Origin of the sequence: Mycobacterium sp. GA-1841 (genome assembly GCF_001954135.1) — a bacterium.
In the GTDB taxonomy this organism is placed as follows: Bacteria; Actinomycetota; Actinomycetes; order Mycobacteriales; family Mycobacteriaceae; genus Mycobacterium.
The window spans coordinates 57,672-115,342 of record NZ_MBEQ01000069.1 but is presented as its reverse complement, the minus strand read 5'-3'; the positions used below and the strand labels follow the sequence as shown (position 1 = coordinate 115,342).

Sequence of the window (57,671 nt, the reverse complement as noted above, 5' to 3'; positions counted from 1 at the left end):
TGTCCTTGTCTGCCAACAGCTTCTGCGCTGCAACGGCGAGCTGCAGCTCCGAGCCGGTGGCGATGATCACCACGTCTGGGTTGTCCTCGGGGGTGCCGCCCAGGACATAGCCGCCGCGGGCGACACCGTCGGCGTCGGTGCCTTCCAGGACCGGAACGCCCTGGCGGGTCAAGATGAAGCCGACCGGTCCGCTGCCGTTGCCGCGGGCGATGATGCTGCGCCAGGCGTACGCGGTCTCGTTCGGATCGCCGGGACGGACCACGGCCAGCTGGGGGATCGCCCGCAGGGCGGCCAGGTGCTCGATCGGCTGGTGGGTCGGTCCGTCCTCACCGAGGCCGATCGAATCGTGGGTCCAGATGTAGATGGTGTCGATGTCCATCAACGAGGCGAGCCGGACCGCTGGCCGCATGTAGTCGGAGAACTGCAGGAAGGTGCCGCCGAACGCGCGGGTGGGGCCGTGCAGCACGATGCCGGACAGGATCGAACCCATCGCGTGCTCGCGGATGCCGAAGTGCAGCACCCGGCCGTACCAGTCCGCGGAGAAGTCGTCGGTCGAGATCGACGGCGGTCCGAACGACTTGACGCCCTTGATCGTGGTGTTGTTGCTACCGGCGAGATCGGCTGAGCCGCCCCACAATTCGGGCAATTTCGGTGCGACGTCGTTGAGCACCTGACCGAAGGCGGCGCGGGTGGCCACCGCCTTGCTGCCCGGCTCCCAGTGGGTCAGGTCAGCATCCCAGCCCTCGGGCAGTTCCTGGGCCAGCAGCCGGTCGAGAAGTTTCTTGCGTTCGGATTCGCGCTTGGCCCAGGCGTCGAAATCGACCTGCCACTCGTCGTGGGCCCGCTTGCCGCGGCCGACCAGTTCCCGGGTGTGGGTGATGACGTCGTCATCGACCTCGAACGTCTTGTCCGGGTCGAAGCCCAGCACCTTCTTGGTGGCCGCCACCTCGTCGGCGCCCAGGGCCGAGCCGTGCACGCCGCCGGTGTTCATCTTGGTCGGTGCGGGGTAGCCGATGATCGTGCGGACGGAGATGAACGACGGCTTGTCGGTGACCTTCTTGGCCTCGGCGATGGCCGCTTCGATCCCGACGACGTTCTCGCCGCCCTCGATCTCCTGGACATGCCAGCCGTAGGCGCGGTAGCGGTCGGCGACGTTCTCGCTCAACGCAATGTCGGTGTCGTGCTCGATTGAGATGTGGTTCTTGTCGTAGAAGACGATCAGGTTGCCGAGTTGCTGGGTACCGGCGAGCGACGACGCCTCGCTGGTGACGCCCTCCTCGATGTCGCCGTCGGAGGCGATCACGTAGATGTAGTGGTCGAACGGGCTGGTGCCGGGCTCGGCGTCCGGGTCGAACAGGCCACGCTCGTAGCGAGCGGCCATCGCCATGCCGACCGCAGAGGCCAGGCCCTGGCCCAACGGCCCGGTGGTGATCTCGACACCCTTGGTGTGGCGGAACTCCGGATGGCCGGGGGTCTTGGAACCCCAGGTGCGCAGTGCCTCGATGTCAGACAGCTCCAGGCCGAATCCGCCGAGGTACAGCTGGATGTAGAGCGTGAGGCTGGAATGCCCGCAGGACAGCACGAACCGGTCGCGCCCCAGCCAGTGGGTGTCGCTCGGGTCATGACGCAACTGCCGCTGGAACAGGGTGTAGGCCAGCGGTGCCAAACTCATCGCCGTGCCGGGGTGGCCGTTGCCCACCTTCTGCACCGCATCAGCCGCCAGCACCCGGGCGGTGTCGACCGCACGGCTGTCGAGGTCGGTCCAATCGTCGGGATGGTTGGGCTGGGTGAGAGCGGTGATCTCTTCGGCGGTGGTCACTAAGCTCACTTCCTCGTCGTCAAACTGCTGATACGTGCGCGCAGTTGCCATGCTGCTACCTCAAACACCCTAGTGGGGTGGACTCATCCGATGCAGACTGGTTCGCACACCGATACCCGGTCGTTTACCCCGTCGCCGTCCCGAACAGACCCTGCGATTCTGAGGATTTCGGGCGGCGGTCTACCATCGTCTGTAGTAGAAGCCGCGTGACGCCACCCGAGGAGTTATTTGCGTGAGCATTCGCGAGCGCCGGCTCATCAATGGGGCGCCGAGCCGAATACGGTCCACCTTCCTGTCGTATTTGGCGTTGACCAAGCCGCGTGTGATCGAGTTGTTGCTGGTCACCACGATCCCGGCGATGCTGCTGGCCGACCGCGGCACGATTGACCCGCTGCTGATCCTCAACACCCTCATCGGTGGCGGGCTCGCGGCAGCCGGCGCCAACACCTTGAACTGTGTGGCCGACGCCGACATCGACAAGGTGATGAAGCGGACCGCTCGCCGCCCGCTGGCCCAGGCCTCCGTGCCCACCCGGCACGCGCTGATCTTCGGTCTGGTGCTGTCGGTGGTCTCGTTCTGCTGGCTGTGGTGGACCTCGAACCTGCTGTCCGGGTTGCTGGCGGTGGCCACCATCGCGTTCTACGTCTTCATCTACACGTTGATACTCAAGCGCCGCACGTCACAGAACGTGGTCTGGGGCGGGGCGGCCGGATGCATGCCGGTGATGATCGGCTGGTCGGCGGTGACCGGCACGATCCAGTGGCCGGCGTTGGTGATGTTCTTGATCATCTTCTTCTGGACACCGCCGCACACCTGGGCCCTGGCGATGCGGTACAAGGACGACTACAAGGCGGCCGGGGTGCCGATGCTGCCCGCGGTGGCCACCGAGCGCGAGGTCACCCGGCAGATCCTGATCTACACCTGGGTGACAGTGCTGACCACGCTGGTGCTGGCCCTGGCCACCGGCTGGCTCTACGGCGCGGTTGCGCTGTTGGCCGGCGCCTGGTTCCTGATCATGGCCCACCAGCTGTACTCCGGGGTCAAGCGCGGGGAACCCGTCAAGCCGCTGCGGTTGTTCCTGCAGTCGAACAACTACCTCGCGGTGGTGTTCTGCGCGCTGGCCATCGACTCGGCGCTGGCGTTGCCGACGATCTTCGGTAACTGAGCTCGCCAAATGCCGCGCCGGCACGTGCGGTGTGGCAGCGTTGTGTCGATGACCGGTTTGGTGAGCCCCGACAACTTCGCCCGCGCTGAATCCGACCTGTATTTCGCCGGCGCGGTTGCCGACGGCGGATTCGGCCAGTTCTTCCACATCCGCGAGCTGACCCCGATCGACCATCAGCTCGTGATCCGGCAGAACCGCGACACGCTCTATTCGGCAGCGGTGTTCGATCTCGATGCCGGCCCGGTCACCGTCGTGCTGCCCGACAGCGCGGGCCGGTTCATGTCGCTACAGGTGATCAGCGAGGACCACTACACCACCAACGTCGCCTACGCGCCGGCCGAGGTGACGTTCAGTCGTGACTCGGTGGACACGCGATATGCGATCGTCGCGGTGCGCACCCTGGTCAATCCCGCCGACGCCGCCGATCTGGCCGCGGTCCACGCGCTGCAGGACGCGATCGTCATCTCACAGGACGATCCGGGATTCTTCGAGGTTCCGCAGTGGGACCCGGTCAGTCAGAAGACCGTTCGTGACGCGCTCGTCACGTTGTCCACGACCCTGACCGACACCAAAGCCATGTTCGGCGCGAAATACGAGGTGGACCCGGTGCGCCACCTGATCGGCTCGGCGTTCGCCTGGGGCGGCAATCCGGAACGCGACGCGCTGTACCTCACGGTGGTGCCACCCCGAAACGACGGCGCCACAGTGCACCGAACGACCGTGAACGATGTTCCGGTGGACGGGTTCTGGTCGGTGACGGTGTACAACCAGGACGGCTATTTCACCCCGAACCCGCAGAACGCCTATTCGGTGAACAATGTCACCGCCGTCAAAGACCCCGACGGTGCCATCACGATCCAGTTCGGCGGTAGTGGCGCGGGCAATGTGCTACCGGTGACCGCGGGCTGGAACTACCTCGTGCGGTTGTACCGGCCGAGGACCGAGATCCTCGACGGCTCCTGGACATTCCCCGAGGCGCGGCCGGTCTAGGGCACCAGCACGATCGAGCCGACGGTCTTGCGGCCCTGCAGGTCGGTGTGGGCTTGGGTGGCCTCGGCCAGCGGGTAACGCCCACCGACGGTGATGGTGATCGAGCCGTCGGCGATCGCATTGATCAGTTCGCCTGCCCGCCAGCAGAATTCATCAGGGGTACGAGTGTGGTGAGCCAGTGTCGGGCGGGTCAGGAACACCGAGCCCGACGAGTTGAGCCGTTGTGGGTCGACGGGCGGCACCGGGCCGCTGGCGGCGCCGAACAGGGCCAGGGTGCCGCGGACGGCCAAGCTGGCCAGGCTCGCGTCGAAGGTGGAGGCACCGACGCCGTCGTAGACCGCGGCCACCCCCAGACCTCCGGTGAGGTCACGAATCTTGGCGCCGAACTCGTCGGGGTCCTCAGGGTATTCGAGAACTTCGACGGCACCGGCCTGGCGGGACAGTTCGGCCTTCTCCGGCGTCGAGGCGGTGGTGATCACCCGGGTGCCGATGCTGGTGGCCCACTGGGTCAGGATCAGGCCGACCCCGCCGGCGCCGGCGTGCACCAGAATCGTGTCGTTCGGCTGCACGGCGTACGTGGACTTGATCAGGTAGTGCGCGGTCATGCCCTTCAGCAGCGCCGAGGCGATCGCGTCGGGCGCCACACCTTCGGGTACATAGGCAGCGAAATCGGCTGGGGCGACGCAGAAGTCCGCGTAGGCGCCGGTCGCGTTCGCCGTGACCACACGATCGCCGACGGCCAATGCGGCCACGTCGTCGCCGATCGCCGCCACAGTGCCGCAGACCTCGGACCCGACGACGAACGGGAGCTCCCGCGGATACTGTCCGGATCGGAAATAGGTGTCGATGAAGTTGACGCCGATCGCCTCGGCCTTGATCAGTATCTCGCCCGGGCCGGGGGAGGGCTCGGGCCGCTCGACGTAGCTCAGGACTTCGGGTCCGCCGGTCTCGGCAACTTCGATGGCATACACGCCATCCATCATCCACACCTATCATCGCGGAGGTGAAGCTCGCCCGTCCGGATGTGTTCCATCCCCGCATCGTGTTGGCCGGCTGCCCAGCCCTTCCGGAGGGCGACGGCGACGACGCCGGCCTGATCGCGGCGCTGCGTCACCGCGGGCTCCACGCGCGCTGGTTGCCCTGGGACGATCCAGCCACGCTGGAAGCAGACGTGGTGATCTTGCGCGCCACGTGGGATTACACCGAACGTCTCGACGAATTCCTGGCGTGGACCCGGTCGGTACGGCACCTGATCAACCCGCTGCGGATCGTGGAATGGAACACCGACAAGCGTTACCTCGGCGACCTACAGCGCCTGGGCGTTCCCGTGGTGGCCACCGAATACTTCGCGGTCGACGATCCGGTCAGGATTCGCGACGGCGAGACCGCGCTGGTCTTCTTGGCCGGCGAGCAATCCCACGCGTTCACAAAGGCACCGATCCTGCCGCCGCCCGGCCAGCCTCCCGAGTTCGAGGAGACCGGCACCTACGCGCACGAGGCGTTGTCACCGGCCGAACCCGACGACGAGGTCTGGGAGGTCGGTCGTCGGACACTGAAAGCGGTGATGCGGTCGTTCGATCTGGAACCCGCGGATCTGGTGTATGCCCGGGTCGACGTGATCGGCGGCCCGGCAGACCCCCGCCTGCTGGAGTTGGAGTTGGTGGAGCCGTCGCTGGGATTCCGTCAGCTCGGTCAGCGTGAGCGCGAGCATGCGGAGCGGCAGTTCGCCGTGGGCGTCGAAGGGGCGTTGGAGCGCTTGGGGCTGGGCCCCTTGTCGCACCGGGCGTTCTAGTCCGCTGCCTTCAGGCCCGACGCCGAAGTGACCCGCTCACGCATCGACGCCCACAGTGCGGCGGTGGCCGCGGTACAGGCGGCCGCGCCGGCGACATGCACTGCGACCAGCGCGGCCGGCACCCCGGTGTAGAACTGCACGATCCCGACGAGGCCTTGCGCGCACACCAGCACCAACAGGACGGCGAGCCGGACCAGGACCGGGCGGGGGGCGCGCACCGCGGCCAGGGCGAAGCCCAGCGCGACGATCAGCGACAGGTAGGCGACCAGGAGTGACGAGTGCATGTGGACCAGCGTGGTGATCTCGACCTGTAGCCGCGGGACCACGCGCTCGAGGCTCTTGTCCCCGGCATGCGGGCCGGCGCCGGTGACCAGGGTGCCCGTCACCAGCACGGCCGCCAGGATCACCGCGCTCAGAACCGTCAACTGGCGCAGCGGTTTCGGCGCTGTCGCTGTGGGCGCACCCTGATCGGGCTGGCCGATCTTGACGAACAGCAGAACGGCGAGCCACACCATCGCCATCGAGGCGAGCAGGTGGATGGCCACGGTCCACCACAACAGACCGGTGCGCACCGTGATGCCGCCGATGATCGCCTGGACCACGGTCGAGGCCGGCATCAGCCAGGCGTAGATCAGCACCTCACGGCGCCGGCGGGCGCGGGTGACCGCCAGCACGGCGGCGATCGCGGTCAGGACGACGAGGAACGTGATCATCCGGTTTCCGAATTCGACCACCTGATGCACGACGGCGACCTCGGCGTGCGGGACCGGGGTGAAGCTGCCGGGGAAGCATTGCGGCCAGGTCGGGCACCCGAGGCCGGATGCGGTGACCCGGACGATCGCCCCGGTGACCGAGATACCGCCTTGGGTGAGGATCACCAGGAATGCGATCACCCGCTGAGCCCGAAGGCTCGGCATGGGCAGCAGGTCGACCAGTCGCTGGAACGCTCTTCCGACGGGCACGGCCTGATCGTAGTTGATCAGGAACTACAGCCCGTAGTAGGGGCGGTGCTGGATCAGGTGAACCGGAACCACCGCAATGCGGCCACCGCGGCCACCGCGCCCCAGACGGCCAACACGGCCAGCCCGAACCAGTCCACCGATACCGTCATCGCCTGGGTCAGGGCTTCGGTGAGGGCACCGGACGGGGTCAGTCGGGCGGCCCACCGCAGGGCCGACGGCACCGGCCCACCGTCGAGGGTCAACGCGCCGAGGCCGGCGAAAACGAACCACAACAGGTTCGCCAACGCCAGCACGATCTCGGCTTTGAGCGTGCCGCCGAGCAGCAGCCCCAATGCGGCAAATGTGGCGGTGCCCAGCGCGATCACCACCGCACCCAGCGCCAACCCCAGCGGCGAAGGCCGCCACCCCAGCGCAAAACCGATGGCACCCAACAGGATTGCCTGCAAGAACACCACGGTCACCACGGCCAGCGATTTGCCGACGATGATTCCCCAGACCGGGAGCGCCGTCGCGCCGAGCCGTTTGAGCGCGCCATATCGACGATCGAAGGCCACCGCGATGGCCTGCCCGGTGAAGGCGGTGGAGATCAGGGCGAGCGCCATGATGGCCGGCGTGAACGTGGCGGCGCGGTGATCGCCGAATGATCCCAGCGGCAACAGCGTCATCCCGACCAGCAGCGTGATCGGGATGAACATCGTCAGCAGAAGCTGTTCGCCGTTGCGCAGCAACAGTTTCAGCTCCAGCCCGAACTGGGCGGCCAGCATCGCCGGCACCTTCGCCGGGCGCGGGTCCGGGGAAAAGGTTCCTGGGACGAATCGGTTCGGCGTGCTCGTCATGACCGCAGCTCCCGTCCGGTGAGGTCGAGGAAAACGTCTTCGAGGCTGCGCTGCTCCACCCGCATGCCAGTGGCCAACACGTTGAGCCGCGCGCACCACGCTGTCACCGTCGCCAGCACCTGTGGGTCGATCTGCCCCTCCACCAGGTACTCCCCGGGAGCCGTCTCGGCGGCCTTGTAACCCTCCGGCAGGGCGGCGGTCAACAGGGACAGGTCGAGCTTGCGTGGCGCACTGAACCGCAACTGGTTCTCCGCGCCACTGTGGGTCAATTCGGCCGGCGTACCGGTGGCGACCGCCACCCCGTGATCGATGATCACGATCCGGTCGGCCAGTTCCTCGGCCTCGGCGAGGTGATGGGTGGTCAGCACGACGGTGACACCGTCACGGCGCAGCGCATCGATCAACTCCCACACCACAATTCGGGCGTGAGCGTCCATTCCGGCGGTGGGTTCGTCGAGGAAGACCAGCTCGGGCCGGCCGACGACGGCGCAGGCCAGGGCCAGGCGCTGCTGCTGGCCGCCGGACAGCCGGCGGTAGGTGGTGCGGGCCGATTCGGTGAGTCCGAGCGTCTCCATCAGCCAGGCCGGGTCGAGGGGATCGGCGGCGTAGGAGGCCACCAGCTTGAGCATTTCGCCGGCGCGAGCCGCGGGATAGCCACCGCCGCCCTGCAACATCACCCCGATCCGTTCGCGGACCCGGGCGTTCTCGGCGACAGGATCCAGACCGAGAATCTCGACCCGGCCGTCGTCCGGGCGGATGAATCCTTCACACATTTCGACCGTGGTGGTCTTCCCGGCGCCATTGGGACCCAGCAACGCCAGCACTTCGGCGCGTTGCACCTCGAGGTCCAGGTTCGACACCGCTGTGGTGGAACCGTAGCGCTTGCTGACGCCGCGGAGCAGCACTGGTGGAGCCGACGAGCGCTTGCGCGAGGAGCCGCCGGCTGCCGACGAGCGCTTGCGCGAGGAGCCGCCGGCTTCGGAACGCGAGGTCACGGGGATTCAGCGTAGGCGTCGGGAGACTGCGCGGGTGTCGGCGGTGGGCTTGTGTCCCTCTGGCGTGACGCGCGCCACGGCAATCGACGCCAGGTCAGCCCGATGAGGATCAGCACGATCATGGTGCTGGCCAGGGTGGCCATCACGATCTGGAACAAGGTGAACCGGTCGCCGTTGGCCGTCGGGCCGAAGATGCCGACGACCAGGGTGATCGCGATCGTCGAACCGCGGAACCCGGGCCGGGTCGCCCAGGCGGCCAGCGGGATCACCGCCCACAGCAGGTACCACGGTTGCACCACCGGCGCCAACAGGATGGTGCCGCCCAAGGCGACGCCGAGGCCGCCGACGGGATGTAGCCGGCCGCGCAGCACGGCGACGAGCAGCCAGCTGACCAGGATCGCGATCATGAAGACGCCGATCCCACGGGTCAGGCCCAGGACCGCGGTGGTGTGGTCACCCAGCCCCAGCAGGATCCCGACCTGGCCGGTGCCCAGGGCCAGCAACGTCGGCGGGGACATCCAGCTGCGGACCACATTGGCCGTGCCCAGGGTGGACAACCAGCCGAAGCCCAACCCGCTGGCCCAGCCGATCAGCGCCATCACCACCAGCGAGATGGCGCCCAGCGGGACGCTCGCGGCGAAGAACGCCTTGACGGTGCCGCCGAGACGCCAGGCCAGCGCCATCGCGACGAAACCGAGCGCCAGCAGCGACGGCAGTTTCACCTGGGAGGACAACGTGATCAGCACGGCGCCGACGGTCAGCATCGCGGCCGGGTACCAGCGCTGCCAGTCCTCGCGGGCGTGGGGCCAGGCCAGCGGCCGGGGGATGATCGCCGCGGCAGCATCGATGCCGCGGAGCGCAAACTCGGTGCCGGCCAGCATCAACCCGAGCATCAGGGCCTCGTTGTGGATTCCGGCCACCAGATGCATGAACAACAGGGGATTGCAGGCACCGAGCCACAGCGCACTGACCTCGGCGACGCCGCAGCGGCGGGCCAGTCGCGGGGTGGCCCACACGATGAGCCCGACGCCGAGCAACACCACGATCCGGTGGCAGAGCACCGCCGCGACGATGTTCTCCCCGGTCAACGCGGAGATGCTCTCGCCGATCCACAGGAACAGCGGTCCGTACGGTGCCGGGGTCTCACGCCACAGACTGGGCACCGAGAGGGTGAAGACGTGGTCGAGGCCCAGGCCGGTGGCCGGGCCGACCTGGTACGGGTTGAGCCCGATGTACCCGATCTCGCTCTGTGCCAGGTAGGAGTAAACGTCCTTGCTGTACATCGGCGGCGCGATGAGAAGCGGGATGGCCCACAGCAACAGCGTCCGGTCGAGCTGGCTGCGGGACATGCGTCGCGGGCCGAGCGCGAATCGGCCGAGCATCAGCCAGGCCAACGCCATCATCACCGCGCCGGTGGTGGTCATGGTCAGCGATACGGTCTGGATACGCGACGGCAGGTTGAGCAACCGCACCCCGAATGTCGGGTCCTGGACGACCGGACGAGCACCGGCGCCGAGGGCGCCGATCGCCATCAGCACGGTTCCGGTGGCCCCGAACAGCCGGGTTCGGCGCTGCGCGACGACCTCGGCGGGGTTGAGTGGGGACCCGACTGTCCGTTCGTCGCCGTGCCACCGGGCGATCGAGGAGCTGAAGGACGACAGGCGGCTTGCCATCAGGGCAGCGTAACCGTCGATCGACGCGCTCCACGCCGGGCAAGGGTGGCCCCGGTCACGTAAGGGTGCCCTTGCTAGAACCGGCGGAGGAATTCCGTCACAATGGTGTTGTGAAAATGCGTCGCGAGACCACGGGCCCAGTGTTGAGCCCGGTGTCGAGCCCAGTTTCGGCCGGTGTGCCGACGCCGGTCAATGACGTAGTGCCGGCGTCTGACGGGCATACCCGACGCGCGATCATCCACCTGCTGCTCGAGGGCCCCATCACGGCCGGCCAGATCGGTGAGCGGCTCGGCATTTCGGCCGCCGGTGTACGTCGCCATCTCGATGCCCTGATCGACGCCGGTGACGCACAGGCCAGCGCTGCCGCGGCGTGGCAGCACAGCGGACGGGGTCGGCCGGCGAAGCGTTATCGGCTGACGGCCGCCGGGCGGGCCAAGCTCGGCCACACCTACGACGACCTCGCGGTCGCCGCGATCCGGCAACTTCGCGAGATCGGCGGCGAGGATGCCGTGCGGACGTTCGCGCGGCGCCGGATCGACACCATCCTCGCGGGAGTAACCGCAGGGTCGGGTGACGTTGCAGATACTGCCGGTCGGGTAGCCGATGCGATGACGCGCGCCGGTTATGCGACGACGACGACACCGGTGGACGGGCCGATTCACGGAGTGCAGATCTGCCAGCATCACTGTCCGGTATCTCACGTGGCCGAGGAATTCCCGGAGCTGTGCGAGACGGAGAGCGAGGCGTTCGCCGAGATCCTGGGCACCCACGTGCAGCGCCTGGCCACCATCGTCAACGGTGACTGCGCCTGTACCACCCACGTCCCCCTCGACGCCGAAAGCGCCGAAACCACCGGCACCACAATCAAAGTTCGGGGCACAGCCCGCACTCGGACGACCGCCACAATCAACCAAGGAGCGGCGACATGACCACCACGCCCGAAACGGCACCGATGAGCCGCTTGCGCGAAGAGGATCGGACCTTGACCCAGGAAGAGACGATTGCGTCGCTGGGTAACTACGGCTACGGCTGGTCGGACTCCGACGTCGCCGGCGCCAGTGCGCAGCGCGGTCTTTCCGAAGCTGTGGTGCGTGACATTTCGGCCAAGAAGAACGAGCCGGAGTGGATGCTGGAGTCCCGGCTCAAGGCGCTGCGCACCTTCGACAAGAAGCCCATGCCGAACTGGGGGTCCAACCTCGAGGGCATCGACTTCGACAACATCAAGTACTTCGTGCGTTCCACCGAGAAGCAGGCGGCGTCCTGGGAGGACCTGCCCGAGGACATCCGCAACACCTATGACCGCCTTGGCATCCCGGAAGCCGAGAAGCAGCGGCTCGTCGCCGGTGTCGCCGCCCAGTACGAGTCCGAGGTGGTGTACCACCAGATCCGCGAGGACCTTGAGGCCCAGGGCGTCATCTTCCTGGACACCGATTCGGGTCTGCGTGAGCATCCGGAGATCTTCAAGCAGTACTTCGGCACCGTGATCCCCGCCGGTGACAACAAGTTCTCGGCGCTGAACACCGCGGTGTGGTCGGGTGGTTCCTTCATCTACGTGCCGCCGGGCGTGCACGTCGACATCCCGCTGCAGGCCTACTTCCGGATCAACACCGAGAACATGGGTCAGTTCGAGCGGACGCTGATCATTGCCGACGAGGGCTCCTACGTGCACTACGTCGAGGGCTGTACCGCGCCGATCTACAAGTCCGACTCGCTGCATTCGGCCGTCGTCGAGATCGTCGTCAAGCCGGGTGCCCGGGTGCGCTACACCACGATCCAGAACTGGTCGAACAACGTCTACAACCTGGTCACCAAGCGGGCCCGGGCCGAGGCCGGCGCCACCATGGAGTGGATCGACGGCAACATCGGCTCCAAGGTCACCATGAAGTACCCCGCGGTGTGGATGACCGGTGAGCACGCCAAGGGTGAGGTGCTCTCCGTGGCGTTCGCCGGTGAAGGGCAGCACCAGGACACCGGCGCCAAGATGCTGCATCTGGCCCCGCACACGTCCTCCAACATCGTGTCCAAGTCGGTGGCCCGCGGTGGCGGCCGGGCGTCCTACCGCGGCCTGGTTCAGGTCAACAAGGGCGCTCACGGCTCCAAGTCCAGCGTGAAATGCGATGCGCTGCTGGTCGATACGATCAGCCGCAGCGACACCTACCCCTACGTCGACATCCGCGAGGACGACGTCACGATGGGGCACGAGGCCACGGTCTCCAAGGTCAGCGAGGATCAGCTCTTCTACCTGATGAGCCGCGGCCTGACCGAGGACGAGGCGATGGCGATGGTGGTGCGCGGGTTCGTCGAGCCCATCGCCAAGGAACTGCCCATGGAATACGCGCTCGAGCTCAACCGGCTGATCGAGCTGCAGATGGAAGGCGCGGTCGGTTAAGTTGAGTTCAAATCTGACTGAGGCGGCCGAGAGCGTGGCTGTCAATAAGGGCGAGTTGTTCGCCTCGTTCGACGTCAACGCCTTCGAGGTGCCCGGCGGCCGCGATGAGCTGTGGCGGTTCACCCCGCTCAAGCGGCTGCGCGGGCTGCACGACGGCTCGGCCGTCGCGAACGGCAGCGCCGGCATCACCGTGACCGAGCGGCCCGGCGTGACCGTCGAGACCGTCGGCCGCGACGACAAGCGGCTCGGCGAGGCTGGTGTGCCTGCCGATCGTGTTGCCGCCCAGGCTTATTCGTCGTTCGAGTCGGCGACGGTGGTGACGGTCAAGCGGGACACCGAGGTGGCCCAGCCGATCGAGATCGTGGTCGACGGCCCCGGGGCAGGCAGGGTGGCCTACGGGCATCTGCAGATTCGAGTGGAAGAGCTCTCGCGCGCCATCGTGGTGGTCGACCTGCGCGGCAGCGGCACCTACGCCGACAACGTGGAGATCATCGTCGGCGATTCGGCCGGCGTCGGGTTGATCTGGATCGCCGACTGGGCCGACGACATGGTCCATGTCAGCGCTCACCATGCCAAGCTCGGCAAGGACGCGGTGCTCGGTCATGTCAACGTCACCCTCGGTGGCGACGTCGTGCGTACCTCGGCCACCGTGCGGTTCACCGGGCCCGGCGGTGACGCCAAGATGCTCGGCACCTACTTCGCCGACGACGGCCAGTTCTTCGAATCGCGGTTGCTGGTCGATCACGCCGTCCCGCACTGCAAGTCCGATGTGCTCTACAAGGGTGCGCTGCAAGGTGATCCGGAGTCCAACAAGCCCGATGCGCACACGGTGTGGATCGGCGACGTGTTGATCCGGGCCGAGGCCACCGGCACCGACACCTTCGAGGTGAACCGCAACCTGGTGCTGACCGACGGCGCCCGCGCCGATTCAGTGCCCAACCTGGAGATCGAGACCGGGGAGATCGCCGGTGCCGGACACGCCAGTGCCACCGGGCGATTCGACGACGAGCAGTTGTTCTACCTGCGCGCCCGCGGCATCCCCGAGGACCAGGCGCGGCGACTGGTGGTGCGTGGATTCTTCAACGAGATCATCGCCAAGATCGCCGTACCAGAGGTGCGTGAGCGCCTCACCGAAGCCATCGAACGAGAACTAGCTATCACCGAATCGAGAACTGCGTAATGACCACACTGGAAATCAAGGACCTGCACGCATCGGTCTTCACGCCTGAGGGCGAAGAGGTGCCGATTCTCAAGGGCGTCGACCTGACCGTCAAATCGGGCGAGACCCATGCGGTCATGGGCCCCAACGGTTCCGGCAAGTCGACGCTGTCCTACGCGATCGCCGGACACCCCAAGTACACCGTCACCTCCGGCTCCATCACCCTCGACGGACAGGATGTCCTCGAGATGAGCATCGACGAACGAGCGCGGGCAGGTCTCTTCCTGGCCATGCAGTACCCCGTCGAGGTGCCCGGGGTGTCGATGTCGAACTTCCTGCGGACCGCCGCCACTGCGGTTCGGGGCGAGGCTCCGAAGCTGCGGCACTGGGTCAAGGAAGTCAAGGCCGCGATGGACGAGCTCGAGATCGACTCGGCCTTCGGTGAGCGCAGCGTCAACGAGGGATTCTCCGGCGGTGAGAAGAAGCGCCACGAGATCCTGCAGCTCGGCCTGCTCAAGCCGAAGATTGCCATCCTCGACGAGACCGACTCGGGTCTGGACGTCGACGCGCTGCGCATCGTGAGCGAGGGCGTCAACCGCTACGCCGAGGCCGAGCACGGCGGCATCCTGCTGATCACCCACTACACCCGGATCCTGCGCTATATCCGGCCGCAGTTCGTGCACGTGTTCGTCGGTGGTCGCATCGTGGAATCGGGCGGTCCGGAACTCGCCGACGAGCTCGAAGAGAACGGATACGTGCGCTTCACCCAAGCCGTCGGAGCCTGAGATGACCGCGTCGGCACAGACGGTGGAGCTCGCCAGGATCAGGGGTGATTTCCCGATCCTGAGCCGGGTCATGCGCAGCGGAAAGCAGTTGGCGTACCTGGATTCCGGGGCGACGTCACAGAAGCCTCTGCAGGTGCTCGACGCCGAGCGGGAGTTCCTCACCACCTCCAACGGCGCGGTACACCGCGGTGCGCACCAGTTGATGGAAGAGGCCACCGACGCCTACGAGCAGGGCCGCGCCGACGTCGCAGCGTTCGTCGGCGCCGACTCGGATGAGCTGGTGTTCACCAAGAACGCCACCGAATCGCTCAACCTGGTCGCTTACGTGCTGGGGGACAAGCGGTTCGAGCATGCTGTCGGCCCCGGCGACGTCATCGTCACCACCGAGCTGGAACACCACGCCAACCTGATCCCGTGGCAGGAGCTGGCCCAGCGCACCGGAGCGACGCTGCGCTGGTATTCCGTCACCGAAGACGGCCGGATCGATCTCGATTCGGTGCAGCTCGACGAGCGGGTGAAAGTCGTGGCGTTCAGCCATCACTCGAACGTGACGGGTGCCATCGCCCCGGTCGCCGAGCTGGTGTCCCGGGCCAAGGCGGTCGGTGCGCTCACCGTGCTGGACGCTTGCCAGTCGGTGCCGCACCAGCCGGTCGATTTCCATGCGCTCGAGGTCGATTTCGCGGCGTTCTCCGGTCACAAGATGCTCGGCCCCACCGGCATCGGTGTGCTCTACGGGCGCGCGGACCTGCTGAACGCGATGCCGCCGTTCATCACCGGCGGCTCCATGATCGAGACCGTCACCATGGAGCAGACCACCTACGCGCCGGCCCCGCAGCGGTTCGAGGCGGGCACCCCGATGACCTCGCAGGTGGTCGGGCTGGCCGCTGCCGCACGGTATTTGCGTGACATCGGGATGGATGCGGTCCAGGCGCACGAAGACCAACTGGTCGCCGCTGCCCTCGAGGGGCTGGGTGCGGTGCCGGGGGTGCGGATCATCGGGCCGCAGTCGATGGCACACCGCGGCTCGCCGGTCAGTTTCGTGGTCGACGGCATTCATGCCCATGATGTCGGGCAGGTCCTCGATGACGAGGGCGTCGCTGTCCGCGTCGGGCATCACTGCGCCTGGCCGCTGCACCGTCGATTCGGGATCGCTGCCACCGCTCGTGCCTCGTTCGCCGTGTACAACACGCTCGACGAGGTTGATCGCCTGGTGGCCGGAGTGAAGCGGGCTGTGGAGTTCTTCGCGTGAGAATCGACCAGATGTACCAGGAAGTGATCCTCGATCACTACAAGCATCCGCACCACCGCGGGTTACGGGAGCCGTTCGCCGCCGAGGTGCATCACGTCAATCCGACCTGTGGCGATGAGGTGACGCTTCGGGTGACGTTGTCGGACGACAAGGACACCGTCACGGACATCTCGTATGACGGGCAGGGCTGCTCCATCAGCCAGGCGGCGACCTCGGTGCTCACCGATCAGGTGATCGGCCAGAGTGTCGGCGACGCGATCAAGACAGTGGCGGCCTTCACCGAGATGATTTCCTCACGCGGCAACGTCGAGGGGGACGAAGATGTACTCGGGGACGGCATCGCGTTCGCCGGTGTCGCCAAGTATCCGGCCCGGGTGAAGTGTGCGTTGTTGGGATGGTTGGCTTTCAAGGCCGCGCTGGCGGAGGCCAGGCCATTGGGTGAAGCGCTGGCGGAGGCCAGGCCATTGGGTGAAGCGCTGGCGGAGGCCAGGCCATTGGGTGAAGCGTTGGCACAGGCCAGCGACGACATGGAGGACAAGCGATGAGCGAGACCGCTTCGGACGAACTGCTCGCCGACGTCGAAGAGGCCATGCGAGACGTGGTGGACCCCGAGTTGGGCATCAACGTGGTCGATCTGGGCCTGGTCTATGGGCTCAACGTCGAGGAAGGTGACGAGGGGTCGGTCGCGCTGATCGACATGACGCTCACCTCGGCGGCGTGTCCGTTGACCGACGTGATCGAGGATCAGTCGCGCACGGCGTTGGTGGGCGCCGGTCTGGTCAACGAGATCAAGATCAACTGGGTCTGGAATCCGCCGTGGGGCCCGGACAAGATCACCGACGACGGCCGCGAACAGCTGCGCGCGCTGGGCTTCACCGTCTAGCACTGACCACGTTCGGTTGACCGACAGACTGTCGGTGCCCGGTGCTACCAATGTCGCCAGTACGCGACAACGGAGGTGCACATGGCGGACAGACTTGACGTCAAGGTCGTCGACGACCAGTTGGTCCTCGGGCCGGTTTCGGTCGGTTTCGAGCGGACGCTTCGTATCCCCGAGACCGGATTGCACCCGTTGCCACCGAGTGTGGGCTCGTTTCCGCTGCGCCGGGTGCAGGACTATCCCGATCGGGTGCCGGCAGACTGGTTGGCGCACGGGGGCGTCATGTTGCCCATCTACCAACGTGAGGCGATGTGGCTGTCGTTCACCTCGTCGGAGCCCGCTGCGCTCCAGGTCGGCATCGGCAAGGTGTGCGCGGTGAGCGGCACGACGTGGCAGGACCGCCTCGCGCGTGATCCGCAGAACTACGTGGTGCTGCCCGAGCAGCCCTGGCTCGACGGCATCAATGCCGGTGACGGGTTCATCCGCCAGTTCGTGGCGGTGCCGCTCGGGGCCGGGGCCACCGTCGAAGGACAGCTCACCGGCCGGGAAGTCCACGGCGGGGTTCAGTTGCGTGCCGTCGGCCTCACTGGGCAGGCGCTGCGGGCGTGGCAGGCGCGACCGCGGTTCGAGTGGCGGGAGATCGACGAAGACCTGTTCGACATTCTTCCGGCGCCGTGCGCGCCGGACATGGGCCTGGGCGCCGGCGGCCGGATGCGCCAGGAGGTGTACGCCGACGACCGTCCACTGTCCGACTACGACGGGGACCGCTCGTGTCGGGTGTTCGTGCATCTGTGCAGTGCGACCCAGTGGTCTGCTATCACCGGCGAGGTGCCACCGCCGACTCCGGTGGACCGGGACGCGTATGTCGCTGCCGGGCTGCCGTGGTTCGACTACTACGACGCCGACGCCGAGGACCTACCGGCGCCGGAGGGGTTGGCGAGCGTCAAGAGTGTGGGCGAGTGGTTCGGAGGGGACGAAAAACCCTTTGTGCCGGTCGATTCCGTCAATGTCGTGACGCTCAAGGGTGCGCCTGGTGACATCGTCACCGAGGGTGGATGGTAGCGCTCTGTGGATAACTGCGGCTCGGCCACGAAACTTGTCGGCTCACAGGGCTAGCTTCCGACTCAACCGGGAACGGTCGACGTTCCCTCAGCCGGAAGGAAACGACATGCCGTCGGATGTAGAGAAATTGCTTGCTGCCTGTGATCGCGATCTGGGTGACCCACAGCGCTGGTTCACACCGCGGGGATACCCCGATTCGTTGGCGCTCTGTGTGATCGATGCGATCTATTCGACCGGGGCGCGGTATGTCACGGTCGAAAAGATCATCGCCCGGTACCGCGGCTATCGCGGTGCTCAGGGCGCGGACGCCGATACCGACGGCGCCGAGGAACTCCTGCAGAATATCGCCGAGTTGGGTGGGCCCGAGCAGTGGGCTGCACAGATCGGCAACCGCAGGCCGACGTCGACGGCGGCCGGTGCCCCGCTGAAGGCTGCGGCACTGACGATGATCGCGGAAGCCCTTGTGGCTCTGGATGTTCGGAGCGCCGACGAGTTGCGAGCGGTCACCGAAGACGAGCGCCGCAGTGACGAGATCAAGGCGGCCTGGTGTGCCGTGCCGGGGCAGCGGTCCGGAATCACCTGGGATTACGCCCGCATGCTGGCGCGGATACCCGGGGTGAAAGCCGACCGGATGGTGCTCGGCTACGTCTGTCGGGAAATCGGTGCGATGGACCCGGGCCGGGCCGCGGAACTCGTGCGTGCGGTGGCCGAAGCCCGTGACTGGAACGTCATCGATCTGGACCACGCGATCTGGCGGTTCGAGTCGAAACGTCCGTACCAGCGCGACGTGCCGGCCTGACGAGCGGGGATAGCGCAGGCTTTCGGCGGGTACCCCACCCGTCGAAAGCCTGCTGCCGTCCCGTATTGGCCATATGGTGGGAACAGGCCGCTACGCCCCGACGTTAGGAAAAGTGTGAGTACGCAGGACATCACCACAGAACAGTTCGACAGCATCGTCAACGACAACGAGATCGTGCTGGTCGATTTCTGGGCCTCGTGGTGCGGACCGTGCCGCGCGTTTGCGCCGACGTTCAAAGCCGCCTCGGAGAAGCATCCCGATGTCGTGTTCGCCAAGGTGGACACCGAGGCCGAGCAGGGGTTGGCCGCAGCTGCCGAGATCCGCTCGATCCCCACCCTGATGGCCTTCAAGAAGGGCAAGTTGGTCTTCAACCAGGCGGGCGCGTTGCCGCCGGCGGCGCTGGAGGACCTGGTGCAGAAGATCAAGGAGTTCGACATCGATGCCGCGATGAGGGAGCAGGCGGCTCAAGGCGACGCTGAACAGGTCTGATGACCCGCACGCGATAGCGTGCTGTGCGTGACTGCGCAAAACGAGTTCGTACTGGTGGACCGGCCGCGACCGGATGTCGCCCTGGTGACGCTCAACCGTCCCGAGCGGATGAACTCCATGGCGTTCGACGTCATGGTGCCCTTGAAGGGCGTTCTGGAGGAGCTGCGCTACGACAACAGCGTGCGCGTGGTGGTGCTGACCGGAGCGGGCCGGGGTTTCTCATCGGGAGCGGACCACAAATCGGCTGGGTCGGTGCCGCATGTGGCCGGGCTGACGAGGCCGACGTACGCGTTGCGGTCGATGGAGCTCCTCGATGATGTGATTCTCGCCCTACGCCGGTTACACCAGCCGGTGATCGCGGCGGTCAACGGTGCGGCGATCGGAGGCGGACTGTGTCTGGCGTTGGCCTGTGACGTCCGGGTCGCCGCCACGGGCGCCTACTTCCGCGCTGCCGGGATCAACAACGGGCTTACCGCCAGTGAGCTGGGATTGTCCTACCTGTTGCCGCGGGCGATCGGCTCATCGCGGGCATTCGAGATCATGCTGACCGGTCGTGATGTGGATGCCCAGGAGGCATCTCGCATCGGCCTGGTGTCGGATGTGGTGGCCGAGGACGTGCTGCTGGACACCTGCTACGCGATGGCCGAGCGGATGGCGGCGTTCTCCCGGCCGGGAATCGAGTTGACCAAGCGCACACTTTGGAGTGGACTGGACGCCGCTAGTCTGGAGGGGCACATGCAGGCCGAGGGCCTGGGACAACTCTTCGTGCGCCTGCTCACCGCAAACTTCGAGGAAGCGGTTGCTGCGCGCGCCGAGAAGCGTCCTCCGGCCTTTACCGACGAGAAGTAACAGACATATGAGGAGGACCGCAGCGTGATCACCGCAACGGACCTGGAGGTCCGCGCCGGCGCGCGCACGCTGCTGTCTTTCGAAGGCTCGGCGCTGCGAGTGCAGCCCGGTGATCGGATCGGGCTGGTCGGGCGCAATGGTGCCGGCAAGACCACCACGATGAGGATCCTGGCCGGCGAAGGTGAGCCGTATGCCGGATCTGTCACCACGACGGGCGAGATCGGTTACCTGCCACAGGATCCCAAAGAGGGTGACCTCGACGTGTTGGCGCGCGACCGGGTGCTCTCGGCGCGCGGTCTCGACACCCTGCTGGCCGACCTGGAAAAGCAGCAGGTATTGATGGCCGAGGTGGCCGACGATGCGGCTCGCGACAAGGCGGTCCGCAAGTACGGTCAGCTCGAGGAGCGGTTCTCGGCGCTGGGCGGTTATGCCGCCGAGAGCGAGGCCGGCCGGATCTGCGCGAGCCTGGGCCTGCCCGACCGGGTGCTGACCCAGCCGCTGCGCACGCTGTCGGGTGGTCAGCGCCGGCGCGTCGAGCTGGCCCGCATCTTGTTCGCGGCGAGCGATGGAGGATCCGGGGCTGGGAATTCTGGCACCACCCTCCTGCTCGACGAGCCCACCAACCACCTCGATGCCGACTCGATCGGCTGGTTGCGGGACTTCCTGCACAACCACACCGGCGGCCTCGTCGTCATCAGCCACGATGTCGACCTTCTCGACGAGGTCGTCAACCGGGTGTGGTTCCTCGACGCGGTACGCGGTGAGGCCGATGTCTACAACATGGGCTGGAAGAAGTACCTCGACGCCCGCGCCACCGACGAGCAGCGTCGCCGCCGCGAACGCGCCAACGCCGAGAAGAAGGCGGGCGCACTGCGGGCCCAGGCTGCCAAGATGGGTGCCAAGGCCACCAAAGCCGTTGCCGCACAGAACATGTTGCGGCGCGCCGAGCGGATGATCGCCGAGCTCGATGCCGAGCGGGTGGCCGACAAGGTGGCCCGCATCAAGTTCCCCACACCCGCGCCGTGCGGCAAAACACCGTTGGTGGCCAAGGGCTTGACCAAGACCTACGGGTCGCTGGAGATCTTCACCGGTGTCGACCTGGCGATCGACCGTGGCTCCCGGGTCGTGGTGCTCGGGCTCAACGGTGCCGGCAAGACGACCTTGCTGCGACTGCTCGCCGGTGCGGAGACCGCCGACGCGGGAGTCCTGGAACCCGGTCATGGCTGCAAGATCGGGTACTTCGCCCAGGAGCACGACACCCTCGACAACGAAGCGACGGTGTGGGAGAACATCCGCCATGCCGCGCCGGACACCGGGGAGCAGGATCTTCGAGGGCTGTTGGGCGCCTTCATGTTCACCGGCCCTCAACTCGAACAACCTGCGGGCACGCTGTCCGGTGGCGAGAAGACGCGCTTGGCCTTGGCCGGTCTCGTGGCCTCGACGGCCAACGTCTTGTTGCTGGACGAGCCAACCAACAACCTCGATCCCGCCTCACGCGAGCAGGTGCTCGACGCGCTGCGCAGCTACCAGGGTGCGGTGGTGTTGGTGACCCACGATCCGGGTGCGGCCGAGGCTCTCGATCCGCAGCGGGTGGTGCTGCTGCCCGACGGCACCGAGGACTTCTGGTCCACCGAGTATCGGGATCTCATCGAGCTCGCCTGATCGCGAAACCTCAAGAACCGCCCCATCTTCGGGAACGTCAATTAAGACGTTGGACAAATCTTCGCGCCGGGGTGTGGGCGCTTTCTAGTCTGGGTAACCGTCGGGACATCACAAGCGTGGAGATGTCGATGAGGGATATGAAAAAGAATCGCGACGAACTGCTGACCGAACTGCGCAAGGCGTATGAGGGGGGCGCCAGCATCCGCTCGCTGGTGGCTACCACCGGTCGTTCCTACGGTTCGATTCACAGCTTGCTGCGTGAGTCGGGGACGACCATGCGCAGCCGCGGCGGACCCAATCACCGCACCCGATCCAGGGCGTGAAACCACAACCGCTGCGCGGTAGGGGTTTCAGGTGTTCGCACCGACCCCGTCTGCGTCTGGCTGGCGCACGCTGGCCTCGACCAGATCCAGGACAGCGGTGAGGTTCTTCGGATCCTCGCCCGAGGCGATCCGGGCCACCAGGCCGTCGAGCACCAGATCGAGATAGATGTGCAGGACCGCACTCGGCACGTCGTCACGCAGGCGCCCGGCTTGCTTCTGCCGGCGCAGGCGCTCGGTGATGGCGGCGTCCAGTTCCGCTGACCGCTCTGCCCATCCTTGGTGAAAAGCCGGATCGTTACGTAGTTTTCGAGCGATCTCCAGCCGGGTGGCCAACCAGTCGAACTGCTCGGGCGCCGCCAGCATGTTGCGCATCACCTGGATCAGGCCTTCGCGGGCAGCCACGTCGGCCATCCGCTCGGCATCTTCGCGCGCCAACTCGAAGAACAAGGTGTCCTTGTCCTTGAAGTGGTGAAAGATTGCACCGCGCGACAGCCCGATGGTTTCTTCGAGCCGTCGCACGGTCGCACTCTCATAGCCGTACTGACCGAAGCAGCGCCGAGCGCCGTCGAGAATCTGACGGCGTCGGGCCGCGAGATGGTCGTCCGTCACTCGGGGCACTGCTGTCCCTTATCTGCGTCGGTCGGTATGCGTCGGTCGGTCTGGCGGAATTACTTCGACTTCAGCATGTTGCGCAGCACATACTGCAGGATGCCGCCGTTGCGGTAGTAATCGGCCTCGCCGGGGGTGTCGATGCGGACCACGGCATCAAACTCAGTACGACTTCCGTCTTCGCGCGTCGCGGTCACCTTCACCGTCTTGGGCGTCTTGCCCTTGTTGAGCTCCTCGATGCCGGTGATGTCGTAGGTCTCGGTGCCGTCGAGCTTGAGGCTGGCGGCCGACTCACCCGCGGGGAACTGCAACGGGATGACACCCATGCCGATCAAGTTCGACCGGTGGATGCGCTCGAAGGACTCGGTGATGACGGCCTTCACGCCCAGCAGCACCGTGCCCTTGGCTGCCCAGTCCCTGGAGGAACCCGACCCGTACTCTTTGCCGCCCAGCACGACCAGCGGGATGCCGGCCTCCTTGTAGTTGACCGAGGCGTCGTAGATGAACGACTGCGGGCCGTCGGGCTGGGTGAAGTCGCGGGTGTAGCCGCCGGACACATCGTCGAGTAGCTGGTTCTTGAGCCGGATGTTCGCGAAGGTGCCGCGGATCATCACCTCGTGGTTGCCGCGGCGCGACCCCAGCGAGTTGTAGTCCTTGCGCTCCACGCCGTTGGCGTCGAGGTACTGCGCAGCCGGGGTACCGGGCTTGATCGAACCGGCCGGGCTGATGTGGTCGGTGGTGACCGAATCACCTAGCAGGGCAAGCACTCTGGCGCCCTTGATGTCGCTGACCGGCTCCGCTTCGGCGGGCATGCCGTCGAAGTACGGGGCCTTGCGCACGTAGGTCGAGGCGTCGTCCCACTCGAAGGTGTTGCCCTCCGGGGTGGACAGCGAACGCCAGCGCTCGTCGCCCTTGAACACGTCGGCGTAGGACTCGGCGAACATCTCGCGGTTGATCGAGGAGGCGATGGTCTCCTCGATTTCTTGGGCAGATGGCCAAATATCTGCCAGGAAAACATCGTTTCCGTCCTGGTCCTGGCCCAGCGGATCGGATTCGAAGTCGAAGTCCATGGTGCCGGCGATGCCGTAGGCGATGACCAGCGGCGGGGAGGCCAGGTAGTTCATCTTCACGTCGGGGGAGATGCGGCCTTCGAAGTTGCGGTTGCCCGAGAGCACTGCCGTCACCGACAGGTCGTTGTCGTTGATGGCCGCCGAGATCTCATCGGGCAGCGGGCCGGTGTTGCCGATGCACGTGGTGCAGCCGTAGCCACCGAGGTAGTAGCCCAGCTTCTCCAGGTACGGCCACAGCCCGGCCTTGTTGTAGTAATCGGTGACCACCTGCGAGCCCGGCGCCATGTTGGTCTTGACCCACGGCTTGGATGTCAGACCCTTTTCGACGGCCTTCTTGGCCAGCAGCGCCGCACCGATCATGACCGACGGGTTGGAGGTGTTGGTGCACGAGGTGATGCCCGCGACGACGACCGCGCCGTGGTCGAGCACGAACTCGCCGCGCTCTTCGGATTTCACCGTCACCGGCTTGGACGGCCGGCCTTCGGCGTTGTTGGCCGCCGACGGACGCACGTCGACCGCGCCGTCGTCGGCGAAGGACAGCGACACCGGGTCGCTGGCCGGGAACGATTCGTCGACAGCCTCGTCGAGCTTGGTCTCCGGAGCCGGCAGATTCTCCTCGACGTAGTTGTGAATGTCCTTGCGGAACGCGTTCTTTGCGTCCGAGAGCTCGATCCGGTCCTGCGGGCGCTTGGGGCCCGAGATCGAGGGCACCACGCTGGACAGGTCCAGCTCGAGGTACTCGGAGAAGACCGGCTCCTTGTCCGGGTTGTGCCACATGCCCTGCGCCTTGGCGTACGCCTCGACGAGCGCCAGCTGCTGTTCGCTGCGCCCGGTCAGCCGCAGGTAGTTGATGGTCTCCCCGTCGATCGGGAAAATCGCTGCGGTGGAGCCGAATTCGGGGCTCATGTTGCCCAGGGTGGCGCGGTTGGCCAGTGGGACCTCGGCCACGCCCTTGCCGTAGAACTCGACGAACTTACCCACCACGCCGTGCTGGCGCAGCATGTCGGTGACGGTGAGCACGACGTCGGTGGCGGTGACGCCCGGCTTGATCTCGCCGGTCAGCTTGAAGCCGACGACGCGGGGGATGAGCATCGAGACGGGCTGGCCCAGCATGGCCGCCTCGGCCTCGATACCGCCGACGCCCCAGCCCAGCACGCCCAGGCCGTTCTCCATGGTGGTGTGGCTGTCGGTGCCCACACACGTGTCCGGGTACGCGACACCGTTGCGGGTCATCACGACGCGGGCCAGGTACTCGATGTTGACCTGGTGCACGATGCCGGTGCCCGGGGGGACAACCTTGAAGTCGTCGAACGCGCCTTGGCCCCACCGCAGGAATTGGTAGCGCTCGGAGTTGCGCTCGTATTCGAGTTCGACGTTCCGCTCGAAGGCGCCGGCGTTGCCGAAGACGTCGAGGATCACGGAGTGGTCGATGACCATCTCGGCGGGGGAGAGTGGGTTGACCTTGTCGGGGTCGCCGCCGAGGGCGGCCACGGCCTCGCGCATGGTGGCCAGGTCGACGATGCACGGCACACCGGTGAAGTCCTGCATCAGCACGCGGGCCGGGGTGAACTGGATCTCGACGCTCGGCTCGGCCGAGGGATCCCAGTTCGCGATGGCCTCGATGTGTTCCTTGGTGATGTTGGCACCGTCCTCGGTGCGCAGCAGGTTCTCGGCCAGCACCTTGAGGCTGTAGGGAAGTTTCTCGGTACCGGGTACCGCGTCGAGGCGGTAGATCTCGTAGCTCTGATCCCCGACGGTCAGTGTGTCGCGGGCACCAAATGAGTTAAGGGACGAATTTTCCGTATTCTCGCTGCTCACATCAACTCCCGGCTAGATCTCGCCGCGACGGGCTGTGTCGGCGGCGTCATGACCTTAACAGTACGCTTGTCCTGCAATGCCCAGCGGGCCGGGGTCCAGTCTTCTCCAGTCGCGTGCGCGGTGCTACCCCCGTGCGGTCACGGGCTTTGTCACGTTGGAGTGGCGCTCGGTCGCGAGTGTCACGCTGGGGTGACGTGGTGGGGTTGGAACCGTCGGGGCGCGACTGGTTTGTCACGCTGGAGGGGCGCTCGAGGTCCAGCGTCACGCAGGCGTGACGATCGGTGGTCGAAGCGGTGACGATCGCCGTGCCGCTTTCTCGCCCACGGCGGTTCCGGCGTACCGTGCCCCTGTGACCGGACCCCATGTCATCCCGTTCCTGCCGGCCTATATCCCGGTCGAGGTGTGCGAGACGGTCGGGATGGATCCGGCCCAACCGGACGGCGTGGCCAAGTGCATGGATGCAGTGCAGACCGATGTCCGCGATGACGGCGTCAGTGCGCCCGACGCCGACGTCGCGGCTCTGCGTCAGGTGGTCAGTGATGCCCGTCAGAACGGCGTCGACCTCAAGATCGTCGTGTTGCCGAACAATCCGGGCATCGATACGCCGCTGCGAGACGTCGCCAGCGAGGTCGGACATGCGAACCCGGGTGCGACCGTGCTCGTGTTGAGCCCGTCATTTGCCGGTACCTACAGTCCGACAATCGATCGGGTGACTTTGGAAGCCGGTCAGGATGTGGCGAAAACGGGTAATGCCGTGCTGTCGGCAAAGAATTTCGCCGGGGAGATCTCGACTCCCGATTTCCCCTGGACGGCGCTCGCGATCACCCTTGTGTTGGGTGTCGCCGCCGCGGCTGCCCTCACCCGCGTTCTGCAGGTGCGCAGCAAACGATTCGCCCGGTCAGAGGCATCGGATGCCTCTTCTGTCGAGTCGTCATAAGCAGTCGAACATTCGTTCGTAATAACCCGAAATATCACTAATCGGTCACACTCTGCGCAATTACATAAATGTAGTTTGTGACTAAAGTTTCTTTGGCGTCAGATGTGACGTACGGTGCAAAAGGTACCCATTGTTGTAGTTGTGCTTCGTGTGACTTCTGCGCAAAGGCTCCGAGCAATCAGCCGGTACGCCACCCGTTGAGCCATAGGAGACTTGAGTCGAATGAGACGCACCGTTGGCGTCCCGCGCATGCGAGGAGCAAACCACGCTCAACGCGCGCGAGGAGCGGATGGCTCCTATGCCGCAAGACTGTTCGGCCGCATCTGGGCCGTCCCGCTGACCACCGCGATGCTGTTGGCGACGGCGTTGACGGGCGGGGCCCCGGCATCCGCTGAGCCCGGCGGTCCCGATCAACTGGCGACGCTGGTCGCGGCCGTGGCCAACGCCGACCAGAAGCTGCAGGAATTGGGTGCAGCCATCCAGACCCAGCAGGAAGCCGTCAACAAGGCGATCGTCGAAGTCCAGGACGCCCGCGACGCCGCCGCGACCGCACAGCAGGAGGTCGAGGCCAGCCAACAGGCGATCACCGGAGCCAACGCGGCCATCGAACAGGCGCAGAAGCGATTCGACACCTTCGCCGCCGCGACGTACGTCAACGGGCCCTCGAGTTCGTATCTGACCGCGTCCGATCCGGCCGACATCGTCGACACGGCCGCCACGGGCCAGACCCTGGCCGCCAGCGCCGACAAGGTGATCGTCGATCTGCAGCGGGCCCGCACCGAGCAGGTGAACCGGGAGTCGGCGGCGCGGCTGGCCAAACAGAACGCCGATCAGGCCACGGTCAACGCGCAGACCAGTCAGGACAATGCCGTCAACGCGCTGCGGCAGGCTCAGGACACGTTCAACTCCCAACAGGGTGAGCTGGACCGGTTGACCGCCGAGCGGGCATCCGCACAAACCCAACTCGCCCAGGTGCAGAAGGCCTCGGCCTCCAGCGGGCCGGCCGCGTCGGCGCAACCGCCGCAGGCTGCGGCGGGTGACTGGGATCGTCAACCCGGCGCGCCGGTCCAATCGGGACAGAACTGGGACACCGCTTGGGATCCCACGCTGCCGGCCATCCCCAGCGCATTCGTCAGCGGTGACCCCGTCGCCATCATCAACACCATCCTCGGCATCTCGTCGACCTCGGCTCAGCTGACCCAGAACATGGGCCGGTCATTCCTGCAGAAGCTGGGGATCCTGCCGACGCCGACCGGCTACACCAACGGCGCGATCCCGCGGGTATACGGACGGCAAGCCTCTGAGTACGTCATCCAACGGGCCGGTTCCCAGATGGGTGTCCCGTACTCCTGGGGCGGCGGCAACGCGGCCGGACCGAGTCGCGGCATCGATTCGGGCGCCAACACCGTCGGCTTCGACTGCTCGGGCCTGATCCTTTACGCCTTCGCCGGTGTCGGCATCAAACTGCCGCACTACTCGGGCTCGCAGTACAACGCGGGTCGGAAGATCCCGTCCTCGCAGATGCGCCGCGGCGACGTGATCTTCTACGGCCCCGGCGGCAGCCAACACGTGACGCTCTACCTGGGCAACGGCCAGATGCTCGAAGCGCCGTACACGGGGTCACACGTCAAGATTTCGCCGGTCCGGACCAGTGGGATGACCCCCTACGTCGTCCGCTACATCGAATACTGATGGGAATACCTTGCGCTGCTTCGTCTTACGTTGCCTGACCCTGATCGCCGCAACCGCGTTTGCGGCGATCAGCCTCGTTGCACCGGCCAACGCCGCGCCGAACGACGGCTGGGATCCCACGCTGCCGAAGCTGATCAGCGCCGGGGCGCCAGGGGATCCGTTGGCGATCGCCAACGCCTCGCTGGCGGCGACCGCCCAGGCCACCCAGGTCACCATGGGACTGGGACACAAGTTCCTGGCCAGCCTCGGGCTGGTCAAGGATGAACCGACCAGCGTGGCGGTCGGCAGCGTTCGCGGCCCGCAGGCCATCGAGTACGCGATCCGTCGTGGCGGGTCGCAGATGGGGGTGCCGTACTCCTGGGGCGGCGGCAAGCCCAGCGGACCGACCAAAGGCATCGAGTCCGGCGCCAACACCGTCGGCTTCGACTGCTCGGGGCTGACCCAATACTCGTACGCAGGCGTCGGTGTGTTGATTCCCAAGTACTCGGGCGACCAGTACAACACCGGCCGCAAGATCCCGGTGGCTCAGGCGAAGCGCGGCGATCTGTTGTTCTGGGGTCCCGGCGGTAGCCAGCACGTGGCGATGTACCTCGGTGGCGGCAAGATGCTGGAGGCTTCCGGCAGTGCCGGCAAAGTGACCGTGAGCCCGGTTCGTACTGCGGGCATCCAGCCCTACGCGGCCCGCATCATCGAATCCTGAGGGGAACCTGAAGTCTGCCGGGCAGCGTCGACGGATCTCGAAGTGCCTGGAATAGTTGACGGCGGGCACCCGCGTGCCCACGAAGCAACGAGCATGACCAGCGTTTTGTAGTCGATCACCGTGGGAGGAAGTTGATGACGTCACCGAGTGGACCGCCGCAGGGCGCCGGAGGCTATCCCGGTTCGAGCCCGGCGCCGGGCTTCCCGCCCGGGACAACGGGCTCCCATGCTGGGCCGGCCGCGCCGCAGGGCGCGACCAACGGAAGTCTGCAGGCCGAGGTGCACACCCTGGAACGCGCAATCTTCGAGGTCAAGCGGATCATCGTCGGCCAGGATCAGCTCGTCGAGCGCATGCTCGTCGGACTTCTCGCCAAGGGTCACGTCCTGCTCGAGGGTGTGCCCGGTGTGGCCAAGACGCTGGCAGTCGAGACGTTCGCCAAGGTGGTCGGCGGCACGTTCGCCCGCATCCAGTTCACCCCTGACCTGGTGCCCACCGACATCATCGGTACGCGCATCTACCGGCAGGGCAAGGAAGACTTCGACATCGAGCTCGGCCCGGTGGTGGTCAACTTCCTGCTCGCCGACGAGATCAACCGCGCGCCGGCCAAGGTGCAGTCGGCGCTGCTGGAGGTCATGGCCGAGCGAAAGATCTCGATCGGCGGCAAGACCTTCCCGCTGCCCAGCCCGTTCTTGGTGATGGCGACGCAGAACCCGATCGAACAGGAAGGCGTCTACGCACTGCCGGAAGCCCAGCGGGACCGCTTCCTGTTCAAACTCAACGTCGACTACCCGTCGCCGGAGGAAGAGCGCGAGATCATCTACCGGATGGGCGTCAAGCCGCCGGAGCCCAAGCAGATCCTCAACACCGGTGATCTGCTGCGGCTGCAGGAACTCGCGGCCAACACCTTCGTGCACCACGCGCTGGTGGACTACGTGGTGCGGATCGTCACCGCGACCCGCGAGCCCGAGAAGTTCGGCATGCCCGACGCCAAGGCCTGGATCGCCTACGGCGCCTCGCCGCGTGCCTCGCTCGGCATCATCTCCGCGGCGCGGGCGCTGGCCCTGGTGCGCGGCCGTGACTATGTCATCCCCCAGGACGTCGTGGAGGTCATCCCCGATGTGCTGCGTCACCGGCTGGTGCTGACCTACGACGCGCTGGCCGACGAAGTCTCGGCCGAGACCGTGGTGAACCGGATCTTGCAGACGGTCGCCCTGCCTCAGGTCAACGCGCTTCCGCAGCAAGGACATTCGGTTCCGCCCGCCGTTCCCGCCGCGGCCGGCGCGGGTGGTCGGTGACCACTTCCCGACGCACCGTGGACCTGCCGTCTCTGAAGCGCGGGGAGATTCGGGACCCCGCGTTGACGGCGGCGTTGCGCAAGCTTGAGCTGACGGTGCGGCGCAAGCTCGACGGAGTTCTGCACGGCGACCACCTCGGTCTGATCCCGGGTCCGGGGTCGGAGCCGGGGGACTCGCGGATCTATCAGCCCGGTGATGACGTGCGTCGGATGGACTGGTCGGTGACGGCGCGGACCCAGACGCCGCACGTGCGGCAGATGATCGCCGACCGTGAGCTGGAGACCTGGCTCGTCGTCGACATGTCGGCCAGCCTGGACTTCGGCACCACCGGATGTGAGAAGCGCGATCTGGCGGTGGCGGCCGCGGCCGCGATCGCCTTCCTCAACAGTGGTGGCGGAAACCGGATCGGGGCGATCATCGCCAACGGCGAGACCGTGCGTCGGGTGCCGGCGTTGAGCGGCCGGGTGCACGAGCAGGAACTGTTGCGGGCGATCGCAACGACCCCGCGCGCGCCGGTCGGCGTGCGCGGCGATCTGGCCGGCGCGATCGACGCCCTGCGACGGCCGGAGCGGCGCCGCGGCATGGCGGTGATCATCAGCGACTTCCTGGGGCCGATCAACTGGATGCGTCCGCTGCGGGCCATCGCCGGCAGGCACGAGGTGCTCGGTATCGAGATCCTCGACCCGCGCGATGTGGAGTTGCCCGCCGTCGGCGATGTGGTTCTGCAGGACACCGAAACGGGGGCCACCCGCGAGTTCACCATCGACGAGCAGTTGCGCAGCGATTTCGAGCGGGCCGCTGCGGCGCACCGGGCAGAAGTCGCCCGCACGTTGCGGCGTTGTGATGCACCGCTGTTGAGCCTGCGCACCGATCGTGACTGGATCGCCGATGTGGTCCGGTTTGTGGCGAATCGGCGGCGGGGTGCCCTGGCGGGCCAGCGATGAGCGCTTGCGCGAAGAGCCGACCGGTGCCGATGAGCGCGAGATAAACAACAACCGAAATGACTTCTAGCACATGACTTTACCGATACTCGGTCCGATGAGCCTGTCGGGCTTCGCGCATGCCTGGTGGTTCCTGTTCCTGTTCGTGGTGGCGGGCCTGATCGCTTACTACGTCTTGGTGCAGCGCGCGCGGAAGCAGCGGATCCTGCGGTTCGCCAACATGGAGCTGCTGGAGAGCGTCGCACCCAAACAGCCCACGCGCTGGCGGCATCTTCCGGCGATCCTGCTGGCGATCTCGCTCGTCTTGCTGACCGTGGCGATGGCCGGACCCACCCATGACGTTCGGATACCGCGGAACCGCGCGGTGGTCATGTTGGTGATCGACGTGTCGCAGTCGATGCGCGCCACCGACGTCTCGCCGAGCCGGTTGGTGGCTGCCCAGGAGGCGGCCAAGCAGTTCGCCGACCAGCTCACCCCGGGTATCAACCTCGGCCTGATCGCCTACGCCGGGACGGCGACGGTGCTGGTGCAGCCGACCACCAACCGTGAGGCCACCAAGAACGGTCTGGACAAGCTGCAATTGGCCGATCGGACCGCCACCGGTGAGGGCATCTTCACCGCGTTGCAGGCGATCGCCACGGTGGGTGCGGTGATCGGCGGCGGTGACGAGAAGCCTCCCGCGCGCATCGTGCTGATGTCCGACGGCAAGGAGACCGTGCCGTCGAACCCGGACAACCCGAAGGGTGCCTACACCGCGGCGCGGACGGCCAAGGACCAAGGTGTGCCGATCTCGACGGTGTCGTTCGGAACCCCCTACGGCTATGTCGAGATCAACGATCAGCGTCAGCCCGTCCCGGTCGACGACGAGATGCTCGGCAAGATCGCCAAACTGTCCGGGGGTGACGCCTTCACCGCGTCCAGCCTGGAGCAGCTCAAGCAGGTGTTCACCTCGCTGCAGCAGCAGATCGGTTACGAGACCATCAAGGGCGATGCCAGCCTCGGCTGGCTGCGACTGGGCGCGTTGGTGCTGGCCGTGGCCGGGGTGGCCGCCCTGGTGATCAACCGCAGACTGCCTGGCTGACCACCGATCCCGGGCCCGCGGACCGTGGTCACCACGACCGATGCGATTTTCAGACCCTGCCGGTGAGGAGATAAGTTGACGGGCATGAGTGACACTGTCGCCACTGAAAGTGCCCCCGTAGAAGCCGGCGGTCGACCGGCGTTCGTCTCCCGTTCCGTACTGGTCACCGGTGGTAACCGGGGTATCGGTCTGGCGATCGCGCAGCGGTTGGCGGCCGACGGTCACAAAGTGGCGGTCACACATCGCGGCTCCGGTGCCCCCGACGGGCTGTTCGGCGTGGTGTGCGATGTCACCGACAACGAAGCCGTCGACCGCGCCTTCAAAGAGGTCGAGGAGCACCAGGGGCCGGTCGAGGTGTTGGTGTCCAACGCCGGTATCTCGCAGGACGCGTTCTTGATGCGGATGACCGAGGAGCGCTTCGAGAACGTCATCAACGCCAACCTGACCGGGGCGTTCCGGGTGGCGCAGCGCGCCTCGCGCAGCATGCAGCGCAAGCGGTTCGGCCGGATCATCTTCATCGGGTCGGTCTCGGGCATGTGGGGTATCGGCAACCAGGCCAACTACGCCGCGGCCAAGGCCGGTCTGATCGGCATGGCCCGCTCGATTTCCCGGGAACTGTCCAAGGCCGGGGTCACCGCCAACGTCGTCGCGCCCGGTTACATCGACACCGAGATGACCCGGGCCCTCGATGAGCGGATTCAGGCCGGCGCCCTGGACTTCATTCCCGCCAAGCGCGTCGGCACCGCCGAGGAGGTTGCCGGTGCGGTGAGCTTCCTGGCCTCTGAGGACGCCGGCTATATCGCCGGTGCCGTGATCCCGGTCGACGGCGGCATGGGCATGGGTCACTGATCCAAAAGCCTTATCCAAAAGCCTTGGTGTACCGAAACTCTCCCCATATTTCCGTGAAGAAGGAGTCCCACTGATGGCAGGTTTGCTCGAAGGCAAGCGCATTCTCGTAACCGGGATCATCACCGATTCGTCGATCGCGTTCCACATCGCCAAGGTGGCACAGGAGGCCGGTGCCGACCTGGTGCTCACCGGGTTCGATCGGATGAAGCTGATCCAGCGCATCGCCGACCGGTTGCCGAACCCGGCCCCGTTGCTGGAGCTCGACGTGCAGGACGAGAAGCACCTCGCCACGCTCGCCGATCGGGTGACCGAGGTGATCGGCGAGGGCAACAAGCTCGACGGTGTCGTGCACTCCATCGGCTTCATGCCCCAGACCGGCATGGGTGTCAACCCCTTCTTCGATGCCCCCTACGAGGACGTCGCCAAGGGCATCCACATCTCGGCCTACTCCTACGCCTCGCTGGCCAAGGCGACGCTGCCGATCATGAACGAAGGCGGCAGCATCGTCGGCATGGACTTCGACCCGACCCGGGCGATGCCGGCCTACAACTGGATGACCGTGGCCAAGAGTGCACTGGAGTCGGTCAACCGGTTCGTCGCTCGTGAGGCCGGCCCGTTCGGTGTCCGCTCCAACCTCGTTGCGGCAGGCCCGATCCGGACCCTGGCCATGAGCGCCATCGTCGGCGGCGCGCTGGGCGCCGAAGCCGGTGACCAGATGCGGCTGCTCGAAGAGGGTTGGGATCAGCGTGCACCGGTCGGCTGGAACATGAAGGACCCGGAGCCGGTCGCCAAGACCGTGTGCGCCCTGTTGTCCGACTGGCTGCCCGCCACCACCGGCACCGTCGTCTACGCCGACGGCGGCGCCAGCACACAGTTGCTGTGATTTTTCGCCGAAACCGCATTCCGGCAGGCGCGTATCCGCACACATCCTGTCGGGATGCGGTTTCGCGGTTTCACGGTATTGAGGAGGCGAGTTGACGGACACCGTGGATTTCGATGCCGTCCTGTTGCTGTCCTTCGGAGGTCCGGAGGCGCCGGATGAGGTGATGCCGTTCCTGGAGAACGTGACGAGGGGACGCGGCATCCCGGCCGAGCGGCTGGCCGAGGTGGCCGAGCACTACCTGCATTTCGGCGGGGTATCGCCCATCAACGGGATCAACCGGGCCCTGATCGAGCAGTTGCGGGCCGAGTTGCCCGGTCTGCCCGTCTATTTCGGTAACCGCAACTGGGCGCCGTATGTCGAGGACACTGTCGCGACGATGCGCGACAACGGTATTCGACGCGCGGCGGTCTTCACCACCTCGGCGTGGGGTGGCTATTCCAGCTGCACGCAGTACGTCGAGGACATCGCTCGGGCGCGGGCCGCGGTGGGCGCCGGGGCACCGGAACTCGTCAAGCTACGACAGTATTTCGATCATCCGTTGTTCGTCGAGATGTTTGCCGATGCCATCGGGGCCGCGACCGCCTCGCTGCCCGAGGAGCTGCGCGACGAGGCCCGGTTGGTGTTCACCGCACATTCGGTGCCGATCGCCGCCGACGAGCGGCACGGTCCGCGGCTCTACAGCCGGCAGGTCGGCTACGCGACCCGGCTGGTGGCTGCCGCAGCAGGCCGGGCGGACTACGACCAGGTGTGGCAGTCGCGGTCGGGCCCGCCCCGGATTCCATGGCTGGAGCCCGACGTCGCCGATCACCTGAGGACGCTGGAGCAAAAGGGCACCCGGGCGGTGATCGTCTGCCCGATCGGATTCGTGGCCGACCACATCGAGGTCGTCTGGGACCTCGACTACGAGCTGCGGCTGCAGGCGGAGCGCTCGGGTATCGCCTTTGCGCGGGCCGGCACTCCCAACGCCGACGTGCGCTTTGCCCGGCTGGCCGCCGGGTTGATCGATGAACTGCGCACCGGTGCGACACCGCTGCGTGTCACCGGTCCTGATCCGGTCGCCGGCTACGGATTCAGCGTCAACGGGGCGCCGTGCGCGCCGGAGTGCTGCGGAACCCCGTCCTGACCACCTATGAAACGGTCGGCTCGGCCTGAAAAGTCAGTCCCGCCAAGCAGATTGCAGGATTGCCTCAAGCGCGGCCAAGCGTGCCGAGCGAACCACCAGCGCCAGTGGTCGCATGGCGTCGCCGGCAATCTGGACCTCGGAGGAACTCTGGAGGCCGATCGGCATCAGCCCGGCGCTCACGGTGATGATCGCGTCCACGTGGGCGGCGGTCTCCAGCACCCGTACCGCGCGCGTGGGGGCGTGGTCGGGGATCCGGTGCATCTGGGTGGCTTCCATGATGTCTCGCACCATGCCCCGCGGGTCGTCGACCTCGGCCGCGGCGCCGGCCTGCAACGCGCCCAGGGTGTCGGCGGCCGAGCGCACGGCCGACCGCAATTCGTACTCGGCCTCGCCTAGGTCGTAGTGCTGCGCCTGGGGGAGACCCGGCAGTGAGTACACCGTCCACGACAGTGCGCGCGGCTCGGGTTCGAAGGTGGATTCCGTTTCCGGGTCGTCGAATTCGAAGTATTCGAACTCCGGCACCAGGCCGACGCCGTCCAGTTCGTCGTGGGTCACCAGTACCGCCTCGCCGACATTGAGTGCGTCCCGCTGGAATTGGGTGCCTGCCGGCAGTCCGCGGACGTCACCGGGAACCGGTAGCGCCACCCTGATGGAGGGTCTGGTCCCGGACCGGCCGACCGCCGTGCGCAGGGTCTGCAACAACGACACCGACCCCGAGTCCTCCAACTCGGGCCAGGGCAGCCCGGTGCGGACCGCCGCCTGCGAGTCGTAGGCGGTCACAGAATGTGTTGGTGCCCACTGGGATAACGCGTCGAGGACGTCGTCGGGCGCGGCTGCGCCGGCGAGCCAGGCGTTGACCCATATCGAGAGCGTTGCACTTGGACACCACATGATCCTGGCAGTGTAATTGCCGGTCGCCGATGAGGCCGTATTCGCTAGGGTGGGTTCATGGCGGCACCGCTGATCTGGCTCATCGTGGCGCTGGGACTTGCCGGGGCCGAGGCACTGACCGGCGACATGTTCCTGCTCATGCTGGCCGGTGGTGCGCTGGCGGCGACCGGTTCGAGTTGGCTGTTCGACCTGCCGATCTGGGCCGACGGCGTGGTGTTTCTCGTGGTGTCGGTGCTGTTGCTGGTGCTGGTCCGGCCGGCGCTGCGACGCCGTTTCGAAGCGGGGCAGGGTCTCCCGGAGCCGGTCAAGGCCCTGGAGGGCAAGTCCGCTCTGGTGCTGGACCGGGTGGCCGAGCATGGCGGCCAGGTCAAGCTGGACGGCGAGGTGTGGACGGCGCGGCCGCTCAATGACCACGATGTGTACGAACCCGGTGATCACGTGACCGTCGTGCGAATCGACGGCGCCACCGCGGTGGTCTTCAAAACGACGTAGGACCCAGGGAGGGAATCGCCATGGAAGGTGCCGTAGCCGGGCTCATCGTGCTGCTCGTGCTGGTGGTGTTCGCGATCATCATCGTGGCCAAATCGGTTGCGCTCATTCCGCAGGCCGAAGCCGCGGTGATCGAACGGCTGGGCCGGTACAGCCGGACCGTCAGTGGTCAGTTGACCCTGCTGGTGCCGTTCATCGACCGCATCCGCGCACGGGTGGATCTGCGCGAGCGGGTGGTGTCGTTCCCGCCGCAGGGAGTGATCACCGAGGACAACCTGACGCTGGCCATCGACACGGTGGTCTATTTTCGGGTCACCAACCCGCAGGCGGCGGTGTATGAGATCAGCAACTACATCGTCGGCGTGGAGCAGCTGACCACCACCACGTTGCGCAACGTGGTCGGCGGTATGACCCTTGAACAGACGTTGACGTCCCGTGATTCGATCAACCAGCAGCTGCGGGGTGTGCTCGACGAGGCGACGGGGCGGTGGGGTCTGCGGGTGGCCCGGGTGGAGCTGCGCAGCATCGACCCGCCCCCGTCGATCCAGGAGTCGATGGAAAAGCAGATGAAGGCCGACCGCGAGAAGCGGGCCATGATCCTGACCGCCGAGGGTGTGCGCGAGTCGTCGATCAAGCAGGCCGAAGGGCAGAAGCAGTCGCAGATCCTGGCCGCGGAGGGTGCCAAGCAAGCGGCGATCCTGGCCGCCGAGGCCGACCGGCAGTCGCGGATGCTGCGGGCGCAGGGCGAGCGGGCCGCACAGTACCTGCAGGCTCAGGGCCAGGCCAAGGCCATCGAGAAGACGTTCGCCGCGATCAAGGCGGGCCGGCCCACGCCGGAGATGCTCGCGTATCAATACCTGCAGACGCTGCCGCAGATGGCCAAGGGGGAGGCGAACAAGGTCTGGCTGGTGCCCAGCGACTTCGGTGCGGCGTTGCAGGGCTTCACCAAGTTGCTCGGGGCGCCCGGTGAGGACGGAGTGTTCCGGTACACCCCCTCGCCGGTCGAGGAAAACCTGCCCAAGCCCGAGGACGACACCGATGAGGTCGCCGAGTGGTTCTCCACGGACACCGATCCGGCGATCGCCGAAGCCGTGGCCAAGGCCGAGGCCGAGGCGCGGGCGAGCACCCCGCCGCTGGGTGCCGCCTCACCACAGTCGTCGTTGGAGAACCCGCCGTCCCACGAGCTTCCGGGTGGCGCGCACCGCGCATAGTGAGACCGTCAACGGCGATGCTGTAGCCGGATCTCCACCATCGGTAGCGGGGCGTCGGTGTCGGTGATCGGCTGGCCGAGCGTCTTTTCCAGTACGAGCTTGAACTGCTCCCAGGTTTTGGCATGGCGCGTGCGGTAGTCGGCCAGCACGCGATCGACGCCGTGCTGGTCGAGCACATGTGCGGTTGCCGATACCGGCCGATGGCTGCCGAGCCACACCCGGACGTGCGGATTCACGGCAATGTTGCGGAACCACTGGGCTTTCGTGCCGAAACCGGAGGCGACGACGATGGTGTCGGCGTTCGGCCGGTCCACCACCTCGAGCACTACGTGGCGGCGTTTCCCGGAGGTGCGGCCGGTGTGCTCGAGCATCATCACCCGCGAGCCCAGCAGTGCGCCGGCACCGATCCGGTACAGCCAGATCGGGGCCCGCACGAGGCGGCGGTTGCGTAACAGTCGAGCTCCGATATCGGCCGGTATGCCCATGCATTGACTCCTCTCACCACGAGCCGCGACGATCACGTCGACGCGGTAACGGCGCTCACGGTTCGGTGAGCGTGGGCGAAATGCTCACCGATTGCGATGTGCCGGCCTGGAGGCGCGCACGTTCGCGGCGGTGGAGGCGCATTTCGTAGACCAGTCCGGCCACCCCGAGCGCGGCGGTACTCAACGACACCAGAAACAGTGCCGGGCTGATGTTCCCGGTCAACGCGTCGCCGAGGATGACGACGGCGGCGGTACCCGGGAAGAGTCCGACGATCGTCGCCAGCGTGTAGGGCACGACCCGTACGGCCGACGCGCCCGCCGCATAGTTGAGCACCGAGAACGGCACCGCTGGTATCAACCGCATGGACAGAACCACGGGCCAGCCCCGCCGGCGTAGCCGCGTGTCGAGCGAGTCGATCCGCGGATGGGACATCAGCCGATTGAGCTGCCAACCGACGGCGCGGATCAGGAACAACGCCAGCACGGCGCTCACCGAACTGGCCACCACGGCGATCGCGACGCCCAGCACCGGCCCGAACAGCAGGCCGGCGGCCAAGGTGAACGCAGTCCGGGGGAACGGGAAGACGGTCACCACGATGTGCGCCCCGAGGAAAGCCAGCGGAAACCACGGGCCGACCGAGGTGGCCCAATCCCGCATCTGCATGGCGGTCGGCAGCGGTACCAGCACCGCGACTGCGACAAGAATCACAATGCCGGCCAACAGCCCGATGATCCGCCGTGGTGGCAATTGGGAAACCGTCGCGATCACCGCGGCGCGGACCACGCGCAGGGTTCTGACGACGGGTTTCACGTCTAACCAGAGTACGGGCCCCGGCTGACGACCACCGCTGGGCAGCGCCGCGCGTCTGCTGCCCGCCGGTCGGTGCCGTGATGGCGATCATTTAGCCTGATGGCCAGTGGGTAGGTCACACGCTGCGATAACAGGAGATGCGGGTGTCGTTACAGGGGACTAGTGCGGTCGAAGCAGACCGTCAGAAATGGCGGACGGCGGTCGCCGGCGTGCTGGCCAAGAGCAGTCGGCGCGATGTGGCCGATCTGCCGGCCGAACCGGAACGCCTGCTGGATTCGCAGACGTACGAGGGCTTTGCGATCCGGCCGCTCTACACCAGCTTGGACGCGCGGCCCGAGACCGCGCTGCCCGGGCAGTGGCCCTTTGTGCGTGGCGGTGACGCGCTGCGCGACGTGAAATCCGGCTGGAAGGTCGTCGAGAGCTTCCCGGCAGTTGCGGGCTCGGCCACGGGCACCGTCAACGGCGCGGTGCTGGTGGCCCTGACCGAGGGCGCCAGTGCACTGTCGTTCCGGGTCGGCGGTGTGGACGGTATCGACCTGGCCGAACTGGATCGTCTGCTCGATGGCGTGTTCGTGGATCTGGTGCCGGTCATCTTCGAAAACACTGGAGACCTGGCCGCGACCGCCGACGCGGTGCTGCCCCTGCTGGAAAACCTCGATGGCGACCAGCGTTCGCGCCTGTCGGTCGATCTGGGCGCCGATCCACTCACCGCACCGCTGTCGGGACGGGCCGCCACGGAGGCCGGTGACCTGCTGGCCACCGTCGCCAAGCTCACCGGTTACTCCGGCGGGGTGCGGGCGATCACGGTCGACGGCCCGGCCTTCCACAACCTCGGCGCCAGCGCGGCCTGGGAGCTCGCGGGGTCGATCGCTGCGGCGGTCGCCTACCTGCGCATCCTCGGCGACGGCGGCGTAGCAACAGCAGATGCGTTGCGGCAGATCAGCTTCCGCTATGCCGCCGACGATGATCAGTTCATGACGATCGCCAAACTGCGGGTTGCCCGCCAGTTGTGGGCGCGGGTGGCCGAGGTCCTCGGCGCCCCGGACGCGGGAGCGGCCCGGATCCATGCCGTCACCTCGCTCCCGATGATGACCCAGCGCGATCCGTGGGTGAACATGCTGCGGACCACGCTGGCTGCCTTCGCGGCGGGCGTCGGGGGAGCCGACACCGTGCAGGTGCATCCGTTCGACGCCGCGATCCCCGGCGGGCTGCCGGGAACCTCTACGAGCTTCGCGCGGCGCATCGCGCGCAACACGCAGCTTCTGCTGCTCGAAGAGTCACACATCGGCCAGGTGCTCGATCCGGCCGGTGGCTCCTGGTTCGTCGAGGATCTGACCGCTGCACTCGCCGAGCAGGCCTGGGCGCACTTCCAGGACATCGAGGCCCGCGGTGGTTTTGTCGCCGCCCGCGACTACATTGCGGCCCAGATCGCCGAGGTCGCCGCGCGGCGCAGCGACGACATCGCGCACCGTCGCACCGCGATCACCGGCGTCAACGAGTTCCCCAACCTCGACGAAAAGCCGCTCCCGCAAGAGCTTTCGGTCTCGTCGATCGCGCGGTACGCCGCCGGCTTCGAAGCACTGCGTGACCGCTCCGACGCCGTCCTGGCCGCCACCGGATCCCGGCCCAAGGTCCTGCTGTTGCCGTTGGGGCCGCTGGCCGAGCACAACATCCGCACCACGTTCGCCGCGAACCTGTTGGCTTCCGGCGGGATCGAGGCGGTGAATCCGGGAACGGTGGACGCCGCGACGATCGCTGCGGCCGTCGCCGACGCCGGCGCCCCGAGCGTGGCGGTGCTGTGCGGCAGCGACACACGTTACGGGGCCGAGGCCTCCGAGGCGGTGTCCGCCGCCCGCGCCGCCGGGATCGGGCAGATTCTGCTGGCCGGCCCGGAAAAGGCCGTCGCCGAAGCTGATTCGAAACCCGACGGATATCTGACCGCCAAGATCGACGCGGTCGAAGCATTGTCGAACCTGCTCACCGGACTGGGGGCCTGACATGACTGCCACAACAGGATCAGAGATCCGTAGTTTCGCCGACGTACCGCTGCGTGGGGACGGAGAGGCTCAGCCGGCGACCCCAGAGGCCGTCGAACAGCACGTCGCCGCGGCCGCCGCCGCGCACGGCTACGCCCCGGAACAACTGACGTGGGCCACGCCCGAGGGCATCGACGTCAAGCCGGTGTACATCGCCCAGGACAGAGATGCCGCCGCGGCCGCCGGCTATCCGCTCGACAGCTTCCCCGGCGCACCGCCTTTCGTGCGCGGGCCGTACCCGACCATGTACGTCAACCAGCCGTGGACCATCCGCCAGTACGCCGGGTTCTCCACCGCCGCCGAATCCAACGCGTTCTACCGGCGCAACCTGGCCGCCGGCCAGAAGGGTCTGTCGGTCGCCTTCGACCTGGCCACCCACCGCGGGTACGACTCGGACCATCCGCGCGTGCAGGGTGACGTCGGAATGGCCGGTGTGGCCATCGATTCCATTCTCGACATGCGCCAGTTGTTCGACGGCATCGACCTGTCGACGGTCAGCGTGTCGATGACCATGAACGGCGCGGTGTTGCCGATCCTGGCGCTCTACGTCGTCGCCGCCGAGGAGCAGGGGGTACCGCCGGAGAAGCTGGCCGGGACCATCCAGAACGACATCCTCAAAGAGTTCATGGTCCGCAACACCTACATCTATCCGCCCAAGCCGTCGATGCGGATCATCTCCGACATCTTCGGCTACACCAGCGCCAAGATGCCGAAGTTCAATTCGATCTCGATCTCGGGGTACCACATCCAAGAGGCCGGGGCGACAGCCGATCTGGAGCTCGCCTACACGCTGGCCGACGGTGTCGAGTACATCAAGGCCGGCCTCGACGCCGGGTTGGACATCGACAAGTTCGCGCCGCGGCTGTCCTTCTTCTGGGGTATCGGGATGAACTTCTTCATGGAGGTGGCCAAGCTGCGTGCCGGCCGCTTGCTGTGGAGCGAGCTGGTGGCCAAGTTCGACCCGAAGAACGACAAGTCGCTCTCCCTGCGGACCCACTCGCAGACCTCGGGCTGGTCGCTGACCGCCCAGGACGTCTTCAACAATGTGGCTCGCACGTGTGTGGAGGCGATGGCGGCCACCCAGGGGCACACCCAGTCGCTGCACACCAACGCGCTCGACGAGGCGTTGGCACTGCCCACCGACTTCTCGGCGCGGATCGCCCGCAACACCCAGCTGTTGTTGCAGCAGGAGTCGGGAACCACCCGGCCGATCGATCCGTGGGGCGGTTCGTACTACGTCGAGTGGCTCACACACCAGTTGGCCGACAAGGCGCGGGCCCACATCCACGAGGTCAACGAGCACGGCGGGATGGCCCAGGCCATCAGCGACGGCATCCCCAAGCTGCGTATCGAAGAGGCCGCTGCCCGCACCCAGGCACGGATTGACTCCGGTGCCCAGCCGCTGATCGGCGTCAACAAGTACCAGGTGGAAGAGGACCAGGAGATCGAGGTCCTCAAGGTCGAGAACAGCCGGGTGCGGGCCGAGCAGCTGGCCAAGTTGCAGCAGCTGCGCGCGGAGCGCGACGAGTCGGCGACGCAGGCCGCGCTGGCCGAGTTGAGCCGCGCTGCCGAGGCGACCGGCCCGGCGGGCGAGGATGGACTGGGCAACAACCTGCTGGCGCTGGCGATCAACGCCGCCCGGGCCAAGGCCACACTCGGTGAGATCTCCGACGCCCTGGAGAAGGTGTACGGGCGCCATCAGGCCGAGATCCGTACGATTTCGGGCGTCTACCGCGACGAAATAGGGGGAGCGGGGAAGGTCGGGGGAATGTCTACCGCAACCGAGCTCGTGACCAAGTTCGCCGAGGCCGACGGCCGCCGGCCCCGCATCCTGGTGGCCAAGATGGGCCAGGACGGGCACGACCGCGGGCAGAAGGTGATCGCGACGGCGTTCGCCGACATCGGCTTCGACGTCGACGTGGGCTCGCTGTTCTCCACCCCGGAGGAGGTGGCCCGTCAGGCCGCCGACAACGACGTGCATGTGGTCGGGGTGTCGTCACTGGCCGCGGGGCACTTGACCCTGGTGCCCGCGCTGCGTGACGCCCTGGCCGAGGTGGGCCGGCCCGACATCATGATCGTCGTCGGTGGGGTGATCCCGCCCGGGGACTTCGACGAGTTGTACGAGGCCGGGGCCAACGCGATCTTCCCGCCGGGCACCGTGATCGCCGATGCCGCGATCGGCTTGTTGCAGAAGTTGGCCCAGCGGCTCGGTTACCAGCTGAGCTAGCCGTGGCTCCCTCAGTTACCGAGCTCGCGGCGGCGATCCGGGGCGGTGACCGCGCCGCCCTGGCTCGGGCCATCACGATGGTCGAGTCCACCCGGGCCGACCATCGTGACCAGGCGCAGCAGTTGCTGCTGGAACTGATGCCGGACGCCGGCAAAGCCCAACACATCGGTATCACCGGTGTACCCGGGGTCGGTAAGTCGACGACGATCGAAGCGCTGGGCATGTTCCTGATCGAGGCCGGCCACCGGGTCGCGGTGCTGGCCGTGGACCCGTCGTCGACCCGGACCGGCGGCTCGATCCTGGGCGACAAGACCCGGATGGCCCGTCTCGCAGTGCATCCCGACGCCTACATCCGACCGTCACCGACCTCCGGGACGCTGGGCGGGGTGGCCAAGGCCACCCGCGAGACCATCGTGTTGCTCGAGGCAGCGGGTTACGACGTCATCCTGGTCGAGACGGTCGGGGTGGGGCAGTCGGAGGTGACGGTATCGAACATGGTCGACACCTTCGTGTTTCTCACGCTGGCCCGCACGGGCGACCAGTTGCAGGGCATCAAGAAGGGTGTGCTGGAACTCGCCGACGTCATCGTGGTGAACAAGGCCGACGGCGAACACGCGATCGAGGCGAAACAGGCCGCACGTGAGTTGACCGGCGCTATCCGGTTGATCTACCCGCGTGAAACGCTCTGGCGGCCACCGGTTCTCACGATGAGTGCGATCGAAGGGCACGGGCTGTCGGAGCTGTGGGACACGGTGATCAAACACCGCGAGGTGCTCACCGAGGCAGGCGAGTTCGAGTCCCGCCGCCGCGCCCAGCAGGTGGACTGGACCTGGTCGATGGTCCACGATGCCGTGCTGGACCGGGTGCTGTCGCATCCGGGGGTACGCGGCATCCGCGCCGAGGTGGAACGGCGGGTGCGCCAGGGTGAACTCACCCCGGCCTTGGCTGCCCAGGAAATTCTTGCTGCGGCCGAGGCGGGACGGTGACGGATGTGAAGGCGACACTGCGCGGTGTGGCGGCTGCGATGGTGGTCGGTGGGGTCCTGTTGACCGGGTGCGGAGGCGGTGAATCGGCCAGTCCGGCGCCGACGGTGGCCAAGACCAAGCTGCAGGCCATGGCCAAGGAGAAGCTGGAGGCCGCGGCGAAGCGCAAGGCCAAGTCTGTGACCTGTGATGACGGCATCGTCGGCCGCGTGGGTGCGACCCAGCACTGTGTGCTGACGGCCAAGGACGGCACCAAGTACGGCGTTACCGCCACGGTGCGCGAGGTGAGGTCCGACAACGTCAACATCGACTTCAAGGTGGATGACAAGCCGAGCTCGTGAGGCGCCGGCGCCGATGCTTGGCTAACAGGTGGGTAACGGTTGAGTGATTTGCTGTGGTTCCAGGTAAATTCAACTGTGTGACCGATCACAATCGGGCGCGCGACGCGGCGCTCCCACATGGTGTCCAAGGTGCGGCGGACCGAAACTTTTCCTGTACGGTGCGCGGCTTCTCGAAACTGTTCCCGGGCCGCAAGTACGGGGGCGGCGCGCTGGCGATCTACCTGGATGGTGTGCCACTCGTCGACGTCTGGACCGGTTACTCCGATCGTGCGGGCACCCAATATTGGACGGCCGACACCGGCGCGATGGTGTTCTCGGCAACCAAGGGGATGGCCTCGACGGTCATCCATCGGCTTGTCGACCGCGGCTTGATCGACTATGACAGCCCGGTGTGCGCGTATTGGCCCGAGTTCGGGGTCAACGGCAAGTCCCGGGTCACGGTCCGGCAGGTAATGGCGCACGAAGCCGGACTGTCGCAACTCAACGGTGTGAGCAAGACCGATCTGCTCGATCATCGTGCGATGGAGGCACGGGTGGCCGCGGCGGGGGTCAATTCGCTGCTGTTCGGGAAGTCGGCGTATCACGCCCTGACCTACGGTTGGCTGCTGTCGGGTCTGGCCCGCGCGGTGACCGGGCAGAGTATGCGTGAACTTTTCCGGATCGAATTGGCCGAGCCCCTGGGGACCGATGGCCTGCACCTGGGGCGTCCGCCGGCTGACGCTCCGACCCGGGCCGCCCAGATCCTGGGGCCGCAGGGGCGGTGGCCCAACCATCTCTTCGATTTCGTCGCGCCACGGGTCGCGGCCTTGAAATTTTCCGGCGCATTCGGCTCGATGTACTTCCCCGGGGTGATGTCCCTGGTCCAGGGGGAGACACCGTTCCTGGATTCCGAAGCCCCTGCCGTCAACGGGGTCGCCACCGCACGTGGTCTGGGCAGGATGTACGGCGCCATCGCCAACCGCGGGCTCTTGCACGGCACGGAATATCTGTCGGAAAGCACGGTCGCCGGCCTGACCGGTCCGCCCGGGTTACGGCCGGACCGGAACTTGGGCGTCCCGCTCGGTTTCTATCTCGGCTACCACTCGGTGCCCTTCGGGGTGATGCCCGGGTTCGGCCACGTCGGGCTGGGCGGGTCAGTGGGCTGGGCCGACCCGGCCAGCGGACTGGCGGTCGGGTTCGTGCACAACCGGCTGCTGACGCCGATGGTGCTGGATATGGCCACGTTTGTCGGGCTGAACGCGCTGATCCGCAAGGACGTGGCACGCGCCCGTGATCACGGTTACGAGGCGGTGCCGGACCTCGGCGCCGCGCCGTATGAGGTGCCCAAGCCCGTCGCCGGATGACTTTTCTTCTGTTCTGAGCCGACCTGACGTATGCCGCCAGGTCGGCTTTTTTGGGCATTCCTCACGCTGCGGTGAGGGGAACGACCGTGTACCGCCAGACGGGTCAGTGATATGCATCACACCTGGGCCCGGATTCGGGAAAGGCGTCTCAACTGCGAAGTGGGTGCTCGTCGTTAATCGGTGCGCATTTGCTTCACGTAGCGGCTGTGTGCCGACTCACGGATCGTCGGATGCCGTGAGCTGGATCTCGAATTGCCACCGACCGTTGTCGATCTGGGCCCGGCGCCAGGCGGCAGAGTTGCGACTGCCTGGCAAGGGGTCATGATCAATGCTGGTCACTTACGTTGCATTGTCAACGGGAACCATTAGCTGATGCGGACGGTTGGGTACGTATTCGTACCGTGGAAGGCATCATTTCGCGCGGAACATAAATTCGGTTCAACTCGTAAATGGCCGTTTGCGTGCCGGTGGCTGGTTAACTTGTTCGTATGGCTTGGTGAATTACGCGCGCGGCGGTCCTGAACATTGTTTCCAAGCTATGGACAACTTGTGAATTGGCGACCGCTGCGGTGACATCGCGGCATATTCAGTTGTCTAAACACGGACGAATAGCGCCCTTGTGTGGTCATGGTGCGGATCGAAATCCCTTGATAAACAACATCATTAGTCGAGCGCAGGAGCTGGGTCGGCTTTCTGCCGAGCGGTTGCCGTCGAATTGGCAGTCCTCGACAAATTTCTGAAAGCGCGCCGCATCAGCAACATCGAGGCCGTTTTTGGGAACGCATGTTTCCAACATCTATGTTGATCAACGCGTTACGCTACGGCCCGCGTTGGCAACGATCTGAGCCGGATGTGGGGATTCGGTTCCGTCCGTCGACGACGACGTAGCGCCCATTCTTTTCCGCAGTCTTAGTACGTTGATCGAACTTTGCTCATGGATCACATCGAGAGAGGTTGAGCCGCTTGGTCGAGACACCCGTCACCCCGATTGCCGTGATCGGCATGGCCTGCCGGCTCCCGGGCGGGATCGACTCACCGGCCGGCTTCTGGCAGGCCCTCCTGCGCGGCGACGACCTCGTCACGAAGGTTCCGTCGGACCGGTGGGACGGCGATGAGTACTACGACCCGGAGCCCGGTGTCCCGGGTCGCTCGGTGTCCAAATGGGGTGCGTTCCTCGACGATGTCGCCGGCTTCGACGCGGATTTCTTCGGCTACGGCGAGCGCGAGGCGCCGTCGATCGATCCCCAGCACCGTCTGCTTCTCGAAACCTCGTGGGAAGCCCTCGAACATGCGGGGCTGGCTCCTGTCGATATCGCGGATTCGCCGACTGGTGTGTTCCTCGGTATGACGCACAACGACTATCAGATGGTCGCTGCCGAGGCGGATGCGCTCGACGGCGCCTATGGCTTTGCGGGCACCAACTTCAGCTTGGCCTCGGGCCGCGTCGCTTATGCGTTGGGCGTGCACGGGCCCGCGCTGACGGTTGATTCGGCGTGCTCATCGGGCCTGCTCGCCATTCACCTGGCATGCCGCAGCCTGCACGAATCGGAAAGCGACCTGGCCCTGGCCGGAGGCGCTTCGCTGCTGCTCGATCCCAAGAAGATGGTGGCCGGCTCGGCACAGGGAATGCTCTCACCCACGGGGCGGTGCCGGGCGTTCGACGTCGGCGCCGACGGGTTCGTCTCAGGTGAAGGCGTGGCCATGGTGCTGTTGAAACGTCTGGCCGACGCCGAGCGCGACGGTGACCGGGTCCTCGCGGTGATCCGCGGCACCGCAGCCAACCAAGACGGCCACACGATCAACATCGCGACCCCGTCCGAGGCTGCGCAAAGCGCTGTCTATCGGGCGGCGCTGGCCGCCGGCGGAATCGATCCGACCACGGTCGGCATGGTCGAAGCCCACGGAACGGGCACGCCGGTCGGTGATCCCATCGAGTTCGCGAGTTTGGCCGCGGTGTACGGCACCGTCGGACCCTGCGCCCTCGGGTCGGTCAAGACCAACATCGGCCACGCCCAGTCGGCATCGGGTGCGATCGGCCTGATCAAATCGGTGCTCGCACTGCAGCACGGCGCGATTCCGGCCAATCTGCATTTCACCGGCCTACCCGAACCGATGGCCCGGCTCAACAGCTCACTGATCGTGCCGACCGAGCTGATGGCGTGGCCCCTCGACGCGAAGCACCCGCGTCGCGCGGCGGTGTCCTCCTACGGGTTGTCGGGTACCAACGTGCATGCCGTGCTCGAGCAGGCGCCCGACGCCGGAGCGGATTCCGACGCCGGACCGCGAGGCGGATCGGAGCCCATGATCTTCGCGGTGTCGTCGACCTCGCCCGACGAACTGCGACGCACCGCCGGCCGGTTGGCCAACTGGTTGGCTCACGAGGGTGGTGATCAGCCGCTGCCGGATCTGGCCTACACGCTCGCCAGGCGTCGGGCCCACCGGCCGTTCCGTGCCACGGTGACGGCGGCGAACGCCGAGGAACTCGGCGCAGCCCTGCGAGAAGTCGCCGAGGGCGACGCGGTCTACGAGGCCGCGGTCGGTACCGGGGAACGCGGACCGGTCTGGTTGTTCTCGGGCCAAGGCTCGCAATGGGCCGGGATGGGCGCGCAGCTGCTGGCCACCGAGCCGGCCTTCGCAGCGGCCATCGCCGAGCTGGAACCCCTCATCGAAGTCGAGTCGAACTTCTCTGTCACAGAGGCGATTTCACAACCGGCACCGATCGAGGGCATCGACCGGGTCCAACCGACGATCTTCGCGATGCAGGTCGCACTCGCCGCCGCGATGAAGGCCAGGGGAGTGCAGCCCGGCGCAGTGATCGGCCACTCGATGGGCGAGGCGGCCGCCGCTGTCGTGGCTGGTGCCTTGTCGCTGCAGGACGGGGTACGGGTGATCTGCCGGCGGTCGACCCTGATGACGCGCCTCTCAGGCTCCGGTGCCATGGCATCGGTGGAACTGCCCGCTGCCCACGTCTTGTCCGAACTCGCCGCTCGGGGGATCACCGACGTGGTGATATCGGTGATCGCCTCGCCGCGGTCCACCGTCGTCGGTGGCACCACCGAGCGCATCCGGGAACTCGTCGCCGATTGGGAGCAGCGCGACATCATGGCCCGCGAGGTGGCTGTCGACGTGGCATCCCACTCACCGCAGGTCGATCCGATCCTCGACGACCTCGCCGAGGTGCTCGCCGACCTGACACCGCTCACCCCGACGGTTCCGTACTACTCGTCGACGTCGTATGACCCGCGCGACGAGCCCTGCGCCGACGCCGACTACTGGGTCGACAACCTGCGGCACGCGGTCCGGTTCTCCGCGGCGGTACAGGCCGCCCTCGAAGACGGTTACCGGGTGTTCGGCGAGTTGGCCCCGCACCCGCTGCTGGTGCACCCGGCCGAACAGGTGGCCCGCAGTCTGGACATCACCATCGCCGCCGTGGCAAGCATGCGACGCGAGACCGCGTTGCCGACGGGTCTGCTCGGCTACGTCGGAGATCTGCACAGTGCCGGTGCCGCAATCAATTTCGCGACGCTCTACCCCTCCGGCAGCCTCGTCGACGCCCCGCTTCCCACCTGGACTCGGCTGCCCCTGACCGTCAGCCGCGATGCGCGCGAGCAGCATCCCGGCGGTGGGCATCTGCTCAGCGTTCATCCGCTGTTGGGTGCGCACGTGGTCCTTCCCGAGGATCCCGAGCGGCACATCTGGCAGGCCGACGTCGGGGTCGACGCTCAGCCGTGGCTGGCCGACCACCAGGTCCACAACGTGGCCGCGCTTCCCGGCGCCGCGTATTGCGAGATGGCGTTGGCCGCCGGTCGTGCACTGCTGGGCGACACCTGCGAGGTTCGTGACGTCACCTTCGACCAGATGCTCTTGCTCGACGACCAGACCCTGGTCTCGGCTGAGGCCACGGCGACCGGCGACGGGGCGGTGCACTTCCTGGTCGAGACCACCAAGCAGGGCGATGGCATCCGGCGTGCGACAGCGGTGATCGTCGAATCTGCGCCGTCTGATGTCCCGGCGCGTCATGATCTGCCCGCGCTGAAGTCGGCCCATCCGCGTCGTGTCGACGGGGATGGACTGCGAAAGTGGTTTGCGCAGAGAGGTATTCAATACGGACCGGCGTTCTGCGGGCTGTCCGCCGCGTACACCGGCGAGGGCGTTGTCGACAGCGTCCTGGCCGAGGTCGCTTTGCCGAGCGCGATCCGTTCCCAGCAGGGTGCGTACCAGATCCACCCGGCGCTGCTCGACGTGTGCTTCCAGTCCGTGGCGGCGTACGCCGAGGGGGCGGACCCGGGCGGTTTGCTGCTGCCACTGGGCGTGAAGAGCTTGCGTGCATCCGGTTCGACACGCGCGGCGCACTACTGCTTGCTGCAGGTCACCGCCGCCGACGCCACCGGCGTGGAGGCTGATCTCGACCTGCTCGACGAGGATGGGACCGTCCTGCTGGTTGTCCGAGGACTGCGCCTGGGCACCGGGATGTCCGAGAGCGGTCAGCGGGAACACATCTTCAACGAGCGCCTGCTCGCCGTCGAATGGCATGAGCAGGAAGTGCCCGAGATGCGGGAGTCCGCAGCGGGTCGTTGGTTGTTGATCACTCCTGACGCGACTGATCTGCTCACCGTCGAGTTGGCCGACGCGCTGAGCCTCGACGCGGGTGAGGTGTCGACAGCGGTGTGGCCCGAAGTCGGGATCGGTTCCGCCGACGTCGAGTCCCTGCGTGACCAGCTGAGAGCCGAGACGTACAGCGACGTCGTCGTGCTGCCGGCGGCGACCGTCGGTGTGGGAGATCGGGAATCGGCTTCCCGCGGGCTGGAAGTCGTGCAGCGTGCGGTGCGCATCGCGCAGCAGCTCGGCGACATCGAGGAACGGATGCCCCGGCTGCATCTCATCACCCGCGGCGCCCAGTCGGTGCTTCCCAAAGACCCGATCAACCTCGACCACGTCGGGCTGCGCGGACTGGTCCGCGTCATCGGTAACGAACAACCGGGGTTGCATGCGACGCAGATCGACATCGATGCGCGCACCGCAGCCAAGGACATCGCCCGGCAACTGCTCGCCGGCAGCCCTGAGGACGAGACGGCGTGGCGCGACGGCAGGTGGTACACCGCGCGTCTCGGTGCGAGGCCGCTGGATGCCGACGACCGTGCCACCACTGCCGTCGACCTGGCCACGGACGCGGTACGCATGGATGTTCGGACACCCGGTGACTTCAGATCGTTGGAGCTCACAGCCGTCGACCGGACTGTGCCCGAGGCGGGTTGTGTCGAGGTCAGGGTCAGTGCGTCGAGCCTCAACTTCGTCGACGTCCTGGCGGCCTCCGGTCGCTACCCGGCGCCGGAAGAGCAATCCACAATGCTGGGCCGCGATTTCGCCGGCGTCATCACCGCGGTCGGACCGGATGTCACCGATCACAAGGTCGGCGATCGGGTGGCCGGCGTGGCCGCCGGTTGTTGGGGCACCTTCGTCACCTGCCCGTCCGCTCTCGCGGTCGGACTGCCCGATCAACTGGCGACCGGTGTCGCCGCGGCCGTGCCCACCTCACATGCGGCCGCCTGGTATTCCCTGCATGACCTGGCGCGGGTCTGCGCCCAGGACAAGGTGCTGATCCACTGCGCCTCCGGTGGCCTCGGCACGGCCGCCATCGCGATCGCACGCGAAAGTGGTGCTGAGGTGTTCGCCACCGCCGGTAGCCCCGAGCGTCGACAACTGTTGCGCGACATGGGAGTCAAGTACGTATACGATTCCCGCTCACTGAGCTTTGCTGACGAGATCCGTCGCGACACCGACGGATACGGCGTGGACATCGTGCTCAACTCGGCGACCGGCCCGGTGCAGCGCGCCGGGCTGGAACTGCTCGCCTTCGGCGGCCGGTTCATCGAGACCGGCGTGGGCGAGCTCCGCGGCGACGCCAATCTCACCCCGGCGGTGATCGGGCAAGGGGTGTCGTTCCATGCGGTCAACCTGTCGACGTTGAGCCGGCGGCGTCCCGACATCGTTCGCCGCGTGCTGGTCACCGTGTTCGGCAAGATCGCGGACGGCACGTTGCCGATGCCCGAGGTCAGCTCCTATCCACTGACCGAGTGGCCGACGGCGATGGAGTTGATGAGCGCGGCAGAGCACACCGGAAAGCTCGTGTTGGAGATGCCGGACGCCGGGAAGGAAACGGCCGTGGTGCCGCCCGAGAACGCACCGGTTTTCCGCACCGACGGCGCCTACGTCATCACCGGCGGCCTGGGCGGGCTGGGCCTGTTCCTCGCCGACAAAATGGCCTCCGCCGGTTGCGGCCGGATCGTGCTCAACGCCAGGTCCCAGCCTTCTGCTGCGGCAACTCACGAGCTCGACCGGATCCGCGATCTCGGCACCGAAGTGGAGGTGGTCACCGGCGACATCGCCGATCCGGCCACCGCCGCGGCGCTGGGCGCGGCCGCGACCACCACCGGGCTGGCTCTGCGAGGTGTGTTGCATGCCGCCGCCGTCGTCGAGGATGCCACGCTGACCAACATCACCGATGACCTGCTGGCTCGGGATTGGACGCCAAAGGCGTTGGGGGCGTGGAACCTCCACGAGGCAACCGGGTCGCACTCGTTGGACTGGTTCTGTTGCTTCTCATCGGCGGCGGCACTGGTGGGTTCACCCGGACAGGGCGCGTATGCGGCGGCCAACAGCTGGCTGGACGGTTTCACCGCCTGGCGGCGAGACCAGGGCCTGCCGTCCAACGTGATCGCCTGGGGCGCCTGGGCCCAGATCGGCAAAGGCACCGGATTCGCCGAAATGTCGGAATCGGCAATCGCACCCGAGGAAGGCGCGCACGCGTTCGAGACGATCTTGCGGCACGATCGCGGATACGCCGGTTATACACCGGTCGCCGGAGTGCCCTGGCTCGCCGACTTCGCCAAGCGCGTCCCGTTCGCGGAATCGTTCCGTCCGGCCGCCGACGGCGATGCCGACGCCGGCGGGTTCCTCGCCGAGCTGTCCGACAGCCCACGTGATGAATGGCCATCGCGGCTGCGTCGCCTGGTCTCCGATCAGATCAGCGTGTTGCTGCGGCGGTCGATCGACCCGGACCGTCCGCTGGCCGAGTACGGCATCGATTCGCTGGGCAACCTCGAGTTGCGGACGAGGATCGAAACCGAGACCGGCGTCCGGATCAGCCCGGCGGACATCACGACGGTTCGTGGACTTGCCGACAAGCTGTGCGAGAAGTTGATCACCACTGCCGACCCGGAACCGACACCGACGGCGTGAAGCCGAAATCGGTTGAGTGTATGAAGGAGTCACGTTGCTGTTAGGGTCCGTTGCGATCGGTTCGATCGAAGAGTGGGAAGCTCCGCCCGGTGCGGCCGTTTCGTGGCGCGCCTCGCCGGGGTCGTGCGCGAAGGCGGCGCAGGCGCCGGTCAGTGCGGTGCCGGTCAGCTACATGCAGGCCCAGCACCTGCGCGGGTTCGTCGACCAGCGAGCCAAGGGCCTCGACTACTCGCGGTTGGTGATCGTGACGTGTGACGTCCCTGGCCAGTGCGACATCAGGGCAATGACATATGTGGTCAATGCCCACGTGCGCAGGCATGACACGTTCCGCAGCTGGTTCGAGTACCACGATGTCAACGACATCGTGCGGCACACGATGCCCAACCCGGCCGACATCAAATTCGTGCCCACCCGGCACGGCGATCTCACGTCAGAGGAACTGCGGGCGCTGACGTTGTCGACACCGGATCCACTGCACTGGGACTGCTTCACCTACGGCATCGTTCAGTACCCGGATCGGTTCACGATCTACGTGAGCATCGACCACCTGCACATGGATGCGACATTCGCCGGCGTCACGCTCATGGAATTCCACGCCATGTACAGCACGCTCGTCGGCGGCGGTGCTCCGTTGGCTCTGCCGGAGGCGGGCAGTTACGACGCCTTCTGCCTGCGACAGAAGGAGCTTCTCGGTTCCTTGACGCCGGACTCTCCGGCCGTTCGGGCCTGGGCCGACTTCGCCGCCAACAACGACGGAAGTCTGCCGGACTTCCCGCTGCCCCTTGGTGATCCGCTAGAGCCGTGCGGAGCCGAGGTGTGGGTGGAGACCATCATGGACGAGGAGCAGACCGCCGAGTTCGAGGCATTGTGCGTCGATGCCGGGGCCCGTTTCATCGGCGGCATGCTCGCCTGCACCGGCCTGGTCGAGTATGAGTTGACCGGTGCAAAGACGTACTACGGGTTGACCCCGAGCGACACCAGAAAGACCACCGCCGATCTGATGACGATGGGCTGGTTCACCGGGTTGATCCCGATCACCGTCCCCATCGCGGACAGGTCGTTCGCCGAAGCCGCGGTCGCCGCGCAGGAATCCTTCGATGCGGGTCGCGAACTGGTGGATGTGCCGTTCTACCGGGTGCTCGAATTGCGACCCGAATTGGATTGGCCGCGGCCGAATTTCCAGGTGATCAACTTTCTGGATGCCGGGGCAGCGCCGTTGTCGGTGCTGCTCACGACAGAGCTGGAATCGATGCGGATCGGAATGTTCAGCGACGGCGTGTACTCGTATCAGATGACCATCTTCTTGGTGCGCCTGAAGGACCGCACCGCCGTATCGGTGGTCTATCCGAACAATCCGGAGGCACACGAGTCGGTCGGCCGGTACATCAAGATATTGAAATCGACATGTGCCCGGGTCCTGGAGAGTCTCAGTGCAGGAGCGCTCAGGTGAGACACGGCATGAAGTCGAAAAAGGAAGGCGCACTCGGTGACTGAATCAACACTCAACGGCGTGCTGCGGGAACGTGCCAGCCTCCAGCCCAACGACGTCGCCTATACCTTTGTCGACTATGAACGGGACTGGGATGGCGTCGAGGAGAACCTGACCTGGGGGCAGCTCTACCGCCGCATCCGAAATCTGGCCGCAGAACTGCAGACTCACGCGGCAGGTGGGGACCGCGCGGTGGTGCTGGCGCCGCAGGGGCTCGATTACGTGGTGGCGTTCTTGGCTTCGTTGGAAGCCGGTGTGGTCTCGGTTCCACTGTCGACGCCGATGATCGGTGCGCACGATGAGCGGGTCACCGCAGTGCTCAGCGATGCATCCCCCGCCGTCATCCTGACCACCTCGGCCATTGCCGAGACGGTGAAGCCGTACGCCGTGGCACAGGATGGCCATCCGGCGCCCAACGTGCTCGAGGTCGACACGCTCGACCTCGACTCCCGTAAGTCCGTGCGACTGCGGCGCGAACCACCGCCGCAGACCGCCTACCTGCAGTACACCTCGGGCTCGACCCGCATCCCGGCGGGCGTGATGGTGTCGAACCGCAACCTGACGGCCAATTTCGAGCAGATGATGGCCGGCTTCTACCCGGATTACAATCGGGTGCCGCCGTCGGACACCACGGTCGTGACCTGGCTGCCGCTCTACCACGACATGGGCATGATGGCCGGGATCGTCGCCCCGATTCTCGGCGGATGGCGCACCGTGATGATGAGCCCGCTGGCGTTTCTGGCCCGACCGGCCCGCTGGATGCAGCAGTTGGGCAGCGTGACCACCGGGCTGACCGCCGGACCCAATTTCGCTTTCGACCTCGCCGCTGCCAAGACCACCGATGACGACATGGCGGGCTGCGATCTGGGCAACGTGTTGAGCATCATCAGCGGTGCCGAGCGGGTGCATGAAACAACGGTCCACCGCTTCGCCGATCGATTCGCCTCTTTCAACCTGCAACCAAAGGTGATTCGGCCTTCTTACGGTCTGGCTGAGGCCACGTTGTACGTGGCGACGCGGGAGCCGGGAAAGCCGCCGCACGTGGTCCACTTCGAGCCGGAGAAGCTGGCGGCCGGCCACGCCGAGCGATGCGCGAGCGGGACGGCCTTGATCAGTTACGGCACCCCGCAGAGTCCCGCGGTCCGGATCGTCGACCCCGACACCCGTTCCGAGGTCCCGGCCGGGATGATCGGAGAGATCTGGGCGCATGGGGAGAACATTGCGGTCGGGTACTGGAACCGGCCGGCCGAAACCGAGGAGACGTTCGGTGCGGAGGTGACCGGCGTACCGGGAACCTGGCTGCGCACAGGCGATCTGGGCTTCATCTCCGAAGGTGAGCTGTTCATCATCGGCAGGGTCAAGGATTTGCTGATCGTTCGCGGCCGCAACCACTACCCGGATGACATCGAGGCCACGGTGTCGTCGATCTCGCGAGGCCGGGTGGCCGCGATCGCGGTGAACCATGACGAGGAGGAGAAACTCGTCGCCGTCATCGAGGTCAAGAAGCGGTCCGGTGAATCACCGGAGGACCTCTCGGAGCGTCTGGCAGCGATGAAGCGCGAAGTCACATCGGCGATTTCGACCAACCACGGACTGAACCCGGCCGATCTCGCGCTCGTCGCCCCCGGTTCGCTCCCGATCACCACCAGCGGCAAGGTCCGCCGGGCAGCGAGCGCCGAACTGTACCGGCGCAAGGAATTTGCCAGGTTGGACACCTAGCCGGGACGACTGAAGCGCTGAGACCACCATGTGGGCAACTCTTTTTCTGATGGCCGTCGCGGTCAGCCTCGAACCGGTGCGGGTCGGGCTGACCGTGCTGATGCTGAACCGGCCACGTCCGATCCATCAGCTACTCGCCTTCCTGGGGGGCGGGTTCCTGATGGGCATGGTCGTCGGGATGACGGCGTTGCTCGTGCTGCGGGCTACCCCCTTGGCAACGGCGCTCACCGTGCCCAGGATGCAGATCGGGATCGGTATCCTCGCCCTGGTAGCCGCCGTGGTGCTGGCGGCGAACGTGAGTGCGCGGCGGTCCCGGCCGCCGGTGCCGGCACCGACGGAGACACCGGGGGCCGCGACTGCGCAGGTGGCGGTCGCAACGCCGCGGCTGGGCCTGCGCTCGCGGATTCGTGCTGTGATGCAAGGCGATTCACTGTGGGTCGCCGGCCTGGGCGGGCTGGGTATCGCGCTGCCGTCGGTCGACTATCTGGCAGCGTTGGGAGTGATCCACGCCGCCGGGGTCGGAGCCGGCACACAGGTTGTCGCGGTGCTCGCCTTCAACCTCGTGGCCTTCGCCCTGGTGGAAATCCCACTCGTGAGTTATCTGATCGCCCCGGACCGTACGCTGGTATGGATGGCTCGGGTGCACACCTGGATCCGTTCGGCCACACGGCGCGACGTGGCGATAATTCTGGCCGCGGCAGGGTCGTTGTTCATCGCGATCGGTCTGTCAGGGCTTTGAGCGACAGTATGACGCCGCCGACGTGCGGTGCTCGGAAGGGAGATCGCAGGATGGCTGGACGCAACGGGGACGCTCGCCGACGGATACCCCACACCATGCTGGCCGGCACGTTCGCCGTGGGCCTCGTCGCCGCGGGAACGGTTTTCGGCACCGGTACGGCATCGGCAGAGACGGCGCTGATCTTCGGTGGCGCTCGCGGGCCGGGAATTCCGTGGGATCAGATCACCAACAGAGTTGGCCGCGGTTACTACCCGGACGCGCAGCGGCGCATCGTCGAGTATCCCGCGGGAATGGTGTACGGCCGGCTGCCGGACACCTTGTGGCCGGGCAACACGATCTCGACCGACAGCGTGGGGGTTTCGGTGGACACCGGTGCCCGCAATCTGAAGACCGCGCTCCAGAACACCCCCGGCGAGACCGTGGTGGTCGGCAACTCCGAGGGCGCCCTGGTGCTCAGTGAGGCTTTGGCCCGCCTGGCGCAGGATCGGAGTGCACGGGCCCCGGAAGGGGTGTCCTTCACCCTGTTCGGGCCGCCGCAGGCGATCACGCCGTTCAGCCATTCGGTGTTGTCGTCGGTGCCGCCGGGCACCTACATTCCGCTGATCGACTACACCGTGCGCGCTCCGGTGGAAAGCCAGTACGACACCACGATGGTGGTGGGTGAATACGATTTCATCGCGGACTTCCCCGATCGCCCGGACAACTGGTTGGCGTTGGCGAATTCACTTGTCGCCCTGGAGTATCTGCACACCGAGACCTCCTACAGTTCGCGCGAGGACGTGCCACCGCAAA

General features: G+C 66.6%; 49 protein-coding genes (2 of these 49 cut by a window edge). 37 read left to right on the top strand and 12 right to left on the bottom strand.

Annotated elements, in window-relative coordinates:
* Positions 1 to 1,819, bottom strand: partial view of a transketolase gene (gene tkt, locus A5740_RS16460; RefSeq protein WP_076195565.1) — the 5' portion only. Its footprint begins 272 nt before the window's first position; the window shows 1,819 of its 2,091 coding nt (coding positions 1–1,819); the start codon lies at positions 1,817 to 1,819; its stop codon lies off the left edge, out of view.
* A 232-nt stretch (positions 1,820 to 2,051) separates the two neighbouring features.
* Between tkt and A5740_RS16455 the strand changes: the two genes are divergently transcribed.
* Positions 2,052 to 2,984 (top strand): heme o synthase, encoded by a 933-nt coding sequence (locus A5740_RS16455; protein ID WP_076195563.1) that lies wholly within the window; start codon positions 2,052 to 2,054, stop codon positions 2,982 to 2,984.
* A 60-nt stretch (positions 2,985 to 3,044) separates the two neighbouring features.
* Complete coding sequence (locus tag A5740_RS16450; RefSeq protein WP_175616272.1) at positions 3,045 to 3,974, top strand: DUF1254 domain-containing protein; 930 nt, start codon at positions 3,045 to 3,047, stop codon at positions 3,972 to 3,974.
* Here the strand turns inward: A5740_RS16450 and A5740_RS16445 are convergent.
* Positions 3,971 to 4,945: a quinone oxidoreductase gene (locus A5740_RS16445; RefSeq protein WP_076195606.1), complete on the bottom strand. Its 975-nt coding sequence runs from the start codon at positions 4,943 to 4,945 to the stop codon at positions 3,971 to 3,973. The genes A5740_RS16450 and A5740_RS16445 overlap by 4 nt on opposite strands.
* A gap of 32 nt (positions 4,946 to 4,977) precedes the next feature.
* Here A5740_RS16445 and A5740_RS16440 point away from each other — a divergent pair, with 32 nt between their 5' ends.
* Entirely contained in the window at positions 4,978 to 5,766 is a 789-nt protein-coding gene (locus A5740_RS16440; RefSeq protein ID WP_076195561.1) for a hypothetical protein, read from the top strand.
* Here A5740_RS16440 and A5740_RS16435 read toward each other — a convergent pair.
* The 4 genes from A5740_RS16435 to mptB form a co-directional block, all read right to left on the bottom strand.
* Positions 5,763 to 6,683, bottom strand: coding sequence for a heme A synthase (locus A5740_RS16435; protein ID WP_175616271.1), 921 nt, complete (start codon positions 6,681 to 6,683; stop codon positions 5,763 to 5,765). The two genes, A5740_RS16440 and A5740_RS16435, sit on opposite strands and share 4 nt — an antisense overlap.
* A gap of 98 nt (positions 6,684 to 6,781) precedes the next feature.
* On the bottom strand, positions 6,782 to 7,564 hold the full coding sequence (locus tag A5740_RS16430; RefSeq protein WP_076195556.1) for an ABC transporter permease: 783 nt from the start codon (positions 7,562 to 7,564) through the stop codon (positions 6,782 to 6,784).
* Complete coding sequence (locus tag A5740_RS16425; protein ID WP_076195605.1) at positions 7,561 to 8,469, bottom strand: ABC transporter ATP-binding protein; 909 nt, start codon at positions 8,467 to 8,469, stop codon at positions 7,561 to 7,563. The genes A5740_RS16430 and A5740_RS16425 overlap by 4 nt, the downstream gene beginning before the upstream one ends.
* A gap of 86 nt (positions 8,470 to 8,555) precedes the next feature.
* On the bottom strand, positions 8,556 to 10,232 hold the full coding sequence (gene mptB / locus A5740_RS16420) for a polyprenol phosphomannose-dependent alpha 1,6 mannosyltransferase MptB (protein WP_076195554.1): 1,677 nt from the start codon (positions 10,230 to 10,232) through the stop codon (positions 8,556 to 8,558).
* A gap of 116 nt (positions 10,233 to 10,348) precedes the next feature.
* Here mptB and A5740_RS16415 point away from each other — a divergent pair, with 116 nt between their 5' ends.
* The 13 genes from A5740_RS16415 (at position 10,349) to A5740_RS16355 (ending at position 21,878) form a co-directional block, all read left to right on the top strand.
* A complete protein-coding gene (locus A5740_RS16415; RefSeq protein ID WP_139335165.1) occupies positions 10,349 to 11,161 on the top strand; it encodes a metalloregulator ArsR/SmtB family transcription factor in 813 nt (270 codons plus the stop codon).
* Positions 11,158 to 12,621, top strand: a complete 1,464-nt coding sequence (sufB, locus tag A5740_RS16410; protein WP_076195550.1) for a Fe-S cluster assembly protein SufB — start codon at positions 11,158 to 11,160, stop codon at positions 12,619 to 12,621. The genes A5740_RS16415 and sufB overlap by 4 nt, the downstream gene beginning before the upstream one ends.
* Before the next feature lies 1 nt (position 12,622).
* Entirely contained in the window at positions 12,623 to 13,801 is a 1,179-nt protein-coding gene (sufD, locus tag A5740_RS16405) for a Fe-S cluster assembly protein SufD (RefSeq protein ID WP_076195548.1), read from the top strand.
* Complete coding sequence (gene sufC, locus A5740_RS16400) at positions 13,801 to 14,565, top strand: Fe-S cluster assembly ATPase SufC (protein ID WP_067763630.1); 765 nt, start codon at positions 13,801 to 13,803, stop codon at positions 14,563 to 14,565. The genes sufD and sufC overlap by 1 nt, the downstream gene beginning before the upstream one ends.
* Position 14,566: 1 nt before the next feature.
* Complete coding sequence (locus A5740_RS16395; protein ID WP_076195546.1) at positions 14,567 to 15,814, top strand: cysteine desulfurase; 1,248 nt, start codon at positions 14,567 to 14,569, stop codon at positions 15,812 to 15,814.
* A gap of 11 nt (positions 15,815 to 15,825) precedes the next feature.
* Positions 15,826 to 16,359 (top strand): Fe-S cluster assembly sulfur transfer protein SufU, encoded by a 534-nt coding sequence (sufU, locus tag A5740_RS16390; RefSeq protein WP_076195544.1) that lies wholly within the window; start codon positions 15,826 to 15,828, stop codon positions 16,357 to 16,359.
* Positions 16,356 to 16,697: a metal-sulfur cluster assembly factor gene (locus tag A5740_RS16385; protein WP_076195542.1), complete on the top strand. Its 342-nt coding sequence runs from the start codon at positions 16,356 to 16,358 to the stop codon at positions 16,695 to 16,697. Before sufU ends, A5740_RS16385 begins: the two co-directional genes overlap by 4 nt.
* An 81-nt stretch (positions 16,698 to 16,778) precedes the next feature.
* The gene (locus A5740_RS16380) at positions 16,779 to 17,756 is read left to right on the top strand and encodes a hypothetical protein (RefSeq protein ID WP_076195540.1); all 978 of its coding nucleotides are present in this window, start codon (positions 16,779 to 16,781) and stop codon (positions 17,754 to 17,756) included.
* A gap of 106 nt (positions 17,757 to 17,862) precedes the next feature.
* Positions 17,863 to 18,555 carry a heme peroxidase gene (locus A5740_RS16375; protein WP_076195538.1) on the top strand — a complete coding sequence of 231 codons (693 nt, stop codon included), beginning with the start codon at positions 17,863 to 17,865 and terminating at the stop codon, positions 18,553 to 18,555.
* 114 nt (positions 18,556 to 18,669) lie between these two features.
* Positions 18,670 to 19,044, top strand: coding sequence for a thioredoxin (gene trxA / locus A5740_RS16370; RefSeq protein WP_076195537.1), 375 nt, complete (start codon positions 18,670 to 18,672; stop codon positions 19,042 to 19,044).
* 18 nt (positions 19,045 to 19,062) lie between these two features.
* Entirely contained in the window at positions 19,063 to 19,893 is an 831-nt protein-coding gene (locus A5740_RS16365; protein ID WP_076195536.1) for an enoyl-CoA hydratase, read from the top strand.
* A gap of 24 nt (positions 19,894 to 19,917) precedes the next feature.
* Positions 19,918 to 21,555, top strand: coding sequence for an ABC-F family ATP-binding cassette domain-containing protein (locus A5740_RS16360; RefSeq protein ID WP_076195535.1), 1,638 nt, complete (start codon positions 19,918 to 19,920; stop codon positions 21,553 to 21,555).
* Between the two features lie 128 nt (positions 21,556 to 21,683).
* A complete protein-coding gene (locus A5740_RS16355) occupies positions 21,684 to 21,878 on the top strand; it encodes a helix-turn-helix domain-containing protein (RefSeq protein WP_076195604.1) in 195 nt (64 codons plus the stop codon).
* Between the two features lie 27 nt (positions 21,879 to 21,905).
* On the opposite strand, the gene A5740_RS16350 is transcribed toward A5740_RS16355, so the two are convergent.
* Together A5740_RS16350 and A5740_RS16345 are read right to left on the bottom strand one after the other, a co-directional pair.
* Positions 21,906 to 22,496, bottom strand: coding sequence for a TetR/AcrR family transcriptional regulator (locus A5740_RS16350; protein ID WP_076195534.1), 591 nt, complete (start codon positions 22,494 to 22,496; stop codon positions 21,906 to 21,908).
* Positions 22,497 to 22,546: 50 nt separating this feature from the next.
* Positions 22,547 to 25,375 (bottom strand): aconitate hydratase, encoded by a 2,829-nt coding sequence (locus A5740_RS16345; RefSeq protein ID WP_076195533.1) that lies wholly within the window; start codon positions 25,373 to 25,375, stop codon positions 22,547 to 22,549.
* Between the two features lie 349 nt (positions 25,376 to 25,724).
* Here A5740_RS16345 and A5740_RS16340 point away from each other — a divergent pair, with 349 nt between their 5' ends.
* The 9 genes from A5740_RS16340 (at position 25,725) to A5740_RS16300 (ending at position 34,876) form a co-directional block, all read left to right on the top strand.
* Positions 25,725 to 26,312, top strand: coding sequence for a DUF6676 family protein (locus A5740_RS16340; RefSeq protein WP_076195603.1), 588 nt, complete (start codon positions 25,725 to 25,727; stop codon positions 26,310 to 26,312).
* Positions 26,313 to 26,561: 249 nt separating this feature from the next.
* On the top strand, positions 26,562 to 28,004 hold the full coding sequence (ripA, locus tag A5740_RS16335) for an NlpC/P60 family peptidoglycan endopeptidase RipA (RefSeq protein ID WP_076195532.1): 1,443 nt from the start codon (positions 26,562 to 26,564) through the stop codon (positions 28,002 to 28,004).
* 10 nt (positions 28,005 to 28,014) lie between these two features.
* Complete coding sequence (ripB, locus tag A5740_RS16330) at positions 28,015 to 28,704, top strand: NlpC/P60 family peptidoglycan endopeptidase RipB (protein ID WP_076195531.1); 690 nt, start codon at positions 28,015 to 28,017, stop codon at positions 28,702 to 28,704.
* Positions 28,705 to 28,838: 134 nt separating this feature from the next.
* The gene (locus A5740_RS16325) at positions 28,839 to 29,999 is read left to right on the top strand and encodes a MoxR family ATPase (RefSeq protein WP_076195530.1); all 1,161 of its coding nucleotides are present in this window, start codon (positions 28,839 to 28,841) and stop codon (positions 29,997 to 29,999) included.
* Positions 29,996 to 30,943: a DUF58 domain-containing protein gene (locus A5740_RS16320; protein WP_076195528.1), complete on the top strand. Its 948-nt coding sequence runs from the start codon at positions 29,996 to 29,998 to the stop codon at positions 30,941 to 30,943. The genes A5740_RS16325 and A5740_RS16320 overlap by 4 nt, the downstream gene beginning before the upstream one ends.
* Positions 30,944 to 31,013: 70 nt before the next feature.
* Positions 31,014 to 32,021: a VWA domain-containing protein gene (locus A5740_RS16315; protein ID WP_076195526.1), complete on the top strand. Its 1,008-nt coding sequence runs from the start codon at positions 31,014 to 31,016 to the stop codon at positions 32,019 to 32,021.
* A gap of 84 nt (positions 32,022 to 32,105) precedes the next feature.
* Positions 32,106 to 32,870: a 3-oxoacyl-ACP reductase FabG1 gene (gene fabG1, locus A5740_RS16310; RefSeq protein ID WP_076195524.1), complete on the top strand. Its 765-nt coding sequence runs from the start codon at positions 32,106 to 32,108 to the stop codon at positions 32,868 to 32,870.
* A gap of 73 nt (positions 32,871 to 32,943) precedes the next feature.
* Entirely contained in the window at positions 32,944 to 33,753 is an 810-nt protein-coding gene (inhA, locus tag A5740_RS16305; protein WP_076195522.1) for an NADH-dependent enoyl-ACP reductase InhA, read from the top strand.
* A gap of 103 nt (positions 33,754 to 33,856) precedes the next feature.
* On the top strand, positions 33,857 to 34,876 hold the full coding sequence (locus A5740_RS16300; RefSeq protein ID WP_076195520.1) for a ferrochelatase: 1,020 nt from the start codon (positions 33,857 to 33,859) through the stop codon (positions 34,874 to 34,876).
* A 33-nt stretch (positions 34,877 to 34,909) separates the two neighbouring features.
* Here A5740_RS16300 and A5740_RS16295 read toward each other — a convergent pair whose 3' ends face one another.
* Positions 34,910 to 35,767: a hypothetical protein gene (locus A5740_RS16295; protein ID WP_076195518.1), complete on the bottom strand. Its 858-nt coding sequence runs from the start codon at positions 35,765 to 35,767 to the stop codon at positions 34,910 to 34,912.
* A 57-nt stretch (positions 35,768 to 35,824) separates the two neighbouring features.
* Here A5740_RS16295 and A5740_RS16290 point away from each other — a divergent pair, with 57 nt between their 5' ends.
* Together A5740_RS16290 and A5740_RS16285 are read left to right on the top strand one after the other, a co-directional pair.
* Positions 35,825 to 36,259, top strand: a complete 435-nt coding sequence (locus A5740_RS16290; protein WP_076195516.1) for an NfeD family protein — start codon at positions 35,825 to 35,827, stop codon at positions 36,257 to 36,259.
* Between the two features lie 20 nt (positions 36,260 to 36,279).
* Complete coding sequence (locus tag A5740_RS16285; RefSeq protein WP_076195514.1) at positions 36,280 to 37,467, top strand: SPFH domain-containing protein; 1,188 nt, start codon at positions 36,280 to 36,282, stop codon at positions 37,465 to 37,467.
* 8 nt (positions 37,468 to 37,475) lie between these two features.
* Here the strand turns inward: A5740_RS16285 and A5740_RS16280 are convergent, their stop codons facing one another.
* Positions 37,476 to 37,952, bottom strand: coding sequence for a nitroreductase family deazaflavin-dependent oxidoreductase (locus A5740_RS16280; RefSeq protein ID WP_076195512.1), 477 nt, complete (start codon positions 37,950 to 37,952; stop codon positions 37,476 to 37,478).
* A gap of 55 nt (positions 37,953 to 38,007) precedes the next feature.
* The gene (locus A5740_RS16275; RefSeq protein WP_076195510.1) at positions 38,008 to 38,763 is read right to left on the bottom strand and encodes a TVP38/TMEM64 family protein; all 756 of its coding nucleotides are present in this window, start codon (positions 38,761 to 38,763) and stop codon (positions 38,008 to 38,010) included.
* Between the two features lie 137 nt (positions 38,764 to 38,900).
* Here A5740_RS16275 and mutA point away from each other — a divergent pair, with 137 nt between their 5' ends.
* From mutA to A5740_RS16250, 5 genes are all read left to right on the top strand, one after another.
* Entirely contained in the window at positions 38,901 to 40,760 is a 1,860-nt protein-coding gene (gene mutA / locus A5740_RS16270) for a methylmalonyl-CoA mutase small subunit (RefSeq protein ID WP_175616268.1), read from the top strand.
* 1 nt (position 40,761) lies between these two features.
* A complete protein-coding gene (gene scpA / locus A5740_RS16265) occupies positions 40,762 to 43,026 on the top strand; it encodes a methylmalonyl-CoA mutase (protein ID WP_076195508.1) in 2,265 nt (754 codons plus the stop codon).
* 2 nt (positions 43,027 to 43,028) lie between these two features.
* The gene (meaB, locus tag A5740_RS16260) at positions 43,029 to 44,012 is read left to right on the top strand and encodes a methylmalonyl Co-A mutase-associated GTPase MeaB (protein WP_076195507.1); all 984 of its coding nucleotides are present in this window, start codon (positions 43,029 to 43,031) and stop codon (positions 44,010 to 44,012) included.
* The gene (locus A5740_RS16255) at positions 44,009 to 44,350 is read left to right on the top strand and encodes a DUF4333 domain-containing protein (RefSeq protein WP_076195506.1); all 342 of its coding nucleotides are present in this window, start codon (positions 44,009 to 44,011) and stop codon (positions 44,348 to 44,350) included. The genes meaB and A5740_RS16255 overlap by 4 nt, the downstream gene beginning before the upstream one ends.
* A 77-nt stretch (positions 44,351 to 44,427) precedes the next feature.
* A complete protein-coding gene (locus A5740_RS16250) occupies positions 44,428 to 45,693 on the top strand; it encodes a serine hydrolase domain-containing protein (RefSeq protein ID WP_076195505.1) in 1,266 nt (421 codons plus the stop codon).
* Positions 45,694 to 45,909: 216 nt separating this feature from the next.
* On the opposite strand, the gene A5740_RS29330 is transcribed toward A5740_RS16250, so the two are convergent.
* Positions 45,910 to 46,032 carry a hypothetical protein gene (locus A5740_RS29330; protein WP_256386374.1) on the bottom strand — a complete coding sequence of 41 codons (123 nt, stop codon included), beginning with the start codon at positions 46,030 to 46,032 and terminating at the stop codon, positions 45,910 to 45,912.
* A 624-nt stretch (positions 46,033 to 46,656) separates the two neighbouring features.
* Between A5740_RS29330 and pks2 the strand changes: the two genes are divergently transcribed.
* The 5 genes in view from pks2 to A5740_RS16225 are tightly spaced (at most 50 nt apart) and all read left to right on the top strand, a layout consistent with a single transcriptional unit that may run on beyond the window.
* Positions 46,657 to 52,932, top strand: a complete 6,276-nt coding sequence (pks2, locus tag A5740_RS16245) for a type I polyketide synthase (protein ID WP_076195601.1) — start codon at positions 46,657 to 46,659, stop codon at positions 52,930 to 52,932.
* Positions 52,933 to 52,966: 34 nt separating this feature from the next.
* Positions 52,967 to 54,382 carry a condensation domain-containing protein gene (locus tag A5740_RS16240; RefSeq protein WP_076195600.1) on the top strand — a complete coding sequence of 472 codons (1,416 nt, stop codon included), beginning with the start codon at positions 52,967 to 52,969 and terminating at the stop codon, positions 54,380 to 54,382.
* Between the two features lie 36 nt (positions 54,383 to 54,418).
* Positions 54,419 to 56,140 (top strand): AMP-binding protein, encoded by a 1,722-nt coding sequence (locus A5740_RS16235; protein WP_076195504.1) that lies wholly within the window; start codon positions 54,419 to 54,421, stop codon positions 56,138 to 56,140.
* Between the two features lie 28 nt (positions 56,141 to 56,168).
* The gene (locus A5740_RS16230; protein WP_076195503.1) at positions 56,169 to 56,879 is read left to right on the top strand and encodes a GAP family protein; all 711 of its coding nucleotides are present in this window, start codon (positions 56,169 to 56,171) and stop codon (positions 56,877 to 56,879) included.
* 50 nt (positions 56,880 to 56,929) lie between these two features.
* On the top strand, positions 56,930 to 57,671 hold the 5' portion of the coding sequence (locus A5740_RS16225) for a PE-PPE domain-containing protein (protein ID WP_175616267.1). The gene runs 434 nt beyond the window's last position; 742 of the gene's 1,176 nt are visible here — the first part of the coding sequence; it begins with the start codon at positions 56,930 to 56,932; the stop codon falls past the right edge of the window.

Excerpts from the sequence above, each read along its gene's own strand:
- A5740_RS16435 (WP_175616271.1), bottom strand. The coding sequence starts at position 6,683 with ATGCCGAGCCTTCGGGCTCAGCGGGTGATCGCATTCCTGGTGATCCTC.
- A5740_RS16430 (WP_076195556.1), bottom strand. The coding sequence starts at position 7,564 with ATGACGAGCACGCCGAACCGATTCGTCCCAGGAACCTTTTCCCCGGAC.
- mptB (WP_076195554.1), bottom strand. The coding sequence starts at position 10,232 with ATGGCAAGCCGCCTGTCGTCCTTCAGCTCCTCGATCGCCCGGTGGCAC.
- A5740_RS16415 (WP_139335165.1), top strand. The coding sequence starts at position 10,349 with ATGCGTCGCGAGACCACGGGCCCAGTGTTGAGCCCGGTGTCGAGCCCA.
- sufB (WP_076195550.1), top strand. The coding sequence starts at position 11,158 with ATGACCACCACGCCCGAAACGGCACCGATGAGCCGCTTGCGCGAAGAG.
- sufC (WP_067763630.1), top strand. The coding sequence starts at position 13,801 with ATGACCACACTGGAAATCAAGGACCTGCACGCATCGGTCTTCACGCCT.
- A5740_RS16395 (WP_076195546.1), top strand. The coding sequence starts at position 14,567 with ATGACCGCGTCGGCACAGACGGTGGAGCTCGCCAGGATCAGGGGTGAT.
- sufU (WP_076195544.1), top strand. The coding sequence starts at position 15,826 with ATGTACCAGGAAGTGATCCTCGATCACTACAAGCATCCGCACCACCGC.
- A5740_RS16385 (WP_076195542.1), top strand. The coding sequence starts at position 16,356 with ATGAGCGAGACCGCTTCGGACGAACTGCTCGCCGACGTCGAAGAGGCC.
- A5740_RS16380 (WP_076195540.1), top strand. The coding sequence starts at position 16,779 with ATGGCGGACAGACTTGACGTCAAGGTCGTCGACGACCAGTTGGTCCTC.
- A5740_RS16375 (WP_076195538.1), top strand. The coding sequence starts at position 17,863 with ATGCCGTCGGATGTAGAGAAATTGCTTGCTGCCTGTGATCGCGATCTG.
- A5740_RS16355 (WP_076195604.1), top strand. The coding sequence starts at position 21,684 with ATGAGGGATATGAAAAAGAATCGCGACGAACTGCTGACCGAACTGCGC.
- ripA (WP_076195532.1), top strand. The coding sequence starts at position 26,562 with ATGCGAGGAGCAAACCACGCTCAACGCGCGCGAGGAGCGGATGGCTCC.
- A5740_RS16325 (WP_076195530.1), top strand. The coding sequence starts at position 28,839 with ATGACGTCACCGAGTGGACCGCCGCAGGGCGCCGGAGGCTATCCCGGT.
- A5740_RS16315 (WP_076195526.1), top strand. The coding sequence starts at position 31,014 with ATGACTTTACCGATACTCGGTCCGATGAGCCTGTCGGGCTTCGCGCAT.
- fabG1 (WP_076195524.1), top strand. The coding sequence starts at position 32,106 with ATGAGTGACACTGTCGCCACTGAAAGTGCCCCCGTAGAAGCCGGCGGT.
- inhA (WP_076195522.1), top strand. The coding sequence starts at position 32,944 with ATGGCAGGTTTGCTCGAAGGCAAGCGCATTCTCGTAACCGGGATCATC.
- A5740_RS16295 (WP_076195518.1), bottom strand. The coding sequence starts at position 35,767 with ATGTGGTGTCCAAGTGCAACGCTCTCGATATGGGTCAACGCCTGGCTC.
- A5740_RS16290 (WP_076195516.1), top strand. The coding sequence starts at position 35,825 with ATGGCGGCACCGCTGATCTGGCTCATCGTGGCGCTGGGACTTGCCGGG.
- A5740_RS16285 (WP_076195514.1), top strand. The coding sequence starts at position 36,280 with ATGGAAGGTGCCGTAGCCGGGCTCATCGTGCTGCTCGTGCTGGTGGTG.
- A5740_RS16280 (WP_076195512.1), bottom strand. The coding sequence starts at position 37,952 with ATGGGCATACCGGCCGATATCGGAGCTCGACTGTTACGCAACCGCCGC.
- mutA (WP_175616268.1), top strand. The coding sequence starts at position 38,901 with ATGCGGGTGTCGTTACAGGGGACTAGTGCGGTCGAAGCAGACCGTCAG.
- scpA (WP_076195508.1), top strand. The coding sequence starts at position 40,762 with ATGACTGCCACAACAGGATCAGAGATCCGTAGTTTCGCCGACGTACCG.
- A5740_RS16230 (WP_076195503.1), top strand. The coding sequence starts at position 56,169 with ATGTGGGCAACTCTTTTTCTGATGGCCGTCGCGGTCAGCCTCGAACCG.